Origin of the sequence: uncultured Imperialibacter sp., from assembly GCF_963974565.1 — a bacterium.
In the GTDB taxonomy this organism is placed as follows: domain Bacteria; phylum Bacteroidota; class Bacteroidia; order Cytophagales; family Cyclobacteriaceae; genus Imperialibacter; species Imperialibacter roseus.
The window spans coordinates 345,814-403,484 of record NZ_CAXBCJ010000001.1 but is presented as its reverse complement, the minus strand read 5'-3'; the positions used below and the strand labels follow the sequence as shown (position 1 = coordinate 403,484).

Genomic DNA, 57,671 nt, shown 5'->3' with positions numbered 1-57,671 from the left:
TCAAAAGCATAGACCCTGCTACTGGGCGTCCCTGGGTAGCTCACCCCTACGACCGGTACAACAACCCTAATAATACACCTTACTTCCCTGAGTTCTCCAGCGATTCAGTTCTTCTGGGTACTTACAATACTCCTAAGGATTTTTTCCAGACAGGTGGAGTGCTTGAAACTGCCGTGAATATTTCAGGAGGCAATGACAAGGCCAATTTCGTGGCCGGCCTTTCCAGAATGAACAATCAGGGAATTGTGATTAACAACGAAGTGACCAGAACCAGCATGAACTTTGGTGGCAACACCACGCTGGACAATGGCATTTTCATTGGCGGTAGCATGACCTACGTAAACACGGATCTTACCTCGCCTCCGTCAACAGGTTTGTTCTCGGGCGGGCCATCTGTAACACAGCGTTTGCTTTTCACTCCACCAAACGTCAATGTAAAAGGGCTGCCCTATCAGGATGCCAATGGCAATCAGGCTTTCTACCGTCCTGACAACGACAACCCTTACTTTTTGGCCTACCATGCGCCACATACCAGCGATGTGGACAGGTACTTCGGAAATTTCAATATCGGCTACGACGTTTTCGAGTGGTTGAACGTGACGTACAAAGTTGGTTTTAACGGCTTTACAGACCGCAAACTAGAGGTGCTTCCAAGAAGCAATACAGCATTTCCCACAGGCCGGATCATCAAAGATGACCTGAGAAGGATGGAGCTGGATGGTAACTTGCTTGTGACTGTTTCAAGAGATTTGTCTGAACACATAGGGCTAAAGGCCATCGTTGGTCACAACGCTAACCTTCGTACCGTGGATCGCCAGGCATTTCAGGGAGTGGGCATCATCGTTGATGGTATCAACGACCTCGACAACACGCAAAGCGTGACGCCTTTTGGAGGGAATAAATCTGAAAGAGCCTACCAGGCCTTCCTTGCTGACCTTTCTTTCTCGTACAAGGACTATCTTTTCCTTAACCTAACAGGTCGGAATGATTTGACCTCGGCACTGCCTAAAGACAAGAGAAGCTATTTCTACGGAGGCGCAAGCTCATCTTTTATTTTCACCGATGCCTTGAATATTTCTAACGACATCCTGAATAGTGGAAAAATCAGGGTAGGTGTTGCCAAGGTGGGTAGTGACCCATCGCCATACCTCACACAGTCAGTGTTGTTCAATACCAACCCATCCGGGCCAGGCTTTGGTAACAATATTGCCTTTGTTGATTTTCCTTTCATTGGAACCAACGGACAAACTGTTTCCGGCGGTTTGGGCAATGGGCTGTTAACGCCTGAATTTACTACTGAATATGAAATCGGTACCGATCTGAGGTTGTTCAAAAACAAGGTCGGAATAGACTTTACTTATTATAACCGAAACACTACTGACCAGATAGTGGCGATTACTGTGCCGTCTACTTCCGGCTTCAACAGTGCCGTGTCTAATATCGGTAAAGTGAGTAACAAGGGAATCGAAGTTGGCCTGGACCTTACGCCAGTATCGCTGGCCAATGGGTTCAACTGGAATATTTTTGCTTCGTTTACCCGCAACCGCAATGTGGTTGAAGAGCTGACAGAAGGCCTGGATGAAGTGTTTATCAATGGCTTCGGCAATAGCGTAAGGGTTGTTCATGCTGTAGGCTTGCCATACGGTCAGATCAAAGGCTCCGTGGCTGCCAGGTCCGAAGACGGCCAGCTATTGGTTGACCCTGCCACCGGGAAGCTTATTCAATCGTCTGAAGAGCAAATCATCGGAGATCCTAACCCTAATTACATTCTGGGTGTGACCAACAGCTTTACCTATAAAGGGGTAACACTTAATGTACTTTTCGATTATCGTGATGGTGGCGATATGTGGTCTGGAACCTACAATCAGGTGTATGGCCGTGGTTTAACCACAGGTACCGTGCCAGAGGGCCCAAGAGGTCGTGAAGTAACGGTTGTCATCCCCGGCGTGGTTGGTGATCCAAACACACAAAGTGCAAAGCTGGATGACAATGGAAATACCATTCCTAACACAACTTCGCTGACTGTCAACGACTGGTACTTTATCAACACATTCGGAAGTTCAGGGCCGGAAGAGTTCTCTGTGTTTGACGCAAGCACCATCCGCTTGAGGGAGATTTCTCTTGGCTATTCGTTGCCAAAGAACCTCCTGAGCAAGACACCTTTTGGTTCTGCTAACATCTCATTATCAGGCAGGAATTTATGGTTCAAAGCGCTCAATTTCCCTGATGATCTCAATTTTGACCCAGAGACAAACTCCCTGGGAACGGGTAATGTGGAAGGCTTGAGTGCATTCCAGAGCGGTAATGCCCAGGGCATTGACCTGGGAATTATCCCAACCACAAGGAGATATGGTGTTAACCTAAGATTCACTTTTTAATTGAAGAGAATATGAAGATTTTAAATAATAAACTTTCAAAGGTAGTGATAGTGATGCTGGCGATATTTAGCATGTCGTGTGGCTCAGACTTCCTTGATGTAAACACTGACCCAAATAACCCGTCTGAAGCCTCATTGAACCTGCTTTTACCAGCAGCGCAGGTGTCGGCTGGTTTTTGGACGACCAGGAACGTGCAGGAAAATGCATCTGCATTTATTCAGCACTATACAAGGCTGAACCAGAGCACCTATAATATCACCGGTGCCAACTTCTCCAACGACTTTAATTCGATGTTTGATCAGGCGCTTAAAGACTTGCAGACAATTGTTAAGCAGGGAGAAGAAGCAGGGTTCAAAGGATACTCTGGTATTGCTAAAGTAATGAAAGCTTACCTGTACATGGTGCTGGTGGATACCTGGGGCGATGTGCCTTACACTGAGGCACTGCAAGGTGAGGAGGTATTGTTTCCGCATTATGAAGACGATGCTGCCGTCTACGACCACATCATTGATTTGGTTGATGTTGCGAAGGCTGACCTGAAGGAAGCCATTGAGAACAGCGAGTCGCCAGTTTCAAGTGATTTGATTTACGGCGGCAACTACAGCAAGTGGGTGAAAGCGGCCAACACACTTAAACTCCGTTTGCTGCTCAATATTCGTTTGGTCGATGCCGCCAGATCGAAAGCAGGCATTGAAACGCTGATAACCGAGAACAATTTTATATCGACCAATGCTGACGATTTTCAGTTCACGTTTGGGTCGTCTGTGTCTCCCATGAACCAGCACCCCATTTATCAGCAGGAGTACATCCCTGGCAGCAAAACTCAGTACATGAACAATTACTTCATGTACCATCTGATTGCTAAAAATGACCCCCGCCTGCCATTCTACATTTTCAGACAGGGAGAAGACGCTGACCTGGATTTCCAGACCCAGCCATGTTCTCAAAGGAGCGATTGTGTGTATGGATGGCTTGGAGGACAAGAGCCTTCAAATGGCCTCCCTGCATTGGGTGCTGCGGCCGACGGTTATATTGGCAGAGATCATGGAGATCCGTCAGGTATCCCTGGTGACAACACTATCAGAGCAACTTTTGGCGTGTATCCGATAGGCGGTTCCTATGATGTTGGCCCCTCTGGGGGGGAGCGCAGGTTCGACAGGGGGCACGGCACGGGTGCTGGTATTATGCCCTGGCTGACTAATTTCCATGTATCATTTATGCTGGCAGAAGCGGCCATTACGCTGGGTACACCAGGCGATCCTTTGGCACTTACACTAAAAGGCATCAAGGACTCCTTCAGCAAAGTGGAGGCTTTTGGCCTGGCAATTGATCCTAACAATGCGGTAGCAATGGATCAGGCTGATGTTGATGACTACCTTGATGCCATTTCAGATAGCTATGCAGCTGCCGGAAACAACAGCCAAAGACTGAACATCGTGATGACGGAAAAATTCTATGCCAGCTATGGCAATGGGTTTGAGTCGTACACTGATTACCGTCGCACAGGCATGCCAAACGATCAGCCGTCGTCTCTTGCGCCGAGCGGCCCATTCCCTTTGAGGCTTCCATACCCTCCGGGAGAGCTTTCTTCTAATCCAAACGCCCCCAATCCGGTGCCTTTGGTAAGTGAGCCAATTTTCTGGGATGCTAACTAACCATTAAAGAGAAAGAACATGAAGAAAATAAGCATATTAACTGTAGTATTTGCCTGGCTCATTCTATTGAACGGTTGTCAGGACGAGGACTGGAATCCAGCACCGGATATCAACGACAATATTGGGGCGGTGACGAAAATTTCGGTGAACCCAAGTAAAAACTTCTTCAATGCCCTGAATCCTTTGGCGTCAGAGGAGGTGGAGTTTACCATTGATGTGGACGGCTTTGACGTAACAGAGGTGTCGAGTGTGGATATCATGCTAACGTTTACCGAAAAGGATGGTACCTACAATGAACTGGAGGATGTGTACGTGGATAAAGTGTATGATGCAGTGAAGGTCGGTGAGGTTACTTCCTTTCCATCTACATTCAGCCTGACTGCTGCTGCTGCTGCGGAGTCACTGGGCGTTGACATTGATTTTTTTAAGGTAGGCGATGGTTTTAACCTCACTTTTCCAATCCACTCTACCGACGGAAGAACTTTCACAGTGGCGCTTAACAGCGATTTGTGCCAGCAGCCTGCCCAGCCATCCTTCGGGGGCTGTAATGTGCGCTGGTCGATTGCCTGTGCGTCCGATCTTGGTGGAAGCTATGACTTTTCTACAACTGTGATCGCAGCTGGTCCTGGTGGGGCAGCTGGCAATTGCAGCAACCCGGTTACCGGCACAGGTACCCTAACAGCGCTTGGTGGTGGTAGGTATGCCGTCTCCGATGCTACATTTGGTCAGTACGACTGTGCCTGGGACGATACACCGGCGGTTGGTGTACGGTTGGTGGATGTGTGCAACAAGATTAGCCTTACTGGCTCCGATCAGTATGGCCTTATTTACACCTTCGTTATTAAAAACAACGATGGCACTGCCTTAACGATAGACTGGTCCAATGATTACGGAGACGCAGGCACCACTGTTTTGACACGGACAGATAGCAAAACATGGCCATTGCAACTTTCTAATTGAGGTTATTGATGAAGAATAAAAAAGAGGCGAAAGCCTCTTTTTTATTCTTTCTTTACAAATTCAAAGTCCATGGCTTGGCCATCCCCGGATATCTGAACCTCAAGCCTGTCTCCCTCTATCGTGTAGCTAATCTTCTTTGGAAAATCGTGTGTCGGGTTTTCGCAAACAAAGCCCTGCTTGCTAACCTGGGTGAATTGAAATAGCACAGGCGCTTTATTCTCTGGCACGTCGGCTATGTAGTAGATGCTTCCATTTTCAACTACAATGCTCAGTTTTTCCAAAAAGGTAGTGTCCTCTCCCTGCATAGAAACCCCGAACCCTATCCACTTTGTTTTGCTGTCCTTTTCCCACCTTTCATGAGCGCTTTTTCCTGGCTTTACATTTCTGCGCTCCCAGGTGCCTTCCAGCCACGAGAGCTTTTTAAAATTTTTGGCAGAAGCGGCGTTTGCCGACTGTGCATATGACAACGAGGCTGTCAATAGGAGCAGAGTAATGGTCAGGATTGACTTCATAGTTTTTTATTCAACATCAGCTAATCGAAAGCATTTTGTATTGTAAAAAGCCGACACCTATTTGTGAAGGAAGAAATTGGCCATGTTTTCTTCGTTGAAAAGGTAGCCTGTGGGTTCTTCCCCGGTAAATGCTTTGAAGTTCCTGATAAAATGAGACTGGTCGAAATGGCCGGAATCTAGTGGCAGTTGCACCCACGCCGGGTCTCGCTTCTCGTATATCATGAATCAATAAAGCTACCTGGTTTAAATATAACGCAGTGGCAGCTTTATTAGACCATCATTGTTGATTTATGATTGTCGGAAGTGATTAGAAATCAACCACCGCAAATTCTTCAATTTTTTTCCTCTTCCTCGGCGCCAGCTCTCTCTGCTGCAGGTCTTCAGGCAGACTCTCATGGCTGTCCCGATAGCCAACGGCAATCATTACTACTGGTTGCAGATTTTCACGGAGGTTGAATGATTCTCTGGCCATCGTTCTGTCAAATCCACCCATTTGATGGAGCGAAAGTCCGAGGTGAGTTGCTTCAATACTTAAGTTGCCAACCGCCAAACCCAGGTCATACAGAGCGGAATGATTTGGGGTGCCATTGCTGTACGTAGTGCGTGCCATCACCAGCAGCAACACGGGGGCATCTGGCGCCCAGGGTTGGTTACCCGGGGCAAGTGTCTTCGCCAGCGTGTCATGGCTTTTCGTACCTTTTTGTGCCGCCAGTACCTCCCAGGGCTGTTCGTTCATGGCAGAGGGCGCCCAACGCATGGCTTCAAGAAGTTGGTTGACGGCGCTACGGCTCACCTTTTTTGGTGAGAAGGATCTTGGACTCCACCTTTCTTTAATGAGCGGATGTATATCGAAGTCGGTGGGGGTTTCCTTTTGTATTAATGTGGATGTCATGGAGGTATCAATATTTAATGTATATACATATAAATACGATAATCCCCATGAAAGTTCCACAATGCTCAAAAATAGCCGGTAGGGTGAGAATTCCCTGCAATCACAACCTTAGTGTAGGTTGCTATTGCACTTACAGTCACCTGGTTTACGGCAAGTCTTCAGTTTCCACAAGCTTTTTTAACTTATAGACAGTCAATGGTTTAGATATAAAATCGGTTACGAATGACAGCTCTTTAATCTTCTCAATTTCATCTCTCAGAATCGTGGAGCTTACCACATATAAGCAGGTGTGGTGAGTTTGATGAAGATTTAATCTTTGATAGTCAGAAAGGAATTGCCAGCCGTTATACTGTGGCATATTCAAATCCAGCATAATATGCGTTGGATAGCTCTGTGCGTTCGAATCCAGGGAGGATAGATAGGCTAACCCTTCAACGGCACTTTCAAAACTTCTGATTTTGAAATCGCCGGAAATCTCTTCAATCATTTTTTTACAAATGAAATTATTGATCGGGTCATCATCAATAACTATTAGCTCCTTCATATCCGTAAGCTCCATTATCATAGAAGTAATGCTGTTTTACTTTCAGTAAATATAAAAAAAATAACATTAAATAAAACATTGCATGAAATCGTAACGAAGCTTTATTGACGGATTACAAAAAAATAGGTTAACAAAATCAACTGTAGACTCACTAAATAACTGTAAAAAATAACTTTTTAATAGAATTCACCAGAGGGCCACCTTTATTTGTACTTTAAAATCATTTTTTAAAGAGCCATTTATCTCTTGCAAACCTGACCCCGTGCTTTTGGTATTCATGTAGGAAAATTTCGCCCAGCGCCCCCATATGGTAACCTTATCGCCGATTTTGTACTGAGCGAGCAGGTAAGTTCTGATGCCTTTGCCCGTATATGCAGGAATAGAAAAGGCATAAAGCACATCTTTTTCATACACATATTGCCGATTGCTATAGTCGTCGGTGTCGAACAAGGCAATGCGTGAGCTGAACCTCCATTTTGGTAGCGTAAGGTTCAAATCCTGGATGATCGCAAATCCTGTGCTCACCACTTCTTCCTTTTCGTACCTGCTTAGCTGTAGCCGGGATTTGAAGCTTAGCAGATTGCCTGTGTCATGATCCAGATTGAGAATTATGTTTCCTTTTTTGGTTTCAACCGGCACCTGTAAATTATCCGCAAGTATTTCGCCATTTTCGGCTTTGGTCTGTTGCCTTAGTTGTACATAAAATTTCGTCAACTTGCTGAAGCTGTAAGTGGACATGGCCAGGTATTCGTTCCCATCCGAAGGAGCGTCGGTATTGTATCGCAGCCAGGGAAAGCTAAACTTGTCATAATAGGCAGTGAACAACAGCTTTGATGTGGCTCGCCATTTGATGCCCCAATAGATGCCTTTTTCGTTCACATTTCTCGAAGCCTCTCCAAAGGATCTTGCATAAAAGCTGTGGAAGTCCCGCTGGTAGTTTCTCGCCACCATGCTGGCACCAAGACTGTTGGTGATGCTCACCATAAGGCCGCCAATAGCCCCCCAACCCCCTGAACTGGACCTGGCTGCCTCACCGAAAAATTGGGTGTTTTGCCATAGCTTGGAGAAATACAAACTGCTGATATGATTTGCTCTGCCAGAAAACTCGAACTGGTTGTACAGTGCCGGAGTTTTTTGAATCGGCGTGCTGAATTGGGTGTACAACGTGTTAAGGCCAAATTGAAAAGTGCCGCTTTTGTATTGCAGGTTGCCTCCCACGTCATGCTCCACCACCTGACCTTTGCCATTTATTTCCGATTCGGTTCGATGGAAGCCCGTGTTGAGAATGGAAGAGATGTAGGCTTCAGGGCCGTCGGTGATGGTGTCTGTTCGCACGGTGCCGTCTTGCCGGAGTCGGGAGGCAATGGCGGTGAGTTCCCATTTGCCCAACGGATAGGTAGCGGCAGCCCCTCTGAAAAAGCCTGTTTCCAGCACGGAGGTGTAAGGTAGCAAACCAGTAGAGTTTCTTTTGACTGTCAGGAGTGTTTCGCCACCTTTGCCGGCGGCAAACCCTGCCCCAAACACCAGTCCCTGTCCCATTTGAAGCTGGTAGTCACCAATGTTGATGGCTTTGAAATTGCCCTGGTTTTTCACTTGCCCGTGAAATGAATAGAAATCGGCACCGTAAGCATGTCTCGACTGGTTCCAGAGCAACTCCTCGCCTGCGTCTTTCTCCGCTGTGAAACCAAAGCTAAAATCGTTGGGGTGGCTCACCCGAAAGCGGGCGTAGTGTTTGTAGGGACTTCCAGCGTACCTGCTACTCAGGTCGCCATTGGCGGCTGTATCCGCCTGGCTGTACCCTTTGGCCGTTTCAAGCGTTCTTTCGGTTCGCAGTAGCAGGTAGTTGTTCTTTTCATCTGCCACCCGTTGAAAAAGTGGTTTTCCTTGTTTGCTGCCTGTTCCCGAAACGGTAACGAAGGGCCTGATGTTTCTGATGGTCGCCAGATCAAAATTAGGTACTGCCTGTAGCTCATAAACGGAAAGAAGTGGCCCGTTGAGCTTCCGGTAGTTGAGCAGGCTTTCTATTTGAATAGGGCTTAAAATGTAAAAAGATGAGAGCTCTTCGAAAGTGGCAAGATTGATGTCTATCGGGCTGGTGTAGAGCTGGAACAAAGACTCGTACAAGTCGTCGTAGTTGACGTCTTCGTCTTGTATAGCAAAGAGCTCTTGCACAAAAGCATATAGATCTATGTCCTCAGCAGGTGGCTCAGGTGGCTGCTGCTGTGCATGTAGCTGTAAGCAGCACAAGAGACAAAGGGCAATACCAGTGAGGCTATTTTTTATCGGCGAAAGCATAAATCACTGACATTTGGTGCAATTCTCCCAGTCTTGCATCATTCCTGAAGGCATAGTCTATTTGAAATTTACCGGGCTTAAACCCAAGGCCGAAGCAGGAAATAAACGGGCCGGTGCTGAAGCCGGTTCTAAGCGCAAGCTGGGGAATGATGAAATATTCCATTCCCGCTCTCGCTATCGGCTTGTGATTAATGTCTTTGGATACTTCCATATTGACCATGAATGCCGTAATGGGTCGGTACGAAACCCCAAGCTTCATCACAGTAGGCACCCTTTCACCGGTTCCCGGTACGAGCTTTGATTGGGTGAGGTTGTAAATATGTGCCCCCAGGTGCCATTGTTTGTTAATCGCCGCTATGCCACCCAGGTCAACTACCAGCACGCCCCTGGTGCCAATCGTGGGGATATTGTACTGCACATAGCTCACGCCTCCACCAAGGCTCACAAACCCAATTTTATTGGCCACTTTTAAACTTACAAGCTGTTCTGTGTAGAGTTTGCCACCAAACCGATAGAAACCTACGCCGGTGGTGAACTTTCCGAAAGGAATGGAAGCGCCTGCGCCCATCACTTGAAAGTCTTCTATTCGATAGCGATTTTCATAACTTGCAAAAACGCCCGGTGAGTTTGCCTGAGCCAGCCCGGCGGGGTTGTTGAAAAGACTGAACTGATCGGTGAGTGTAGAAGAGGTGGTTCCCACGGCGGCGCTTCGGGCGCCCAGAGAGTAATCGCCGGCCTGACCAACTGCCCTAAGTGTGATAAAAACGATACATACAGAGAGTGAAAGCTTTTGAACCATTGTATTAATCTAGCCAAAGCTCTCTCTTTTGCAAAATTATGTGGAGGTTAAAACAAGATTGGCGTGCCTAAATCATTGAAGTTAAATGTTCTAATAGGGTTCTCTATCTTTAGTTTCTCACTGTTTGCGCAGCCTGTAGTGGAGAAATACCCCACTGGAAGCATTAAAAGTGAGGGAATATTAGACGAGAATCGTAAGCAAGGAGAGTGGGTGTTTTACTATCCTTCGGGAACGAAGAGTGCTACTGTTCATTACAGCGTCGGCCAGCTTGACGGCTTGGCTATGTACTATTATCCCGGTGAAACCATCATGGCCAAAGAAACATGGGAAGGCGGATTGCTCACTGATTCAGCCTTCTATTATCATGAAAACGGGCAGCTTGAGAAGAAGGGAGTCTATGAGGACGGTTTGTACAAAGGGCAATGGGTTTTCATGAACGACCGAGGTGTTCTGATTCGTAAAGGCACTTATGAAAATGGGCTACCAAATCACACCTGGGTGTCTTATTACGATGACGGCACTATTTGGCAGGAAGGAGCTTATACCGATGGGCTGGAAAACGGCTTATGGAGGTTTTATAGAAAAGATGGTTCTTTAGAGTATGAGGGCCATTATGAAAATGGAGCACGTGTGGGGGAGTGGTTTTTGGTCAATAAAAGAGGGAAGAGAAAGCTTGTGGTTTTTGAGGAGGGTAATTGAGGATTTGCCTGCGAAAGCTTCTTACAATTCTGCCTTGAAGTTGAGGAAGAAGTGAAAGTCTCCCTGGCTATTATAGGAGTATTCCGTTCGTACTACAAAGTCGTAGAAAGAAACCAGGTCGAGGCCTGTGCCGACGCCATAAAGCAGCTTGTTGCTCAAGCGGGTGTTGAGTTCGTAGTTGGGGTAGTTTTGCACGTAGCCCAGGTCAAAAAACACCTTTGCATATAGGGCAAGCGGCAGCTTCTGAAACTGAGGAATCAGCATGATTCTGCTGATGTCTTTCGTAGTTTTGAAAATCTCTTTCTTGAAAGTGTTCTTACTCAGCACGTACCTCGGCCCTTCTACCACGTTGAGCTCAAAGCCCCGCACATAGTTTCTGCCGAAGCCCAGACTTTGGTTCACTGAGTAGGGCTGGCTTGACGGCCCTGAAACTAAGCCGGTAAGGCCTGCGGCAAAGTAGAAACCCTTGCCCATATCCCAGAATTTGGCATAGAGCAGTTTTCCACTCCAAAGGTTAATATCTGACTTATTGCTGAGACCATCCTTTTCGCCAATGAAGGATACATAGTAGCCCTTTAACGGATAATTTCGGAAGTCTCTCCTGTCTCTTAGAAATTGATATTTCAGATGAACGAACTGTTGTTGCCCCTTATTGATGCCGAAGTAATTTGGGTTTAGTTGCCGTATTGTGTCGGCTGCTTCCAATTTTTGATATCCAACAGTGAAGTAGTGAAAGTTGTAGAAGGCATTTCTGTAACTGTACTGGAGGTAGGTATTGAACCGGTTTTGTATCAAGTCTTCCGACCGGATAAAAGTGGGGATGTGGTTATCCGTTTGGTAGGCTACGTTCTTAGACTCGTTGTAGGAGGCGCCGGTTGTAAAACCATGACGCTGCCGTTTGTCGAAATAGGGGATGCTGTAGGTGATGTCAAATTGCCTCGTAAATCCGAACTGAGCTATTAGCCGCAGCCGGTCGTTCATGCCCCGCAGGTTGTACTGGTCAACCCTTACGCCATAGTTGACCCGGCTAAGATCCCGCTCCCGGTTTGTCCACCAGTCGTTAAAATTACGGTCGGCTAGTTGAAAGATAGGGGCGGGGAAGAAGTACCAGCGTTCTTCCACTTTCACCAGCACGCTTCCTATTCCGGGGGCGGTTTCAAGCAGGGTCACTTCCACGGTATTAAACAGCCGGGTGTTAAAAATCTTTTGTTTGTCCAGCTCCAGGGTGGTGGCCAGGGTCGTTGAATCGTAGATGCCATTCTCCTCGATACTGAGCTCCCTGGTAATGACAGACTTGCGGGTTCTTTTGTGGCCGATAATATATATTTTCTCGACCTTGATGAAACGCTGTGGAATGGTGTCTACAGCAACTGCCTTATTTTTTTTGCCTGAATCCTGGGCAGCCGAAGGCAGGCAGCCGAAAAGTGTCAGCGCAAAAAAGCAGGCAATTGCAAATGCATTGATTTTCAGCTGCATTATTGGTTCATCCTTTCCTATATTCCTTTTCTGTGGCAGCTTCATTTCACGGACAGACCCAAATTTTCCTTTATTTGTTGTACTTCTGGTTCTTTAGTTGCGGAAATTAAATAAAGAAACCTCAAACTTAGTTACTCTGCCAAACAAGTCCTCATTAATGCCGATATTTAAGGTGAAAAGGAAGTGTTTCAGCCTGGGGAATATTTTGGCCGGACTGATTGTTGTATAGGAAATCTAAGACATGGGAGGCAGGACTTTTTTTCGAAAGCTGGGTATTTGGTTGGCTGTTTTGCCCATCAAGTTTTATCAGTATAGCATTTCGCCACTGTTTCCATCGGCCTGCCGCTATGCGCCTACGTGCAGTGAGTATGCCAAGGAGGCCATTACCAAACATGGCCCCTTCAAAGGTGGTTGGCTGGCCGCCAGGCGAATCGGAAGGTGTCACCCCTGGGGAGGAAGTGGATACGACCCGGTGCCATAGTCGAACTTTGGGGCTAAGGAGTTGTGAGAACCAAACTGGCTCTGGCACCTAACGTCAGAACGTCGTCCGATATTTTCACTTTACCCCGGACAAATGCTTCTCTATATCCAACAGGTATTGTGATCGATGTTTTTTTCGCAGACAAGTTGTGATAAACCAACGCATGCATTTCCCCCAGCCTTCTGCTAAACGCCAGGATATTGCCTCCGGCAAGTGGCAGACTCTCAATAGCCCCCAATGAAAAAAGGGCTGTTTTCTTGAGTGCAATAAGCTGTTTGTAAAGACTGTACATAGAGTTGCTGTCAGTCATTTGTTGTGTTGCAGGAACAACTGTTTCGTCAGTAGAGTATCGGGGTGTTATCCAGCGGGTTCGGTAGGTGTCTCTTTCTATTTCATCCCACAGCATTGGCTCTCTGATGTGTTCATCCGGCTTGATGCCCAGCATACCCAGCTCCTCGCCGTAGTATATGAATGGAATGCCGGGAAGCGTGAAAAGGATGCAGGCTGCCAGTTTGATCTTGTCTGCCTTTCCACCCAGGGCAGAAGCGGTTCTGTTCTGGTCATGGTTGCTGAGAAAGCTAGCTTCCGCAAAGTGTTCGTTGTGAGCTTTGAACCACGGCGCAGATTCATTTATGATATCCACCAGTCGCTGGCCTTCACTTATTTTGTAGGAGTTACCGACTACCGCTGCTGCTTTTTGTTGCCGCTTGTCTACCGATTCGAGGATGCTTTGTGCCAGGTCAAAGTTGAACAGCGATGAAAATCCTGCGGCGTAAGGTGAGGCACTTCTGGCATCGGACCATACCTCCCCAATAAGATAGGCGTCGGGCTTCACCGACTGCATTTGTGCTCTGAATGCTTTCCAAAAGGCATGTGTATCGGCCGCTCTGTCGTCTGGGAAGATGTGCTTGGCAGCGTCCATTCTGAAACCGTCAACGCCAACTTCCGATAGCCAGAATTTGCCGATGGCATACACCTCGTTCCTCACAGCCGGGTTGTCGTGGTTCAGGTCGGGCATGTCGCTATTGAAAAACCCATAGTAATATTGCGCAGTTGACTCTTTCGTGCCGACTCGGTGCCATTGCCGGATGTTGTCCGAATCTGCTGAGGTTTCCTTCTTCTCTATTTGCTCTGCCACGTGCTCCTTGTCTGCCCAGATGTAGTAATCACGGTACTTTGCGTGTATGCCTGTGCGGGCATTCAGGAACCATGGGTGCTGAGAAGAGGTGTGGTTGATGACAAAATCAATGATCACCTTTATGCCACGAGCGTGGGCATGGTGGACGAAGTTTTTAAAGCCGTCGAGTGTGCCGTAATCGGGATGGACCGAATAGTAGTTGGTCACATCATATTTATGGTAGCTGGGCGAAGGGCAAATGGGCATGAGCCAGACAGCAGTGATGCCAAGCTCTTGCAAGTAGTCCAGTTTGGCAGTCATCCCATTGATGTCGCCAATGCCATCGCCATTGGAGTCAGCGAAGGACTGAACAAAAATCTCGTAGAAGATTGCTTGGGTGTAGGACATATTTGACTGTACGACTATTTATTCAACTCTCGATCCAGATAAGCCTTGTAAATGTCCTCAGTGGAAATGGTTTTATCGACGTTCAACTTTTTCAGCCCATTAGCCACTTTCTTATCACCCGCCCAAAGGAATGCGTTTAGGTTGAAGCTCAAGGCCAGGAATATTGTGTCGTCAGGATCAATGGCAGTCAATAGGCTTTCAGCTTTTAAGAGGCATTCTTTTGGGATGGATTCATCATCAACTACATTAATCTTTGAGAGAATGATGCTCTTGGCCTCCAGATATTCTAAATCTGAATACTTTGATATTTTGAGGATCTTTTGTTGATGTTCCTCTAGCTCTTCCAGTAACGACTCCGGGGAATAAAATGTGAAGTAATCTTTTGACTTAATTAGAAGTTCGCCAATTCTGCTTTTTGGGTTTAAAAGGCCACTAAAAACGATGTTGGTGTCTACAACAACTTTCATTCACCCAGCAACTTCGCACTCTGTTTGGCCCACCTGCCTTTCTTTACATCCTTATTTAGTTTTTTAATATCATGTTCGGACGCTTTTGAGGTGGCGGTAATTTCCTTGAACCTTAAAAAGTTAACCATTTCCTCAAGGTCTTTAGTATCCAGAGTAGCAGGAAGCCTGATTATTACTTCATCTTTGGTTCTTTCGATTATCATAAGAGAAATGGTTTATGAAAGAACCATAAATCTAATAAGAATAGTTCTAATTCTTAAAACGACCGATGCGAAAGCGCTTTACCAGTTACACAGCACTCCAAAACCGCAGTTCATCAATTAGTTTCTTGCTGGGGTGTAACTAGCTTCGTGGGAGCTAACCAAGCGCCTCCAGCTCCTCCTCAAACCCACCTGATAAAATAGGAAACCGGCACCAGGTGCGGGGGTCTACATTGAAATCGTCGAGGTGGAAGGCAGGGGCGATGCGCTCTCTTTTCCACTGGTTGCGGCTCCACAGCCTGAAGAAACGCTTGATATGCTGTTTCAGCAACTCGTCTGATTCCAGCTTCAGCGTTTTCACAATTTCGAAAACCTCCAGTGGCGACTTCCGGTTGCGGATTCCTTCCCGTTCAATGGCGACCAGCACATGATAAGGCATCAGATCTGTTTCGTCGCTCTGGTGCTGCTCTTTAGGGCGAAGTTCGGCAGTTGGCGTAAGGCTGTTCACTCTTCTCAAGCCATCGTAGCCGAGTTCTTTTTGCGCCCATTTGAGCCATTGTTTTACAAACTCCTTGTCAACTGCAGCAATAGGTGCCAGGCTACCGCTGGTGTCGCCGTCCATGGTAGCATAGCCCACATCGCCTTCACTACGGTTGCTGGTGGTGAGTAGCAGCGCATTGGCAATATTGGCCAGCATCCAAATAATGGGCGAGCGGGCTCTCGCCTGAATGTTCTGTAAAGCAATGTCGTCCGTTTCCCAGGTGAGCGGTCGACCCAGGGCTTTTTCCACCTTTTCTCTGTAGCCTCTTACCTCATCGTCGATCTGCCATTGGAAGAAAGTGGCTCCTATGCTTTCGGCCAGCTCTTTGGCGGAGTCGAAAGTATCGTCGGAGCTATTCACCGTGCCCTGGTAAGCGGTTTGCAAAATGCTGTGCACAATCGCTTTGTTGTCATTTGGCAATGAGGATGCCAACCCCAGCTTGGTTTTAAAGGCATCAAACCCCAGTTCTTCTGTGCCACGTCTCACCATTTCGGCCACAAGTACAGCACAGGTAGAAGAATCGGCGCCACCTGAAAGTGACAACACAAAACCCTTGCTACGGCTCTTTCGCATATAGTCGAACAGAGCAAGCGCCGCCGCCTTGGGGAACTCTTCATTTTGATTCGCTATTGGCTTGATCGGCTGGCGTTCCGACTGCTCAGGGTTGCTGAAGTTGACCTCGCAGGTCTGCAGCTTCCAGCTGACAAACGAAAGTCGCTGCCCGTACGAGAGCAGGTTTCCATTTTGAGCCAGAATCACATCGCCGTCATAAACCATGCGTCCAGCCTCATTTCCGAGCAGGTTGCAGTAGAGGTATGCCACGTTGAATTTCCTCGAGCTTTCAATGACAAGATTTTGCCTGAAACTAGCTTTACCAAAGGCAAAGTGACTGGCGCTGGGGTTGAGAATGAGCTCCACGCCTTTTTCCATATGATGGCAGGCTGGTCGCACGTCATGCCAGGCGTCTTCGCAGATCTCAAACCCCAGGTGCACGTCTTTGAGGTGAAAGGTTAGCTCACCGATGGGGTAGGTCTTTCCTCCGGCTTCAATGGCATCGGTGGTAGAAGGTGGCCATGGTGTGAACCACCGGGGCTCATAATGTACGCCTTCATTGGCCAGGGTTTGCTTGGCGTAGAAGCCCTGTATTTGACCGTCGACTACATAGCTGGTGCAATTGTATACTTTGTTCTGGTGGCGCACAGGCAAGCCAAGTGCTACCGCTAATCCGCCACACTCGGGGGCTATTTCGAGCAAGATCTCCATAGCCCTGGCCGGGAGCCATTCGCTCAGAAACAAATCTTCGCAGCCATAGCCGGTGATGCACAGCTCAGGCAGGCAAAGTAGCTCTACGCCTTCCCTTTTCGCTTGAGCGATACAGGCCAGGATATTGGCTTTGTTGTTTTTCCAGTCTAAAGGGATTTGGTTGACGGTAGCGCCACCCAGCTTGAGTGTTTTCATTCGTTCATTCAAAACCAGATAAGGTATGTTTGGTGCGGGACGGCCATCACTCTACGAAAATGTCATGTTGAGCTTGTCGAAACATAGCTTCAGTAATTTAAACGGTCTTCGACAGGCTCAGACTTACATTTGTTTTCGCTTGATCGCTGCCCTCCCTCATCCATCAAACACATCCTTAAAAACAAGCCGAAGTTATGGCAGGTTTAGCATTTCACAAGTTTTTTGGGCGGCATCTTGTTCTGCTTTTTTCTTGCTCAACCCAAACCCTTTGCCGAAGGGTTCTTCATCCACCATTACAAGTGCTTCAAACTTGCGGGGAAAACTGTCCTGATTGAGTTCGGTAATTTCGAACCGAATGTCCCTGTTTTCCTTTTGGGCCCATTCTATGACCTTGCTTTTATAGTTGGGGTTGTTCCGAACGATGTGTTGGATGTCGAAGTGGTTTTTCATCAGTTTGTTCATCACAAACTTGCGGCAGAACCGGTAGCCTCTGTCGAGGTACACAGCACCAATGAGTGCCTCCAGGGTGTCGCCATATATGGATTTATGACCCACACCGTTACGCCCTCCCCCTTCGTACTCTATTATCTCGCCAATGCCCAGTTTTCTTGCAAGGTCATTGAGGCTCTCCCGGTTCACAATGCGTGACCTGATCTCTGTGAGAAAGCCTTCGTCTTTAAAAGGATATTTATTAAAGAGATACTCTGCCACGATCATGCCGAGCACGGCATCCCCCAGGTATTCCAGCCTTTCGTTCGATTCTTTGAAACCGTTATTATTTTCTTTGGCAGCAGAGCTGTGGATGACTGACAGCCGATACACGTGGATGTTGATAGGAGCGTGTCCTACAATGGTTTTAACGGCCCTGCTTAATGAGCGCTCCTTTTCTGTGTAAATGGTGAAGAATGACTTGAGACGCCTGACCAGATTCAGCACTATCCCTCGTATTTACGGAAGATGATGGAGGTGTTGTGGCCGCCAAAACCAAAAGTATTGCTTAGTGCGATGTCGATTTTGCGTGCCTGTGCTTTGTTGAATGTGAAATTCAGCTTGCTGTCCAGCTCTTCGTCGTCAGTGAAGTGGTTAATGGTAGGAGGAACCAGTTGATGTTGAATGGCCATGATTGAGGCCACTGCTTCAATAGCTCCTGCGGCCCCCAGCAAGTGCCCTGTCATGGACTTGGTGGAGCTGATATTGATATTGTAGGCATGAGATCCGAACACTTCTCTTATCGCCAGCGTTTCGCCTTTGTCGCCGAGAGGTGTTGAGGTGCCATGAACGTTGATATAATCTACGTCGGTAGTTTTGATGCCGGCATCTTTTAGGGCATTGATCATCACATTTTTCGCTCCCAAACCTTCAGGATGAGGAGCAGTGATGTGGTAAGCATCGGACGACATACCGCCGCCGATGAATTCCGCATAGATCTTGGCACCACGAGCTTTCGCATGCTCAAGCTCTTCAAGAATGATGCATGCTCCTCCTTCACCCAATACAAAGCCATCTCTGTCTTTGTCGAACGGTCGGGACGCTGTGGAAGGGTCGTCGTTGCGCTCAGAAAGCGCCTTAAGGGCGTTGAATCCACCCACACCCGCTTCACACACCGTGGCCTCTGAGCCTCCGGAAACAATCACGTCGGCATGGCCTAGTTTAATATAATTGAGCGAGTCGATAAGGGCGTTGGTAGCAGAGGCACAAGCAGAAACTGTTACGAAATTGGGCCCTCTAAAACCATAAGTGATGGAAATGTAGCCGGCAGCTATGTCGGCGATCATTTTGGGGATAAAGAATGGGTTGAATCTGGGTGTTCCATCGCCACGTGAAAAATCAGTGACTTCGTCCTGAAAGGTTTTGAGGCCACCTATGCCGGCACCCCAAATCACTCCAACCCTGTCTTTGTCTACTTTTTCCAGGTCAAGACCTGAATGTTTGATGGCCTCTTCACTCACTATAAGTGCATACTGAGTGAAGGGGTCCATCTTTCTTGCATCCTTTCTATCAAAATGATTGAGAGGATCATAGTTTTTTACCTCACAGGCGAACTTAGTTCTGAATTTTTCAGCATCAAACCGGGTAATAGGGGCCGCACCACTCACTCCATTGGAAAGACCTTTCCAATATTCTTCGAGGTTATTGCCGATGGGGGTAAGCGCTCCAAGACCTGTAACTACTACTCTTCTGCCATTCATAAAAGGGTGTCCGCCGGGTTGAGATTTATTTTGCGTTTTCTTCGAGATATGTAATTGCTTGTCCTACAGTGGTGATATTTTCGGCTTGATCATCAGGAATAGAAATATTGAACTCCTTTTCGAACTCCATGATAAGTTCTACTGTGTCAAGAGAATCAGCACCTAAGTCGTTGGTGAAGCTTGCCTCAGGAGTAACTTCAGACTCTTCTACCCCAAGCTTATCCACGATGATAGCCTTAACTTTTTGTGCAATTTCAGACATTTTTTTAATGTTTAGTTAGTAAAAAACACTGCAAAGAAATAGATATTCCCCAATAATGTCAAACAAATTCGTTCAATCTTAATTTTAGCTAAAGATAGCAAAAAACGGTTTGGGAAGGGCTTTTTGGGGCTGATAATGAATGGGTTATCTGGACTTAAAAGCGAGAGTGCAAGCCGAAGAGAAACATCACTTTAATAGCCTGAAGGTGCCTTAAAGCAACACTTTACCGAACGGGAGAATCGTTAAAGGTTGCAGGGTGGTGTCTCTTGTTGCTTCCTTTGCCTGGCATGCCTGCAGGTAGTTTCGAGCTGGGAAGTATGCCATTGATTACCTTCAGGGAATAAAAAAGATTTGACAACCGGTGTTTTTTCGACGTTGAATTTGCCCTTTTTGCCTTTACAGCTACCACAATAACGCTAACTTTGTGCTGGTAAAACGCTCCGCCGCCTGTCACATAATAGTTAAATGTGTGCTATGCTCACAGGCTTGGCTGAAGAGGTGATGCTGTAAAAAAATGACCAAAGATTTCGGGAGCCACAGGTGAAGAGCAAAAAGTTACATATTGAGTACAACTATGACTTCACGCTGCTTGGCCTGGCCACTTCAGCCAGGGAGTACAAGCTTGCCTGGCATATCAATAGTGCACTCGGCGTGAGGCTGGTAAAACAGCAGGAACTCAGTGTGGAATTTCTCAATGATCGTGAAATCACCATTTCCCACTTTTTATTTAAAACGGAATACAGTACTTTTCGGCTCCTTAAGAATAAGAGCCTGGCAGGTGCCGGAAAATCCGGCTTTTTACTAGCTGAGCTGGCTCACTTCGATTATCTCATAATGATTAATGACGACGGCGGATTTTTTGATCCTGATGGTACCCTTGCGGCTCTGAAAAGCATACCCGTGGTAGAGTACCTGGCCTCAATTAATATCAATAAACTGAAAGAAAAGGAAAATCTTATATTTGAATAACACTCATGGAAAGCTCACCAATTTTTAATAAGACGAAAATCATAGCCACCGTAGGGCCTGCCTCTAACAGTAAGGAAATGCTGAAGAGCCTTATCCAAACGGGGGTAGATGTTTTCCGCCTCAACTTTTCCCATGGTTCGCATGAAGACCACCTTAAGGTCATTAAGCTGGTAAGAGAACTCAACGAGGAAATGGGCACGCACGTGGCGTTGCTACAGGATCTTCAGGGGCCGAAGATTCGTACCCGTGACATGGAGAATGGGGGAGTGGAAATTGTGCCAGGTCAGGAAATCATTATCACCACAAGAAAGCTGGTAGGCAACGCTCAGATTATCAGTACGACCTATACAGGTATTTGCAACGATGTGAGCATTGGAGATGCCATTCTCATCGACGACGGTAACCTTGAACTGAAAGTGTTGGCCACCTCCAGCGACGAGGTAAAGTGCCAGGTAGTATATGGTGGAATTTTGAAGTCGAAAAAAGGTATCAACTTACCGAACACCCCTGTATCCGCCCCGTCGCTGACTGAAAAGGACGAGGAGGATTTGTATTTTGGTTTGGAGCATGAGGTAGATTGGATAGCGCTTTCATTCGTTCGAAAAGCTGAGGATGTGCTTGACCTGAAAGAAAAGATTAGAAGAAAGGGAGGCACGTCGAGGATCATCGCCAAGATTGAAAAGCCTGAAGCACTCAAAAATATTGATGCCATTATCGAAGCGGCGGACGGCCTGATGGTGGCTCGTGGCGACCTCGGCGTGGAGATTCCTATGGAAGACGTACCGTTAGCCCAGAAGATGATGGTGAGCAAGTGCAACAAGGCGGCAAAGCCCGTGATTATTGCCACGCAAATGATGGAAAGCATGATCGAAAACCCAAGGCCTACCAGGGCCGAAGCGAACGACGTGGCCAATGCAGTGATGGACGGAGCCGACACGGTGATGCTAAGTGCTGAATCAGCGTCGGGCAAGTTTCCGGTGCAGTCGGTAAAGAGCATGGTGCGAATCATCACCTCCATTGAGCAGGGCACCGATGTGATGTTCAATAAGTTTTCAGAAAGCAACGACGACTCCGCCACCTTGATCAACGACAAGCTGGTAAGAGCTGCTGCCCGCCTGAGTGCTAACATCGACGCTAAAGCTATTTTGGGAATGACGAAATCGGGGTATACTGGTTTCAGACTATCGTCGCACAGGCCAAAGGCGAATATTTTTATCTTCACTGACGACCGTAAGATATTGAACACCATGAACCTCGTGTGGGGTATCCGTGGGTTTTATTACAACCAAAGGGTAGGAGCTGAAGAGACCTTGAAGCACCTGGAAGACATTCTTATAGACAAGGGCTTCCTGCACAAAGGCGACACCGTGGTGTACACAGGCTCACAGCCGCACCACTGGGAAAACCGCACCAACATGATGAAGGTGGATGTAATCGAGTAATATTGATTGTTAATAGATGATGTGAGAGCCACCGGAGAGATTCGGTGGCTTTTTTTGCCCCCTTGTCTGCGGCTATTCTGCTCATTTCGAGCGGACTGCCAGAGATAGTACGCTTCGCCTCTGTCCTCCTTTCAGTCATGGTGTGTTTGACTTGGCGTGCTCTTCCATCTGTCATGGTAATTTCTGAGATGACCAGCGAGTAAACAAGATTCGAATTCTTATTTTAGCTCCATCAAAAACTCAATACCATGTTAAAAAGCTTACTCTTTTGCGGCCTTGCTGCTGTTTCGCTGACGCTAAACGCCCAAACCACCGATGTCCCGTACTATCAAATACCAGCCTACCCCGCTTCCTATGGCCCTGGCACCGTGGCCGCTCGTATGGTCGACGGCCTGGGCTTTCGCTACTACTGGGCTACCGAAGGGCTGCGCCCCGAAGACCTTGCCTGGAGCCCCGGCGACGAGGCTCGTAGCAGTATGGCTACTGTCAAGCATATTCATGGCCTCAGTCAGGTAATTGTGAATGCCACCCGCAAGCAACCCAATGTGGGTGGCGATCCTGCGCCGGAAACCTTCGAGGCCCTGCGTAAGGCTACGCTGCTCAATATACAAGAGGCCAGCCAAAAGCTACTCACCGCCAGCGCCGCTGATCTGGAGAGCTTCCAGATGATATTCGGTAGTGGCGACAAAGCGCAGGTGTATCCGTTTTGGAACGTGATCAACGGCCCTATTGCCGATGCCTTGTGGCACGTAGGTCAGGTGGTTACTTTCCGCCGCTCGTCAGGCAACCCTCTGCCCAAAGGGGTAGGCGTGCTGGAAGGGAAGAAGTTTGACTAAAGAGGTTACGCTCTACTCCCCTGCAGATGTAACCTCTTTAGTTTTTGACCTATCGTCTTGGAAGACTAAAGAGGTTACTACTTTCTTTGGGGCAGAGTAACCTCTTTAACTTGATGCTATTTACCAAAGAGGTTACTCTCTACTCCCCTGCAGATGTAACCTCTTTAGTTTTTAACCTATTGTCTTGGAAGATTAAAGAGGTTACTACTTTCTTCTTGGCTAGAGTAACCTCTTTAATTTGAAGCAGATTAACCTTTTTACTCTGACACCCCCAACCCCAGCTGCACAATAGGTTTCGCCGCTTTGTGGTGTTCTTCGTCCAGCTCGTCTACTATTTCTATGTCGGCAATGCGGTGGATTTTGGTTTCCTCACCCAGTAGGCAGGTCACCAGATGGTTGACAGCAGCATAAAGCGTATTGTCGTCGAGATGTGGGCAGTTGCCCGCCTCTATGAGCAGTGTGTGCTGCCTGCCACTCGCCGGTATCAGCACATAGTGCCATGGATTGGCATCCACGGGCTTTTGGTTCATTTCCTCGTCGTACACTGTGAAGGCAAAGTCTTGCTTCTTTGGCTGATGGGCCGGGTAAAACTCCCAGTCGGCGAGCTCGGGCGCCTGCTCCACAATGGCTTTGGTTTGCTCCAGCAGGTCGGGGACGCCATTGGGCGAGATGGTCAGGCTCCAGGGACGGTGCATGCCCTTCTCAATATCCCAGGTGAAGGTGCCAATGGCCAGGATGTGCTGATCAAGAGAGCTGACAACATATTCCCGATCGGGGTGGGAGGGGTCGAGCAGCACAGTGCGGATGCGGCCAAGGTTGTCTTCAAACCAGGACCAGAAAGCGAAGATGTTGTTGTTGGAGGACATGGGCGAAGGGTCGAAGATCTGAGTATTTGAAGAATTGAGGATACGAAAGTACGGATTTGGAGGTTACGGATTTAGGGTATTTGAAATTTCTGATTAGAAATTCCTTTAAGCCTTTCGGGCGTCTGACGATTGCCGACGCAGAAAGCCATCGCTATCGTACCGACGCCTACTCCGGCCTGCTACCGACTCTGGACTTCTTCGGTCTCCCGTCTTCCAACTTCCGTCTCCCATCTTCTGAGCCTATGGCGCAAGAGGGCTACTGCTGCTGCTGAATCTGTTGGTACCTTTGGAAAGAATTAACATCCGGAGTTGACGTTGCTTTGGCGATCTCCTCTAAAGCCAAATCCTGGTTTACTTTTGGTCCTCCCTCATATTCGACCGACACTGCTACTTCAAGGGTATGGTCAGCTGCACCTTTATAGGTGCCTTTTACTGGTGAGCAATCCACGAAACTGCGGCCTATAGCCAGACGCACATGCAGGTCGTTGACAAGGCAGTTGTTGGTCGGGTCTATGCCCACCCAGCCATGGTCGGGGATGTAGGCTTCCACCCAGGCATGGGTAGCGCCCTCGCCCCGCATGCCATTTTTATTTGGACACACATAGCCACTCACGTAGCGGGCCGGAATAAAGAGTTGGCGCAACATCACAAGCAGCATGTGCGCAAAATCCTGGCAAACACCCGACTTCAGTTTCCAAATCTCATCGAGGGTAGTTTCCACAGTGGTTACTCCTTTGATATAGGCGAAGTGGTTAAACACATACTCGCTAAGGTTAAGTGCGGCCTGAAGGGGCGTGGCGTTTTGTTTCTTGATAGACTCAATCAGTGTCATTACTTCAGGAATCGCCTGGAAGTTTTCCTGCCTGAGAAAATCGATGTAAGGCACCTGGTTGGATATGTTGTAAAGGTGCTTCCACTGCTCATCGGCGGGGCTTTCGTCGGCAACTTCCGGCGCTTTCTTTGTCTCAACCTCCAGAATCGAGTCGATCAGAAGCTGAAAGTGAGGGTCGGCAAATGCAAAAGAGCCCACATTGTTGCCGTAATAATCTTTGTGCACATATACGTCCGGGTTACCGGTAATGATCACCTGCTGCTGTAGCACTTCCTGATGATCGTCCTGGATGGGATAGAGCATGATCTCGTTGGCACTGTTTGTCGCCGAGGTGGTGTAGGTGTATTTGGTCAGGTGGCGGATGTTGAACTTGGGCATAAAGGAATTACTAATTTGAAATTCGGATTTGATAATTACAGATTGGAAGTTACGAATTTGGTAGGAAAGACGAGTTGAGTATTTGAGGAATCGAATATTTGAGAGCCCTGAGGCAGGAGTCTGGGCCAAGAATCGGTTTCTTAACCACCTAGGGCATCTGACGACCCCCACGCTATGGGCCTGCTGGTCGTGCCGACGCCTTTTTGTTCCGGTTCCGCAGATTGTCGGGAAGGCTTTCTACTGTCTTACGTCTTCTCCCTGCCGTCTTCAGTCTCCTGTCTTCTGTCTCCTGTCTCCTCCCTTCCGTCTCCCTCTAACTATACGCAAAACAATACTGGTTCAACTTGCTGCTGATGTCCGACAAGTCCTTTTTGATATCTGCCAGGTATGTATGCAGCCCCATTTCCTCGATATCGTTGAGCGTAGAGTAGCGAACCTTGCTGCGCAGTTTACCTATTTCGAAATTGAGCTCATCGAAGCTTGCTTTGTCAAGGTAGGCACTGAGCTGCTCGAAGTTGCGGTGGAGGTGATCCAGCGAGTAGATGACAGACCTTGGAAAATGTGTATTCAGAACAATTTGATGAACCACATTGCGAGCCTCAAACCCTGACTGATAATTTTTTAGGTAAAGCTTATAACCCGACACCGACATCAGCAGGTACTTCCAGTAGAGCGTGTCGTATGCTTGCATGTCTTCTGCAGACATGCTGCCAAGCTTCACATCAAGAATATCGATAGACTGCAGCGCCCTTTCCAAAAACTTGCCCAGCGACATGAAACAGTAACCGCTGCCTCTCGACATGGTAATGTCCACAGTGCCATAATACACCAGGCATTGCTTCACCATCACGTCAATCACCGAAATAGCGTCACCCTGTGCCAGGCTGTTGATGTGACGTTCGTCCCTGATAAGGTGGTAGAAGTCGTTGAGGCATTGCCACACTTCTATAGTGACATTGTCCTGCACAGACCGGGCATTCTCCCGGGCGTGGATCACTATGTTTTGTACCGAGTTATCATTCTCTTTGTCAAGAATCATGTAACGCAGCACCTCGCTGCTTTCATTGTCTAGTTCAATAATGGCGGGGCCATCCAGATAAGTAAATACCTTCAGCACCGGCTGCCAGCTAAAGTCGCTCAGGTTGTCCTGCGACGAATTGTAATTCACCTTGAGCATGCGAAGGATGCCGTCGGAACGCTCCATGTAACGTGCCATCCAGAAAAGTGAGTCTGCTACTCTGCTAAGCATATATTTGTCTTCTAAAGTCGTTTACCAATTTTACTATTAAGCCAATACCCAGGTGTCTTTGCTGCCACCACCCTGCGAGGAGTTCACCACCATGGAACCCTCTTTTAAAGCCACTCTGGTGAGGCCTCCTGGCACAATTTCGATGCCATCAGGGCCGTACAATGCAAACGGGCGTAAATCTACCCGCCTGGGCGTTAACTTGCCATTGATGTAGCATGGAGATGTGGACAGACTAATGATAGGCTGAGAGATAAACTGTCTTGGGTCTTTCAAAACCGCTTTTTTATAGTCTTCAATTTCCTTTTCTGTAGCGGAATTACCCATCAACATATCGTAGCCACCTGAACCATTGGTCTTTTTGATTACCATAGAGGTGATGTTGTTGAAAACATGCTCCAGCTGTTCAGGATCTGCGCAGTGATAGGTCGGTACGTTGCTGAGAATGGGCTCCTCGTTAAGGTAGTACTTGATCATGTCAGGCACAAAGGTGTAAATGGCTTTGTCGTCGGCTACGCCGTTGCCTACTGCGTTCACAATGGCCACATTACCTTTTCTGTAGGCCGACATAATGCCCGCCACACCCAGCACACTTTCCTTGTTGAAAACAAGTGGGTCAAGAAAATCATCATCCACCCTGCGGTAAATAACGTCTACCTGCTGCAGGCCATAGGTTGTTTTCATGAACACTTTATGGTTTTCTACCACAAGGTCACGCCCCTCCACCAACTCAATGCCCATGAGGCGGGCCAGTGTCGTATGCTCAAAGTAGGCAGAGTTGAACATGCCGGGTGTAAGCAATACTACTGTGGGGTTAGCCACCTGCCTGGGTGAGAGCGACTTGAGGTTTTTATGTAGCAATGTGGGATACTGCGTCACTGACCTCACAGCGTTGCGGCGCAGCACATCCGGGAAGATCCGCTTGGTAATCTCCCTGTTTTCGATCATGTACGACACGCCGGACGGTGTGCGCAAATTATCTTCCAGCACGTAGAAAGTACCGTCGCCGCCACGGATAATGTCAATGCCTGATATATGGACATAGATATCGTGTGGCACTTTCAGTCCATGCATTTCACGAATAAAATGTGGACAGGAATAAATAATGTCGGTGGGCACTATACCGTCCTTCAGAATGAACTGATGAGAATAGATGTCTTTCAGGAACAGGTTGAGTGCTTTGAGCCGCTGCCTGATGCCCCTCTCTACAAAATCCCACTCGTCAGCCGTGATGATCCTTGGGATGATGTCGAAAGGAAAGATCTTTTCTATGCCTTCGCCGCTGGAATACACCGTGAAAGTGATGCCCTGGCTCATAAAGAGACGCTTGGATAGCTCCTCCTTCATGGTGAGGTCTTCGGGACTGTTGCTCTTAAGAAAATTGAAAATTCCCTGATAGGCTGTTCTTACCTCCTTGCCCTGGTACATTTCATCAAAAGTACCCTCACCGATGAGGTAAGACTCGAAAATGTTGGTGTGTTGCATGAAGCCTTTGCTTAATTTTAGTCGATACCTTTCTTTAAAACATTTGTGAAGCAGCCATTGTTCGGGTCAATCCCTTCTATTGACTTTGCAATGAATCACCCGGCAATAATACTTCCCGACCAGAAGGCATGAAGGAAGGCTTGCCTGAGTCTGCAGGTCAACCCGTTTCGGGTGCTCGCAAATGGGCTTTATATAATCAATCAGGGTGTGTGTTAAATATCTCGCAATAAATTATGACTTCATTTGAATTAAATCTAATGAATATCAAAATTTATTAGAAAAGAGTCCGGATTGTGATTGTCTTTCCAATAAAAGGAGGCCGTTGAGAGCGATTTGATATGCCAGCAACGGCAATCTCCCTTAATATAGTCAATAGTTAAGATTAATAAAAAAGAATGATGGTAGTGTTAGGTTGTAAGATCACCACTCTTAAGCCCGGCGAAACTGGTGAGGATTTACTCCGTCTCTGGTTTTCTGCTTTTACCTATAGGTAATTTAGACCGGTTCAAAACTCAGGATATTGTTGGGTACTTTCTTGTTCTATTTACAGTGGAATGGCTATATTGAAAGCTTTTCCCGGAAAGGAAATACTGTTACTTAAACTACATTGATACCATGCAGGATCAGAATAGCACCCATCAATACGATGCCATTGTTGTGGGGTCGGGCATAAGCGGCGGCTGGGCCGCCAAAGAGCTTTGTGAAAAAGGATTGAAAACGCTGGTGCTCGAAAGGGGGCGGTCGGTGAAGCATGGTGAATACCCAACGGCCCACCTTGATCCGTGGGACATGCCCAATAATGGCGCACTCACCTATGAAGAGCAGCAGGAGCGGCCCGTACAAAGCCGCACCGGATGGATAGGACAGGATACCAAGCACTTTTTTGTCAACGATAAGGAGAACCCTTATGACGAGGTGAAGCGCTTTGACTGGATCCGAAGCTACCAGACTGGTGGCCGTTCGCTTACCTGGGGCAGGCAAACATATCGCCTGAGTGATCTCGACTTTGAAGCCAACGCCAAAGAAGGTATTGGAGTGGATTGGCCCATTCGGTACAAAGACCTTTCGCCCTGGTATGACTACGTTGAAAAGTATGTGGGCATCAGTGGAGAAGCCATGGGCTTGCCACACTTACCCGACGGACAGTTCTTGCCAGGGATGGAGCTCAACTGCGTGGAGCAACACACAAAAGAGCAAATAGAAAAGAACTTTAAGCACCGCTACCTTACCATTGGCAGGGTCACTAACCTGACCCAGCAGCACAATGGCCGGGGGCCTTGTCAGTACCGCAATAGGTGCTCACGTGGCTGCCCTTTTGCGGGCTACTTTAGTAGTGTGTCTTCTACCCTGCCAGATGCTGAAAAAACCGGTAACCTCACGCTGGTGTCTAATGCAATTGTCCATTCAGTTATTTATGATGATAAAACCGGCAAAGCCAGCGGTGTGCAGGTGATTGATGCCGAAACCAAGGCAACGACAGAATACTTCGCAAAGATTGTTTTCCTGAACGCTTCGGCCATGGGGTCAACCTTCATCCTGATGAACTCTATCAGCGAACGGTTCCCAACAGGCCTGGGAAATGACTCCGATCAGCTGGGCCGCAATTTGATGGATCACCACTACCGGGTAGGCGCCATTGGCGACTTTGACGGGTTTGCTGATAAGTACTATGAAGGCCGCAGACCCAACGGCATTTACATTCCTCGCTTCAGGAATATCAATGAAGAAACCAAAAGGACAGACTATGTGAGAGGCTTTGGCTACCAGGGGGGTGCCGAAAGGGCGGGGGCAGGCCGGGGAGGTAGTGTGCCTGGTTTTGGAGCTGATTTCAAGGATGGACTGATGGAGCCAGGGCCATGGCAAATGGCGTTGGTGGGCTTCGGTGAATGCCTGCCTCATCAGGACAACCGCATGTGGCTCAATTTTGATAAAAAGGATCCGTACGGTTTACCCACCCTCACAGTCGACGCTGAGTTCAGGGAAAATGAAATGGCCATGAGGAAGGACATGGCTTATGCCGCTGCGGAGATGCTCGAAGCCAGTGGTTACAAAAAGGTGGAGACCTATGATTCGCCAGCAGCCATAGGGTTGGGCATACATGAGATGGGCACCGCCAGGATGGGCACCGACCCCAAAACCTCGGTGCTGAATAAATGGAACCAGGTGCATGGAGCGCCCAACGTATTTGTGACGGACGGGGCGGCTATGACCTCATCGGCGTGTCAGAATCCCTCGCTTACTTATATGGCCCTCACGGCCAGGGCTGCCAACTATGCTGCCGAACAACTAAAGAAGAAAAACCTCTAAGCCATGGATAGAAGAGAAGTAATCAAAAGAATGGCCCTTAGCATGGGGTATACCCTTTCAGCACCAGCCATTGTGTCAATTCTCAACAGTTGCGAAAGTGCGCCCGAGTTGGGGTGGCAGCCTTTGGTATTCACTCCCTCGCAGGCCGTAGCACTGGAGGAACTGACCGAGGCTATTCTTCCTAAAACCACTACCCCTGGTGCCAAAGACATGAAGGTAGCGCAGACGATGGATGCCTTTATTTCGGTAGTGTTTTCTCCGGCAAACGCAGAGCAGTTCAAAACCGACCTCGACACCTTCCTGAAAGAATGTGAAAGTACCCAGGGCAAAGCGTTTGAAAAATGCAGTGCTGAAGAAAAGGCGGCTTTTCTCAGCAAGTATGACACTCCTGAGTCCTACGGAATATCTGTGTGGGGCACCGACATGGCCAAAAAGCCGGTTAACTCGATTTTCAAGAAAGTGAAGGCAATGACGGTTTCCAGCTATTTCAACACCGAGGAGCTGGGAGAGCGCATATTGCGGTACGAATCGATTCCCGGGAGGTACAATAGCTGCGTGCCCTACGAGAAGGGTACAAAGGTGTGGTCGTTGTAGTTGTGTGAAGATAGTTCACTCAAGACCCTGGACTTTTTCCGGCGTACGAGTATAGCTCCTCACAGGCTCTGACAGAAATCCAATAGCTTGTGAAGACCAGCTTCGCTTTTGAAGTCGATAGACTCCGCCTTGATAAAATCACGGATGGTATTTTTGTGGCGGGGGAGTATCCGGTAGATGTATTTTCCGCTGGCTGGGAATACTCTATGGTTGCGGTCGATTAAGAAGAATGCCACCTTCTTTTCCACAATGATGTTGCTCCGTGCAAACTGATCTTCCAACACTCTGTCGGTGTCGTTTCCTACTCTCCTTAGTACGATGTTGGTTGTGGAGGGATCTACAAAATTGGAGTATCCATCAAAGGTGCCCTCATCGACCGGAATTAAATGAACGAAGTCTTTTCTGGCAAGCTTTGGGAATAGTGAGTCGTTCTGTACTTCTACAAGGCCATATTTATAGTCGTTAAGAATGACCGTATCTCCAAAGTCATATTTTTGAACCAGATAGTCGTTTTTCAAAAAAGTGGTATCTTTTTTTACGCTGATCAACACCATTTTTTGATATAGCAGACTGTAATTGGCCATCGCCAGGGAGCTTTTGCCATCCACATAGAAAATGGAGCATTTACGGAAAGCTGGAAACAGATACAGCTCGTCGAATGGTACTATGCTTTCCACTTTGACACCTGCGGGGACACGGTAGGGCCAATTCGACTGGCCCACGATCTCTCCTTGAAAAAGAAAAAATAGCGATGTAACTATCAAAGCCTTCATATCAGGTCGTTTTTCCAAGTACCTGTGAAACTCACGCATTTAACAACTCAACGGCTGTTTGGGTTGGTGGCAGGAGCTTTTATCAAGGTATGAATTTAGGCAGAGGAGTTCAAGATAGTCGGCTTGTATTAATGTGCAGTGCCTGCCTGTTGACAATTAGCGATCAATATTGTGGGCCTGACAGACGCATTCGGCAGCAGCAAAGCAATCCTTTGGAATAATGCTAAGTGGAGGTTTTGGAGGCGAACCCAGTGCACTAGTCAGTTTTTGGAGTTATTTATGTTACTGAAGGGAGTCCTCCTCCTCGAAGAGGTTTCCGGTTTTGTTAACGATTTCATGAATAATAACATCGAGTTGCTCGATGGTTTGCTGCATGTTCTGAAAAACTTGTCGGTTTTCTTCAAGCGAGTTTTGATCCCAGTCAATCAGCATCATGAGCCCTTTAATAGAGGCAACTGGCCCCCGTACCTTGTGCGATTGTATCCAGGCTATTTCTTTCAACGCTTCATTTTGGCGCTTAAGCCGTTCCTCAGTTTCCTTAAATGCGGTAACGTCCTTTGCAGTGACCAAAATGCTGGTGTCGAGGTCATCACTCCCCGAAAGGAGCGAAAAGGAGACTGCGTGTGTAACCGCAACGTTACCCGATGTGAGGAAATTTAGTTCCAAATTCACCGAGATGTTATTTTCCTTCAAATCTTTTTCAATCCGATCCAGGCTGTTCTGATAGTTGGGGCCGAGTAGCTTGCTGAATGGCTGGTCAACAAGCTGGTCTTTCGTATATCCAAGAGAGCTTAATACCTGGTGATTGGCTGTCTCAATAGTGAAGTCTTTCTTTAAAATGATCAACAGGTCGATAACGCCCCTGTAGATGTTTTGGAGGTAGTTTCTGGATACTGTAGATGCCTTAATTTCTTCTCCCAGCATGTTGATGCCGCCTATGAGGCCATCAAGCTCGTTGTTTTCGGCTGAGCGCTGAAGTCGGAAGTTGTAATTGCCGTTGGCAATTTCGAATATCATGGACTGGATTTCTTCAATCCGATTGTAGATTTCTGCTGGTAAGGTTGATTTAAGTGACATGCTCTAAGGTAAAATATGTCCAATAAATTGGACATAAACAGGTTAGGTTAATAGTGGTTCTACTTATAAGGTTATTGAATGCTAACGTATATTATGCAATTTCTTTTCATATTTCAACTTTTGAAGCCAAATTGTACAGGAGATGCAACTAAATGACGGAATCGGCTCAGTTATTTAAATTATATTTTTCGAAGAATTAGTTGTTTGATTCTTTGGCGGGGTTGCTGTGTGACCTGAGTAAGAAATGGCTGATAAAAGCTACCGAAAGGCGCATCTATCGGATGGGTTATCGCCATATTTGCTTTCTTTTTGAAATATCTGTTTGGTGAATTGATAAAATCTAAATTTTAGAAAATGAAAAGGTTAGGTATTCTATCAGTCTTTTTGCTGCTTCTCTGGTCGTGTGGCACGCCGAAAATAGCTAAGGTTGAAAGGCAATGGTACAAGGGAAATTTACACACCCATAGCTATTGGAGTGATGGTGACGAATTTCCTGAAATGATCATGGGCTGGTACAAGGACCACGGCTATGACTTTATCGGACTTTCTGACCACAATACATTGGCCGCTGGTGAAAAGTGGAAACTTGTACCGAAGGGAGGGGTGTATAAAGATGCTTTTTACACTTATCTTAAAAAATATGGGGAGGACTGGGTAGAGTATAAGGAGGACACAGGCCGGGTAAGTGTGAAGCTGAAAACTTTTCAGGAATACGTGCCACTTTTTGCAGAAAAGGACAAATTCCTCATCATACAGTCAGAGGAAATTACGAACAGTTTCGAGGGGAAACCTCTGCACCTGAACGTTACCAATGTTAAAAAGTTGATTGGGGAACAGGAAGGGAGTAGTGTGTCGGATGTGCTGCAAAAAAGCATTGACGCAGTAACGGCACAACGACGGGCCACGGGTCAACCAATGATCATTCACATCAACCATCCCAATTTCTATTTTGCTATTACGGTCGACGACATGATCTCGCTTAACGGTGAGAGATTCTTCGAGGTGTTCAATGGCCACCCCATGGTTAATAACTACGGCGATTCCACCCATATTGGCATGGAGGAGATGTGGGACCGCATCAATATTGCCTACCTGGCCGCCGGTAAGCCCCTGATGTATGGCGTGGCAACCGACGACAGCCACAATTACCATATGTTTGGCGATGCCTATAGCAACAGCGGCCGGGGCTGGGTGATGGTGCAAGCCGACTCGCTCCGACCTGCGTCTTTGATTGAGGCCATGGAGGCAGGCGACTTTTATGGGTCGACCGGGGTGACGTTGAGCAGGATTAGCCGGGAGGGGAACAAACTCAGAGTGGAGGTGGCAGCGGAAGAGGGTGTTGCTTATACCATACAATTCATTGGGGTGAAGAAAGGCGAGGAGATGTCTTCGGTGTTGATGGAGAAAAAAGGAATAGCCGATGAATTTGCGCTAACCGAAGATATTGTGTTTGTCAGGGCTAAAGTAGTATCCGACAAGTATAAAGAAAATCCTTTCAAAGAGGGTGATTTTGAGGCAGCCTGGACGCAGCCGATGGTTTATCAGTAAGACTGGCCCTTTTGAACTTCCTGCTCTTTGATCTATCTTTCAAAGGATTAAAATCAATAGCATCGGATGGCTTTTCGGTTTACACTATTTCTGCTGGCATGTATTGGCATAGCTGGTCAGCTGCTGGGGCAAGAATCATGGACAAAACGTCTACCCGGAATCGGGACTTTTTCATCGCCCAGAGTAGCTGACCTCAATGGAGATGGCATCAAGGATATTATTCTCGGAGCAGGCAGGGAGGAATTCAAAGCCTGCGATTCGGCCGTTTTTGCGATGGACGGGCGAACCGGCGACATGCTTTGGAATGTGTCGGCTATTGATCAGGTGTTTGGCTCGGCCAGCCTGAAAGACATCACGGGCGATGGTGTGATGGATGTGTTCATCAATGGGAGGTCAGCGGAGTTGCAGGCTGTAAATGGTAAAACTGGTGAAGTGATCTGGCATTTCAACGACCCCGACCTGGCCAAAGAGCGGAAGCAAAAGCAGTGGTTCAACTTTTACAACCCACAGTTTGTGCCAGATCAAAACGGAGATGGTGTGGAGGATATATTGATTTCCAACGGCGGAGATGTGATGGCAGAGCCCTACGACCCAAACAGACCAGCGGGGCATTTGGTAGTGCTCAACACGCTCACTGGCGAAGTGCTGGGAAAGGCTAGAATGCCCGACGGCAAGGAAATATACATGTCGGTGGCTACTTTGCCGATCGACGGAAGCCAGGACAGGGAAATTATTTTTGGAACAGGGGGCGAAACCATTGGGGGTAACTTGTGGCTGGGTACCCTCTCACAGGTGATGAAAGGTGATTTAGCTGACGCCATCAAATTGGATAGCAGTGCAAACAAGGGGTTTATTGCTCCGGCGGCCTGGGTGGATGTGAATGACGACGGTAGGCCAGATATTGTTGCCAATGCTGTGGATGGAAGATTTCTGGCATTCGACGGAAAAACGCATCAGAAGATCTGGCAGGTGCAAATGGACAATAGCGAAGCTTATAGCTCGATTTCCGTTGGGTATTTTAATGCCGATAAGACCCCCGACTTTTTCATGTCTTTTGCTCAGGGCTCCTGGCCCAATCTTGACTGGACCAAGCAATTCATGGTGAATGGCGCAAATGGAGCGGTTGAGTTTCTGGACTCCCTTGGGCTTTACCAAACTACCACGCCTGTAATTGCCGATTTTACCCTCGATGGTGTTGACGATGCTCTCGTTATAGTCAACTATCAGGCAGAAAGCCTGGAGAATGGTTTGATGAAGAAGTACTTCTACAATATGCTGGCGGTGATTGATTTCACGACGGGTGAAGTCATTGATCTCGATGTTCATACCGACGGACACAATCTTTCGTCAACCCCCTGGGTGGGCGATCTGGATGGCGATGGCAATATTGACATTGTTTACTGCCATGCTACAAACACGGAACACACCTACACCTTCGATGGGATGGAAGTTATCCGACTGACTACCACACTGCCTGTTAACAAGGAGATTAAATGGGGTGCCTATATGGGCAGCGGGTATGACGGCGTGTTTAAAAAGTGATGCAATTATCAGTTTAGCGAGTCCCACCATCTTTCCATCGGGAAGTCTGGCTGGCCTACTATCAGTCTTTCACCAATTTTTGGCGTGGCGATAGGCATCCCCAATACAGCAGCCTCTTTTGTTACCCGGTCGATAGGATCTTTCCATGCATGAAGCGCCAGCACAAATGCCCCCCAGTGGATGGGCATCATAACTTTTGCATTTAAGTCAACAGCACCCTGGGCAGTTTCTTCAGGCAGCATGTGAATATTGTGCCAGCGCAGGTCGTACTGTCCGCACTCCATAAGAGCCGCATCAAACGGGCCGTATTTTTGACCAATTTCTTTAAAATGTGGGCCATAGCCGCTATCGCCACTGAAGTAGATGTTGGCGTATGTTCCTTTGATTACCCATGAGCCCCACAGGGTTGAAAAACGATTGGTAATGCCCCTGCCGGAGAAATGCCTTGCCGGTGTGCAGACAATTTGAAGGTTCTCGTGTGTTGTCTCCTCCCACCAATTCATCTCGTGTATTTTGTCTTCGGCTACCCCCCAGGCGACCAGATGAGCACCAACACCCAACGGTACGTAAAAGTCTTTTACTTTGTCTTTTAATCGCATCACCGATTCGTAATCGAGGTGGTCGTAGTGGTCATGGGAAAAGAAGACAGCATCGATAGCCGGAAGCTGTTCGATTTCTATGGGTAGCCCCTCGGTAAACCGATGCGAGCCCAACCATGAAACAGGGGAAGGGCTGTCGCCGAACATCGGGTCGAGCAATATGTTTTTGCCTTCCATTTCTAAAAGAAAAGCTGAGTGACCAAACCAGGTGAGTCTGGTAAGCGTGTCGGGTCGGTTCACGATGCTGAGGGAGTCGACTTTGAGCACTGGTAGCAAGTTTTCCGGTGCAAGGTTAGGCACGCCAACAACGTAGTCCCGTAGCAGGGTTTTGATGGTCGGCCAGTCCATTGCCATGGAAGTGGGGGTGTTGTTAACGAACAAACCCTTTTCAAAATGCCCCGACTTTTCGTAAGAAGCGACTTGGGCCTCCGTTGGAGAGCCGCCAAACTGGGGGCTAAGGCTGGTGAAAAGGAAGCCCCCAACAAACACCAGCAAAAGAATAGCAGCCAGCGTCAGGCCTGTGTATTTCAGTATTGAAAGGAAACGTCGCATGTAGTTCATAAAAAAGCCTGATTGACGTGGCTCAATCAGGCTTCAAATTAACTCAATCCCTCAAGAGATTGTTCCCTAAGTGTATTTATTCATATCTCAACGCCTTCACAGGATCGGACTTGGCCGTGGCCATAGTTTTGTAACCAACAGTAAGCACGGCGATGACCAAAACCAGCAGTCCTGCTACGATAAACACCAGCGGTGTGATGGCGATCCGGTAGGCAAAGTTGTCGAGCCAGTTGTTCATAATGAACCAGGTAGCTGGCCATGCTATAATGTTAGCAATCAAAACCAGGTAGACGAATTCTTTGGAAAGCAGCATCACAATGTGCCCAACATCGGCTCCAATGGCTTTTCTGATGCCAATCTCTTTTGTTTTTTGTAGTGCATTGAAAGAAGACAAACCAAAAAGCCCCAGGCAGGCAATCACAATGGCAAATCCGGCAAACAATGTAAACACTCTGCTAAATTTCTTTTCGGGGTTGTACTGCCGGTTGAAGAAATCGTCGAGAAAGAAGTAATCGAACGGATTGCCTGGGAAATGTGTCGAATAGCTGGCTTCCACTTTATTGAATAGCTTAGTAAGATCAGAAACTCCATTTTTGTCCAGCTTGATAGTAAAAAAATTGCTTCTCCCGGTCACCAAAGGAAAAAGAAGCGGTGTAACCTTCGTTTTAGCCGACATTTGGTTATAATTCTCTACAATGCCAATGATCGTTTTGTCGCCTCTACCCCAACTTAGTTTTTGGTTAATGGCTTCTTCTGCCGACTGGAAGCCTAAGTATTTGGCACCTGCTTCATTGAGAATAAGCGATCCGGTATCGGTGCCAAATGTTCTGTCATAGTTGCGCCCAGCGACAAGCTTGATATCGTAGGCCGGGAAGTAATCATAGTCCACTCCGGCGATATAGATTGTTTTGCTGGCTTCATTTGGTTCTTCTGCTCTTTTGATCCCGTTGGCCCAGAAAATTTCATCTCCCGGCACATTAGTACCCGAGGCTATGGCGGTGATTTCCGGGTTCTGCAATAGCTCATTTCTAAACGTCTGCATGGTTGAACCATAAAGCGAATCAGCTGTAAATACACCCGGCCCTTTCACAACGAGGGTTTCGGTCATGTCGAAACCAAGGTCGAGATTGCGGACGTAGCTTAGCTGCTGATACACAATAAGAGTTCCTGCAATCAGACATACCGAAGAAGCAAACTGGAATATGACCAGGGCTTTTCTAAGAAGTATACCACCTTTTTTGCCGGTCATCTTGCCCTTCAGCACAGTAGATGGCTGGTAGGATGACAAAACAAATGCAGGGTACAGTCCGGAGAGAAACGAACCGATGAAAACCACCAAAGCTGCAACCAACCAAAAACTTGCACTGAGTAAGAACGAAAGTCCGAGGCTTGAATCGGTAAGAGCGTTGAACTGATTGATGCCAAGTGTTACTATTGCCAGGCCCACAGTAAAGGCGAGCAAGTTCATAACAAAAGATTCGGTGATAAATTGCCCGATCAATTGCGCCTTGAATGCCCCCATGACTTTTCTTACACCGACTTCCTTGGCACGTTCAACCGACCTGGCTGTGCTAAGATTGATGTAGTTGATCCAGGCGATCACCAGGATAAAGGCAGCTATAATGGTGAGGAAAAAAACAGCTTCTCCATCGCCAGCTTCATCTGGCTCCGATTCTTGCAAAAGATTGGAATATAGATGTATGTCCGTAATAGGTTGCAAAGGAAACTCCTGTCTGTAATTGTATTTTTCTTCCTCCTCATGTCTTTCCTCATACAGAATTTCCGCAAACTTCTTATTGAAGGCTGTAGGATCAGTTCCATCTCGCAAAAGAACATAACTATTGAAGTCGTACCACCCCCAGGCCGTTTCTGACTGGTTATCAGTTTGGTTATTGAGCGTTTGGTAGGAGATAAGGAAGTCAAATTTGATATGCGAATTGTTGGGCACATCTTTGGCCACCGCAGTCACAGCCATGCTGTACTGGCCGTCTGCACGGATCATTTTCCCGATAGGATCTTCGTTTCCAAAGTATTTTTTGGCGGCCGTTTCGGAAATTACTACTGTATTTGGTTCCGTCAGACAGGTTTCTACATCTCCCTTGATGAGAGGGAAGGTGAAGATTTTGAGGAAAGCCGGGTCGGCTATATGAATTCTGTCTTCCCGGAAGTTGATGTTATTGTAAGATACCACCATTGAGAGCGGGTAGGCTCTTGCGAAGTCGACCACCTCCGGCATTTTCTCTTTCATGAAAGGACCTACTCTGGGAACCGCAGCTGCGCATTCGAACTGTAGCTCCCCTTCCCGGTAAAAGTTGTATTGGATCCTATAGAGGTTTTCGAAATTGGCATTGAATCTATCGTAGCTTTTTTCGAAAGCCACGTATTGCATAATGAATATGCAGGCAGCCATGCCTAGTGCCAAGCCCAGCACATTCAGTGCGGTGTATACTTTGTTCTTGGAAATGGTGCGTAGCGTAATCTTGATGTAATTTCGAATCATAGCGCCTGAGTTATTTTGAGTTTTGTAGTGTTGCGTCCGCTTGAGGTCATAGTTGCGTGCTGAGAGTACAGCATCTTTTATGTAATGGGCCGAAGCACTCCACCTGCCTTTCGTTGCTATTCGTTCTTCGTACAACTCAAGGAGGTCGCCGTGGATCTCCTCAAACAGTTCCTCACTGTAGATATTTCTCAGTAGGAAAGTGCCTAGGCCGGGTGGCTGATTTGAGGGCTTTTGAGCTGGCTCCATGGCTGAAAACCGAACAAGTTAAATATTGGTAAATGACAACTGAGGTATATTCGACCAAATCTGCTCTTTTGTTTCTTTTGCTTCTTTCAGAATGGCGTAACCTGCTGAAGTGACTTTAAATAAGCGCTTCTTTTTTCCCCCTCTTTTGGATGTAGCGCCGCCGAATTCGGAGGTAAGAAAACCCTTGTCCTCAAGCCTGTAAAGCGAAGAATGTACTGCACTTATGTTGACTACCCTGCTGGCAGATTTTTCCAACTCTTCCCGAACAGCCACCGCATAGGCTTCTTCGCTAAGCGACGCCACCATGAGTAACACAAGCTCTTCAAGTTCACCAAGGTTGTTACCTTTCATTTTTTAAGTTTTGTGATTGATTATCCTCACAAACGTAAACAAAATGAATTTGTTTTCCTCAGTTTTGTAAATTATATAACAATAGAAATATATGGTGAGTTTTTCGGAGGTGTGGATGGCTAAAGAAGCTGCTACCGGGCATTCTGCCAACGGGCTGGCATCTCCGTTACTGCTTTAATGCATTAAGCTTTGTCAGGCGAAGCACAGTGTGCCTCAAGCAAAAAAAAGGCAGAAATATGGGTTGAACTATCAACCGAGAATTTTGGCTAAGTCGGGCTCTTTTACTGGCTTCACAATAAAATCACTTACTTCCTCGTAGGTTTTGGCCCTTTCCAGGTCTGCTTCATCAATCGACGAGCTTACCATGTAAATGGTGATCTTCTTTTTTATCAGGGGCTTAATTTTTACAAACTCGTCAAGAAACTGCCAACCATCCATCACTGGCATGTTAATATCGAGTAGTATAACATCAGGCAATTCGTCACTGGATGTGATCAGCGGCTTCATGTATTTAATGGCCTCTGCGCCATTCTTAAACACTAATAAATTTTTACTGTACTTATGAAAATCAATCAGCTTTCTAAGGCCAAACACATATATCTGATCGTCATCGATAATGCAAGCTAAGTCTACCATGCTCATGTTAAATAAATTTTAAATGTCGTGCCCACCCCTACTTCACTTTCTACTTCAATTCTCCCACCCATGCTTTCCACCTGATTCTTTGTAATAAAAAGTCCAATCCCCTTCGCATCGGCATTGCCATGAAATGTCTTATACATCCCAAATAGTCGTTCCCCATGAAGTGCGAGGTCTATTCCCATGCCATTGTCGGCAATTTGCAAAATTTTTGAATTATTTGTGGTAATAAAGTTGACATTAACCACTGGATTTCTGTCAGGGTGCCTGTACTTAATCGCATTGCTCAGGAAGTTGAGCAAGATGCTTTCCAGGTAAGCTGCGTTGTAAGTAACTGTCAGGTCGTCGCCAATGTTTAAATTTATTTTGGCTTTTTTCTCCTTAATGTCCCCCGATAGTATGTGCATTGTTTTAACGAAGTACTCCTTTAGTTTTAGCTCCTCTGTTTGAGTGTTAATGTCCACCTGAATTTTTACTACCTCGTTCAAATTGGTTATTGTCTCGCTCAGTGATCCGGATATTTGTGCCAGGTGTTGAATAAGTTCTTCTTTCTCCTCCGGTGTTGAAGTCATGTTGATGAGGTTGATCATCATCTCTAGATTGCCCGAATGCGAGCGGAGGTTGTGTGAAACTATGTGGGCAAAGTTGAGCAGCCGCTTGTTCTGCTCGCTGATAACATCAAACGAGTGCCTGACTTGGGCCTCTTTTTCCTTGCGCCAGGTGATGTCCGAATGGGTGCCGATGACTCGCAAAGGCTGGCCCTTTTGGTTGAATTCTGTAATTTTACCCCGATCAAGCACCCAAACATAGTGGCCATTTTGGTGCTGCACACGATGCTCGTTGATATAAATTTCGCTTTCGCCCCTCAAATGCCTCTGCATTTCTTCAAAGTATGCCTCCTTGTCCTCAGGGTGTACCCGATTATCCCAGGTTTCTGATTTGTTTGGAACGTCTTTGGGGTTGATCCCCAGCATGGCGAGCGACCTTTTGGAATAGAATACTTCTCCGGTTGCCAGGTTCCAATCCCACACGCCTTCGTTGGCCCCTTCGAGGGCGAAATGCCAGCGCTGTTCACTTTCTTGCAGCGCCCGTTCGGCAAGTTTCCTGTCTGTGATATTGTAGCTAATCCCTATCAGGCCAACTATTTCTCCTCTATCATTTTGCATGGGAATCTTGGACGACAGAAACCAATTCGTACTGCCATCATGCCGGGTGTTAATCGTCTCTTTGCTCAGAATTGGTTTGCCTGTATTGAATACTTCAAGATCTTCTTCTCTTGATACTTTGGCCGACTCTTCCGGGTAGAGGTCGAAGTCGGTTTTGCCAATCACCTCTGATTCATTTTTGAAGCCCGAATATTCCATTTCCAGCCTATTGACAAGTGTTTTCCTCGACTCCAAATCTTTGATATAGATATTGACGGGGATATTGTCAATTAAAGATTTCAGTAACTTTCTTTCCTCTTTGAGGGCTGCTTCTGATGCCTTCCGGTCAGAGATATTCTTGATTTGGGAGATAAAGTGGCTAGGGTTCCCATCAATATCCTTAATTAAAGATACATTTAAAAGGACCCATATTGTTTGTCCATCTTTATGGAAATACCTTTTTTCCATTTGGTAGGAGGGTATTTCTCCGGAAATGGTTTGTGCCATTAGCTCTAGATCACTGTTAAGGTCATCGGGGTGAGTAAGTTCCTGAAAAGTAACCTTTGTTAGTTCTTCATCCGTGTAACCCAGCATCTTGCACAAACTGCTGTTTACCTTCAACCATTTGCCATCAAGCGACACCAACGCCATTCCAATGGCCGAATACTGGAACGCACCTCTGAATTGTTCTTCGCTTACCTTTAGGTTGAGCTCAGCCTTTTTTATTTGGTCTATATCTTGAAAAACGCCAAAGAGCCTGCGGCAAGTGCCGCCGCTAAACTCTGCCTGGCCTACAGCCCTGGTCCATACGAGCGATCCATCGGCTGCAACGAGTTCCACTTCTAAGTCGTATGGAGTGCCGTCTAATATTGCATTCTGAACTGCGGCTTCTATCCTCTGCCTGCTTTCGCCTTCTTTGAAGAATTGGATAGCTCCGTCGAGCTTTGGCACATAGTCCTTGTCAACCTTGTGTATTTTCTTTGTTATTCTGTCCCAATACACGGAGTTGTTCACTAAATCCACCTCCCACGCTCCAATATTGGCAGTTTCGCTTGCCTGGTTAAGAACAGACTCAAGGTGCCTTTTCTCTTCTTCTTTTTCCTTCAGTGACGTGATGTCGCCGGTATACATGATAAGACCGCCAACAACTCCCTCAACTTTGTACCATGGCCGCACGTCCCAGGCGAGCCATTGCACCGACCCGTCGGCTCTGTTGAATGGTGCCTCATCTACTTTGTTAATGGCTCCACGAAGACATTCGGCATGGATTTTTTTCCAGTCGTCGCCTATTTCAGGAAAAATGTCATAGTGAGAAACTCCAATAATTTCTTTGTTCTTGATTCCGTAATCTTCTTTCCATTTTTCGGAGGCAGCCAGGTACCTCATTTCGGTATCGAACATGGCTATTGCCGAGGGGGCTTGGGCAACAAACACCCTGTTTCGGCGGTCGCTTTCCTCTAGGCTGATTTCAACAAGTTTTTGTTCAGTGATGTCCCAATGCGTGCCGGCAATCCGAAGAGGAGTTTGTTGGCTGTCATAATGAACCACTCCATTGACTTTAATGTACCTCGTCGCTCCATCGGGAAGAATGATTCGATGTTCAAAACCGATAGGTAACCGATTTTTGACAGCAAGCTCAAAAGCTTTGCTGGTGCGAGCCTGATCTTCAGGGTGCGTTCTTTTACTTAGAGAATCAGGAGACAAAGGCTCGTAAGGGTCAAAACCCCAGATTTTTCGCAGCGCATCGTTTACGTCCAGAAAGTTATCCTTAAGATCAATTGTCCACAGGCCTACCTTCCCACTGCTGGTAGCTAGTTGTAATCGCTCATTGAGCAATGTCAGCTCTTCTGTGCGTTTATTAATTCTTTCCTCCAGCGACTCATTCAGGTCGGTTAGTTGGCTTTCTGCTTCTTGCCGCTCACTGTCAACTTTATTGAGGGTGTAGGCCACCCGGAGAATAAGCGACAAGGAAACCAAAAGGAAGGAAACTGTAAGTAATAGGATGCCAAATTCTACAGAAATAAGCGAGTATCGGTCGGTCAGTATTCTTATGAAGCCAAGCAGGAGGATTAACAGGCTGAATTGAGGAAATAATCTTCGAGCCAGCCAGCTTCCCATTCCGTCGCCTCTGAAAAAGTTAATCAGACCCAGGTGAGGCTGTCTGATGCTGGCGGCAAAAGAAAGCGCCATGAAACATACAGAGGTATGGAGGGCCATGCTACTGAAAAATGACAACCTGCTATTTACCGGGAGGTTGTAGAAAAAAGCGACCAGTGAGATAGATGCTAATATGGTCACAACGTGAAGAAGATATTGCGCAACCTCAAGTAGCTTTCCCCGGATGCTGGCAAATATAAGTAGTGATGCGGCCATAAGGGCAAAACATGTGGCAGTCGCCGCCGACATGCGCCCGGGGTAAGATGAGTTGGAGGCTCTTGATATTTGATCAGTAAAAAAGAACTCATCAATCCCCATCGAATAGTTAAATGTATATTCAGAAAGAGTGAGAAGCGCAATAACCAGGGTAATCGCAGAAAAAAGCTGAGACGGAATCCTGATTTTTTCTGGTGAAGTGGGTAGGAACATTAATGCCAGTCCTGTGAGCAGAAAGGCTATGGCTGTGTTGAACTTCATGGTGGGGAGGCCCGGCAGTATTGTCAACAAACTTTCAGCACCAGTGATCCACCCGGCAATCACAAGAATAGCAACAAGATTAGTTGCCAAACTTGTGTAAGTAACAAATAAACTATCCTTGCTTGTTCTCATTTTATCTTTTGCTGGTTTGCCTATCAACAGGCGTCAAGAAGTAATTCCGCTAAAATAGACCCTCTTAATGTATAAGACTTTACTTTAATTAGGAAAATAACATGTAAAAATATGACGGAAGGAGGGATTTCGGCCTGCTTCCGGATTGGTCAGGTATTGTCAATATGAAATTCTATGTCGTAATCCGAACGCTATCTTATTCGTGGTCAGCGGAGAACGGAATTTGGTAACAATCACCTGATGCTTGCTGGTATCAGGTTTCCTTGAAAATATAAATAGTACTATTCTTAAACACTGAGACAATTTTTTTAAGGCAGCGCAGAACGCCCCGATCTAGGTTTTCTGATTTATCGAAACTTCTTGTTCTTCTCTAGTTCGTGGTGATTACCACACTCAATCGATTTACAATATGACAGTTTGATGATTCTGCTCCTCCAAACCCATTTCTAACCGCTGACCATTTTTTACTATCGCAGTGTAATCGAAGGTGTGTATTTTACAACTTATTTAACAATCAGCTCCTTTTGTTTGAAGGGACGCAAGAAAATTTTCTTATTACTACAAAAGCGATAATACTTTGAGACGCAGAGACTTTGTACAGATAGCAGGTTTAGGAATGGCAGGGGCTGCTTTGTCGATTCCAATGATAGGGAATGCGGTGCCGGTACAGCGCTTTTTGGAGTCGCCACTGGATGTGGCCCAAAAGAAGCAGCTTGCTGACGTGGCACTGAATGCGGCAAAGGCGAACGGAGCTACCTACGCCGACGTGAGGATAGGCAGGTACCTTAACCAATATGTGTTTACCAGAGAAACGAGGGTGCAAAATATTGTCAACACCGAATCCTTCGGCGTAGGCATCAGGGTAATTGCCAATGGCACCTGGGGTTTTGCGTCTACCAACGAGGTCAACCCGGCTGGCATTCAAAAAGCTACTATGCAGGCGGTGTCCATTGCCAAAGCCAATTCAAAATTTCAGACTGACCCTGTGAAGCTTGCTCCTGTTCAGTCATACGGGGAAGTAAGCTGGAAAAGCCCTATTGAAAAGAGCGCTTTTGAAGTGCCTGTATCCGAAAAAGTTGATTTACTCCTGGCTGCCAATGCCGCTGCTATGGACGCTGGTGCCAGCTTCGTCAACTCTAACCTGTTCATGGTGAATGAGCAGAAGTACTTTGCTTCTACGGAAGGGTCATATATCGACCAGGATGTTCACAGGATATGGCCGACATTCAATGTGAATGCGGTGAACCGGGCTGAGGGCAAATTCAAATCCCGCTCTGCCATGAGTGCGCCAATGGGCATGGGATGGGAGTACATGCTTCCCAAGGAATCGGACAAGCTGGAGGGCCCTGGTGGCATGAAGCTGTACAAGAACAGCTACGATATAGTAGAGGATGCCAAAACGGCGGCGCTTCAGGCGAAAGAGATGCTTGACGCCAAGTCGGTGGATCCGGGTAAATATACTATGGTGCTGGAGCCTAATCACCTGGGTTTAACCATCCACGAATCTGTGGGGCATCCGCTGGAATTGGATAGAGTGCTGGGTTACGAAGCCAACTACGCCGGCACAAGCTTCGCTACATTGGATAAATGGAAGTCAGGCGATTTCAACTACGGCAGCAAAGAGGTGAATATTTTTGCTGACAAGCTGCAGCCCGGCTCGCTGGGTGCGGTGGGTTACGATGATGAAGGAGTGAAGACTAAGCGTTGGGATTTGATCAAAGACGGTATTCTGGTGAACTATGAAGCCATTCGTGATCAGGTGCACATTCTCGGTCAGAATGAGTCGCATGGCTGCTGCTATGCACAAACCTGGCAGGACGTGCAGTTCCAGCGGATGCCCAACGTTTCATTGGCGCCGGGCAAAGAGAAGTACTCTTCGGCTGATATGATCAAAGACGTAGAAAAAGGCATTTACATTGCAGGCAGAGGCTCGTATTCTATCGATCAGCAGCGCTACAACTTCCAGTTTGGCGGGACTGTGTTTTATGAAATCAAGAACGGCGAAATAGTGGGTATGCTTAATGACGTAGCCTACCAAAGCAACACCCAGGAATTCTGGAATAGCTGTGTGAAAATATGCGATGAGAACGATTATAGAATGTTCGGCTCTTTCTTTGATGGCAAAGGTCAGCCTTCGCAAGTGAGCGCCGTGTCGCACGGGAGCTCCACCACAAGGTTTGATGGAGTGAATGTGATTAACACTGGAAGGACTATTTAGTAGCCTTTGAACAAGCAAGGAACTCAAACTAAAATAAAACAAGGACTAACTTAATTAACCCATGAGGAGAAGAGATTTTGTTCAACTGGCGGGTTTGGGAGCTGGGGCAATGATGCTGCCTGTTTCCGCTTTCGCCAAATCGGTAGACCCCAGCCGACTGCTGGAGCCTGCCTTGGATGTAATCCAGAAGAAAAGACTGGCTGACGTGGCACTCAATGCGTCCCGCTCTGCCGGTGCAAGTTATACGGATGTTCGCATAGGCCGTTACCTTAATCAGTTTGTTATCACCCGTGAAGACAAGGTGCAGAACATGGTCAACACCGAGTCGTTCGGTACAGGCATCCGTGTGATTGCTAACGGTACCTGGGGTTTTGCTTCGACCAACGACGTGACCGAGGAGGGAATTGCTAAAGCCGCAAGGCAGGCCGTGGCCATCGCCAAAGCGAATTCCAAATTCCAGACATCGCCGGTAGAACTGGTACCTGTGAAAGGATATGGAGAGGTGAGTTACAAAACTCCGATCAAGAAGAACGGATTTGAAGTAACGATAAAAGACAAAGCCGACCTCCTGCTGAATGCCAACGCAAGAGCAATAGAGAACGGAGCAAGCTACATTAACAACATTCTGTTTCTGGTGAATGAGCAAAAGTATTTTGCTTCATCTGAAGGATCATACATCGATCAGGATGTGCACAGAACCTGGCCTTTCTTTACGGTGACTGCTATCGATAAAGATTCAGGGCAGTTCAAGCAGCGTGGCTCTTTCAGTGCTCCAGTGGGCATGGGCTACGAGTACCTCGACGGCCGAGCTGAAGACAAGATCATTGGCCCCGCTGGAGTAACCCTTTACAATAAGTCGTACGACATGGTGGAAGACGCTACCATGGCGGCGCAGCAAGTGAAGGAGATACTCTCAGCTAAATCGGTGGAGCCGGGCAAATATGATTTGGCCCTGGAGCCTTCCCATTTGTGGTTGACTATTCATGAGTCGGTGGGGCACCCGCTCGAACTGGACAGGGTGCTGGGCTACGAAGCCAACTACGCAGGCACCAGCTTCGCTACTTTGGACAAATGGGAGACCAAGAAGTTCAACTATGGTAGCAAGCAAGTCAATTTTGTGGCTGACAAAACGCAGGTAGGTTCACTAGGTGCTGTCGGCTGGGACGATGAAGGTGTGAAAACAAAAGAGTGGGACCTGGTGAAAGACGGTACACTGGTGAACTACCAGGCCATCAGAGACCAGGCCAAGATCATAGGAGAAACTGAGTCGCATGGCTGCTGCTATGCTGATAGCTGGAGCAGCGTTCAATTCCAGCGCATGGCCAATGTGTCATTGAAAGCTGGTAAAGAGCAACTTACGCCCGAGCAGCTTATCGGGGGTATTGATAAAGGCGTTTACATTGTAAAAGACGGCTCATTCTCCATCGACCAGCAGCGTTACAACTTCCAGTTTGGAGGGCAGCTGTTCTTCGAAATAAAAAACGGAAAAATAGCTGGTATGCTGAAAGACGTGGCTTACCAGTCGAATACCCAGGAGTTTTGGAATTCCTGTGTGCAGGTTTGCGATAGCAGAGACTACCGACTCAATGGCTCCTTCTTTGACGGAAAAGGCCAGCCGGGACAATCCAGTGCTGTGTCGCATGGCAGTGCCACCACAAGGTTCAACGGTATCAATGTGATCAATACTGCGAGAAGCATTTAACCTATTAACTAACTCGAAATCAGAATTCAAAATGGCAATATTTTCAAAAGACGAAGCAAGGGCGATCCTGGAGAAGGTGATGAAATTCTCGAAGGCAGACGCTTGCGAGGCTAACCTCAACGGCTCCAATGGGGGCAATATCCGCTATGCAAGGAACACCGTTTCTACTGCTGGGGAAAACAGCGATGTGACGCTGGTAGTGCAATCGAACTTCGGTAAGAAGTCGGGCACCGCAACTGTGAATGAATTCGACGATGCGTCGCTCGAAAAAGTAGTGAGAAGATCGGAAGAACTGGCGCAGCTGGCACCAGAAAACCCCGAGTTTATGGGGCCTCTTGAGCAACAGACCTATGGTGAATCAAAAACTTACGCCGAAGCAACAGCTAAAATCACCCCAGAGTACCGGGCACAGGCAGCTGCCAATAGCATCAATCCTGCGGCAGCTAAGGATGTAACCGCAGCTGGTTTCCTGGAAGATAGCTACGGTTTTGCATCCATGATGAACACCAAAGGCCTTTTTGCCTACAACAGGTCTACTAACGTCAACTTTACGGTGACCATGCGTACCAACGACGGACTGGGCTCAGGCTGGGCCACCAGAGACTACAACGATGTAAGCAAACTTGATACAGCAGAAGCATCGAAAATTGCGATTGAGAAAGCTGTGAAATCAAGCACTGCCAAGGCCATTGAGCCTGGTAAATATACAGTGATTCTTGAGCCTGCTGCGGCTTCTGACCTCTTGCAGAATATGCTTTTCAGCATGGGGGCACGCCAGGCAGACGAAGGAAGGAGCTTTCTCGCTAAAAAAGGTGGGGGAACGAAGCTGGGAGAAAAGATAGTTGATGAGAGAGTGAACATCTATACCGATCCATTCAACACTGAAGTGCCTGCTTCTCCCTGGACACAGGACGGCCAGGCCAGAAAGAAAATGGACATCCTTAAGAACGGCGTGGTAAGCAACATGTTCTACGACCGATACTGGGCTGAGAAACAAGGTGTGGCACCAGTGCCATTCCCCGGCAATGCCATCATGGAAGGTGGCACAGCCAGTCTTGAGGACATGATCAAGGATACAAAAAAGGGCATTTTGGTGACTCGCTTCTGGTATATCAGAACGGTGGATCCTCAAACGCTGCTTTATACAGGCCTTACCCGTGATGGTACCTTCTATATCGAAAACGGCAAGATCGCCTATCCTGTCAAGAATTTCCGTTTCAACGAGAGCCCTGTGATCATGCTGAACAATCTGGAGACGCTGGGCAAGCAGGTGCGGACAGATGGTAACCTGATTCCTTACATGAAAATCAGGGACTTTACCTTCTCCAGTTTATCTGACGCTGTTTAAAACTCCGAAGGGAACGTCTTCCCGGCACCTTGGTGTTGTCGGGAAGACGTTTAGTTGTAAACAGGTATGAGCAGAAAGCGTTTTGAGGAGTTTTTCTTTACACGGCTTCAGTATGAATCAGGTGACTGGGATGTAGATCAGCGAATGCCGTCCAATTTGCTCAATTCTCTGGTGGAGTATACCACATTGCCGGTGAATACCAGAGAGAACATTGTTTCGCTGAGCTCTGACGAGATTTTCAACAGTCCTTTTTGTTACCTGAGCGGCCACAAGCTGGTTGAGTTTACCGCTACCGAACGGGAGAACTTCAAAAAGTATGTTGAGAATGGAGGTTTTGTCTTTGTGGACGACTGCAACCATGATATCGACGGTCTGTTTGCCAAATCATTTGAAACGCAAATGGAGAAGCTATTTGGGCCAGGTCAGCTAAAGAAAATTCCTAATAACCACCCTATCTATTCTTCCTTTTTCGAATTCGATGGTCCACCCACCACCTCGCAGGAGCTCAATGGCTGGGGCGACGATATTGTACATGATTATTTGAAAGCCATAGAAGTGGATGGAAGGATAGGTGTGCTCTACAGCAACAAAGATTACGGATGTGAGTGGGACTATGACTTCCGCAACAAACGGTTCTATAAAATCGACAACACCAGGTTTAGTATTAATATAGTGATGTACGCCATGATGGCCTGACCTTTTAGCTGGTTGGGTTCGAGACAATGATAGCATGAATGCAGAATTAAAAGAGATAGAAAAAACGGCTGAAAAGCTGGTAGCCAGCCTGGGTGACCTGAAGAAGGAGATTGGGAAGGTGATAGTGGGGCAGGGAGAAACAATCGACCAGCTGCTGATCACATTTTTGGCAGGAGGCCATGGCCTGCTCGAAGGCGTGCCGGGCTTAGCAAAGACGTTGATGATCAGAACGCTGTCAGAAGCAATCGACCTTAAGTTCAGGCGGATTCAGTTCACTCCCGATTTGATGCCGACCGATATCATTGGCACAGAAATACTGGAGGAAGACCATACCACAGGCAAAAGGATATTCAAGTTCAATAAAGGGCCCATTTTCGCCAATATCATTCTGGCAGATGAAATCAACCGAACGTCGCCTAAAACGCAGTCGGCATTGCTTGAAGCCATGCAGGAGTTTGAGGTGACCTATGCCGGAACAACCTATCCGCTGGAGAGGCCCTTCTTTATTTTGGCTACGCAAAACCCGATTGAGCAGGCCGGTACATTTCCACTGCCGGAAGCCCAGCTTGACCGCTTTCTTTTGTACATCCGTATAGGTTATCCCACAGCGGAGGAAGAGCGCAATATTTTGGAAAGCACCACTGGCAAGAAGAAAGAAGCGGTGAAAAGTGTCATCAAAGGCGAGGAGATTCTGGAAGCACAGAAGCTGGTGAGGGAGGTGCATATCAGCAAAGACCTTATTGGCTTTGTGAGCAGGGTGGTGCGAGCTACCAGGGCTGGCGAAAGTGAGGTGAGCTTTGTGAACGAATGGGTGCGCTGGGGCGCCGGGCCAAGAGCGGGACAGGCAATGATCTTAACGGCGAAGGCAAGGGCTTTGCTCAAAGGCCGGTTTGCCGTGACCATGGAAGACATCAAAAGCGTAGCGTTTCCTGTTCTTCGCCATCGAATCCTTATGAACTTCAAGGCAGAAGCCGACGGCGTTACTTCTGACCGAGTAACAGCCGAGCTTTTAGACAAGATCAAACTTCCAGCTGGAGTTTAGGCAACTACCAGGGCATTATCTGTCCTTCAAAGGCAAACTAAAAAGGCTTCTATTGTGAACCCACAGATTCGCCAGTTACTCACACCAGAGATCCTCTCCACCGTTAACGGGTTGGAGCTGGTAGCCCGTGTGATTGTGGAAGGCTACATGAGTGGAGGCAACCCGAGTCAGTCTGTAGGGGCCGGGCAAGAGTTTAGCCAGTACAGAAGCTATGAACCCGGCGACGACCTCCGACAGCTCGACTGGAAGATGTTTGCCCGGTCAGAGCGTTATTACATCAAGCAGTCGGAGATCGAAACCAATATCACCGTCAAGTTTATGCTGGACGCCAGCCGGTCGATGGAGCATGCTGAGGGCGGCGTCAGTAAAATACAAATGGCCAAAGTGCTGATCGCATCGCTGGCTTTTCTGGCGAGAAAGCAGAGCGATACGTTTGGCCTGTTTTCTGTGAACGATTTGCATATTACCGCCGTGCAACCACGGTTTGACCAACAACAATACATTCGCTTTTTGAATGAGTTAATCAAAATAAAAGCTGAAAGCACCTGGAAGAAGGGTAACGGGCTCGAGCATATTTACAGTCATCAAGGCAAGGAGATGATCCTGTTTTTCACCGATATGTATGACAGCGAAGGGGATCTGCACGATTTTATTCGAAAGCTCAAAACACCCCGCAATGAAGTTATTGTCTTTCATTTGATGGGAAGGGAAGAATTGGAATTGAACTATAGTACCCAGCTTACCTTCGAAGACCTGGAAACAGGCGAACGGCTAAAAGTAGACTCGCCTGCTCAGCAAAGCGTTTATCGCAAGAAGATGGGTGAGTGGATAGATGCCACGAGGGACTGGATGTTGCAAAAGCAGGTGATCTACCAGCCGACCTACCTTGATGACCCGGCACCTGAGGTGCTTCGGACTTTTCTGAAGGCTCGTAAATCGATGATAAGATGATGCAGCTGGCGAATCCGATGTGGCTTTGGGGATTGCTTGGGCTTGCCGTGCCACTCGCTATTCATTTGCTGAGTAGGAAAGAAGGCAAGGTGATAAAAGTGGGTAGCCTACGACACCTGGCTGATTCCACCACCAGACAATTCCAAAGCGTCAAGCTCAATGAGCTTTTGCTGCTGGCATTGAGAAGTGTGCTTATACTCACAGTAGTGGCTTTGCTTGCTGGATTGCTTTTGCGGTCTTCGGCAAGCCTTCCAAAATGGGTGGTGGTGGATAGAGGAGCAGAGCAACACAATGAGATCGGCCGGATAATAGACAGCCTGACGAACAATGACTATGAACTGAGGTACCTGGAACAATGGTTCCCTCTGCCAAAAGACACGATATCAGAAGAGCAAACGCCGAACCATTGGTTTTTGGCCGAGCAGCTTGGGGAAGCAAAGATTAGCGAAGCTGTTGTTTTCACAAGGGCTTACATGTATGGCTTTAAAGGTAAAAGGCCTCCAAAACCCGATCATATCATGTGGTTTGATGTGCCATTCAAGCCTGTAAGCCTACCTGTAGTTTCTGTTGTTGAAGGCGATAGTATTTGGGAAGTTTCGGAGCAACCTGATGAAGAGTTCACGGAATTTACCACGAGGAGCGCAGACGCAAAGGGTTCAATTACCGTAGAGATACCGATAGAAAAGGTAGTTATCGTATCAGACGAAGAACACAGTTATGACGCAAAAGTACTCGAAACGGCGCTGCTGGTTTTGAATGATTTGCCTGGTTTCAGGATGGATATTCAATCGGAAAGTGCTACGTTTTTTAGTGCCAACGAAGAAGCCGTAGTTTTTTGGCTGGCGTCAGCAGCTGCGCCTGCCCTGGAAAACGATTTTGTTTTCATGGAGGAAGCTACTTCCGACGATCTTTTGGTACAGCTATCGCCAAGGCAATGGCAACTCACCAAACGGCTCAATAAAAGGGTGGTGTTAGAAGATCGGTTGATAGTTGAATTGTCTAAGTTTTTCGACACTGAACTGCCTTTAATGGCTGAGAGCGACCGTCGGACGATGCCGGAAGCCTGGCGTTGGAGCAAGGTAGTGCCTGCGGAAGTTGACGTTGATAACAAAACTACAAACTACGCTGACATTAATCAGTGGCTGGTGGTACTGCTGGTTTTGACGCTTGTAATTGAACGCCTTGTGGCATGGAGGAGAGGCCAATGAAGCAGATGAAAAACCATCAACTCATAGCGTTACAGCAGAGATACTTAATGCTCCGGCTGCTAGAAGTACTGTGTCTCTCTGCTGGCGTTGGACTGATTTTGATGGTGGTGGGTAAAGTGGCCGGGCTCAACCCAATTGATGCGCTGGTACTTGCCGGAACCGTTGGCTTACTTGTGCTCCTTCAGCGAATCTACAAGCTAGGCTTACATCAGCTAAACCCTGCACGACTGGCGTCTTTTATTAATCGGCAATATCCAGATCTGGACTGGAGTGCTGACCTTTTGGCGACTGATCAGCCTTTGTCGGGTCTACAGCAGCTACAACGAGAGAGGGCTTTGGTGAAGGTTATGGAGTTGAGCAAGCTGCGCTTTCCTCACCAGTTATGGGTGGCGAGCGTGGTTTTATTAGCAGGAATTTTACTTATCATTTTCTTCCCGGGAATTCCGGTCGGTGTTGGTTCTGGTCAAACTGCTGCGGAAAATTCCGCTACTACAGCCTCTGCTGAAAGTGCTTTTCAGCCGGTTGTGCTGGAAAGTATTGAAGGCACGATTAACGCCCCAGCTTATACAGGTCTGAGAACCGTTTCATTTACTGATCCCAACATTAAAGCTGTCGAAGGCAGTGTTGTCAGTTGGGAATTGGACTTTTCGTTAGCGCCACAGCAAGCACTGATCATCTTCTCGGGCTCCGATACTTTGGCTTTAAAAAAAAGGCAGTCGATGCTCAGTGGTTCGGCCAAAGTCTTTAACACGGGATTTTATCAGGTTGCCTGGCAGCAAGATGGTGAATGGAAGGCCTCTGACTTTTATAAACTTGAAGTGGTGGCGGATTTGCCTCCCCAACTGGCGATTAGGGATTTGCCCCAGTTTCAGCAATTTGAGTGGAGTGATGTTCAGAAAATAAATGTCAGGACAGATTTATCAGATGATTTTGGCTTGAAGGACGCCTACCTGATCGCTACAGTGGCCAAGGGAAGCGGGGAGTCGGTCAAGTTTAGGGAAGAGAAGTTGTTTTTTGAAAAGCCACAGACCATCTCAGGCAGAAAGGTTTTGGCAGAACGAGTCATCGACTTGAAGAAAATGGGCCTGGAACCTGGCGATGAGCTCTATTTCTATGTGGAGGCCTGGGACAACAAGGCACCCAAACAGCAAACCGAAAGAACAGAGACCTACTTTCTGCAGCTAAAGGACACGGCCTCCTACATCGTCTCCAACGACGGCGGCCTGGGGGTCGATCTGATGCCTGAGTACTTCCGCAGCCAGCGCCAAATTATCATCGATTCCGAAAAGCTTGTAGCGGAAAGGAACAAGATAAACAAAGAAGTCTTCGATAATACCAGCAACGGTTTGGGGCATGATCAAAAGGTGCTTAGACTCAGGTACGGACAATTCCTTGGAGAAGAGTTTGAGTCGGGCATCACCGAAACTGAGGCGCATGAACCCGAAGAAGCGGCCGCTCCTACCAACACGGACGAAGCGATGAAGCAGTTCGGGCATGCCCATGACACCGAAAATGAGCATAATCTAGTGCCGCAAACGGCTCATGAACATGCGGGGGGAGAAGAAGAGGAAAACCCTTTGGAGGCATTTGCTCACATGCATGACAGCGAGGAGGAAGCCACCTTCTACATCCAATCCGTCAAAACGAAGCTCAGAGCAGCTTTGTCGATGATGTGGGACGCTGAGCTGCACCTTCGGATGAACAATCCGGAGCAATCTCTTCCTTATCAGTACAAGATTCTAAAGCTGTTAAAAGAAATTAGCAACGACTCCCGCATTTACGTACACCGCACGGGGTTCGACCCGCCTCCAATCAAAGAAGAAAAGCGGCTGACAGGTGATTTGGCAGAAATCAATCCTGCCAGGAGAAGATATGTGTTGGAGCCCAACAGGTCGTTTCCGAATTCCAGAAAGGCATTGGTTCTGTTGGAAAAGTACATGCTACAGCCTGCCCTTGCTTTAACTGCTGAAGAAAAAGAAGTTCTACAGTTGGCTGGCAATGAAATGGCGCAGCAGGCGATTGAGTTTCCCGGGAGATACCTTGAAAGCATGAGTTTGCTAAAGGCTTTGATAGATGATGATTTTGTGCAAAATAAAATTGCGCTGTTGAAGATTAGGAAGGCGTTGTGGGAAATAGTACCTGAACAACCTGCCACACCGGCTTTGCATCCAACTGCTGCCAGTGCCATCGATCAGCAGTTCTTAAAAAGAATGGAGGCCAATGAGTAGCTGGATCCTGTCATTTGAGCCTTTGCTGAATATCCATTTGACCTTATGGGGCCTTATTTTGCTCTTTGCCATTATCGCTGTGGTAGAGTGGCGGAGGAGAATGGGCCGGAAGCTACTCCGGCTCTTAGCACTGCTGCTGGCCTTTATTGGCTTGGCTGGCATACTGCTAAGACCTCATTATCAAACCGAGAGTGTTCTGTCGGACATCATGCTGCTTACCCAGGGATACAATGTGGAAGAGGTGGATAGCCTCCTTCAATCGAATCCGGGGTTGAGCATTTATAAGGCGCCGGGCGCAGCTGACTTTAAAGCAGCTGCTGAGCTTAAGTCATTTAATGAGCTGGCAGGAATCAAAGAAAGAATTCGCTATGTGGTGGGGAACGGACTCCCGGACTACGTCTTTGACGATGCGGCTCCCTTTCGATTTGTCTATTTTCCGTCATCGTCTCCCGAGGGTATTCAGGCAATCAATGTGCCCGAGAAGGTGAGTACGAACAGGAGAAGTGCTGTCAGCGGAATTGCGAGCCAGGTAGCGCCAGGCAGCATGATCAGGTGGAGCGGCCCTGAGGGGAAGATCGACTCGCTACGCCTTTCTTCAAGCACGAAGGAATTTTCCTTTGGCTTCATACCTAAACTAGCTGGTAAGTTTGTCTACGAACTGGAGTTGCTGGACAGTGCAGGCTCCTCAATCGCCACTTACAAAGTTCCGGTGCAGGTAGCCGAAGAAAGAAAGTTGAAAATGGTTTTTGTTAGCCAATTCCCAACTTTTGAATCGAGGTATTTGAAAAACCTGATGGCAGAGCAAGGACATTCCCTGGCGTTGAGGTATCAGCTGTCGAAGGACAAATTTCGCTACGAGTTTGCCAATCAAGCTGAGGTGCCGTTCAGGAGATTAACAACGACTCTTTTAGACGATGCCGATCTGCTATGGATAGACGAAGCGTCGTTGGATGCTTTGAGCAGGGAGGAGACAAATGTCCTGAACGCTGCCGTAGATCAGGGGTTGGGTGTTTTTATTGCAGTCAATCAGCAGTCTGCTAGCAGGAATGCCAGGCGTTGGATGCCTCTTCAGTTGACTCGCTATGATGCGGATACTTTGTCGGTTGCTGTTGACTTGGGCAGGAAAGTTAGCTTGAGTGGGGTAGCGCTTGCGATTGACAAGTCGCCGGAAGTGATCCCGGTTTGGCAGGATGGAAGTGGTAGGTTGCTCGCCGCTTATGCTTATCAGGGTTTGGGGAAAATAGGGACCGCTCTGTGGCAAGACACTTACAGGTTGGTTTTGAAAGGACAGGAGCTCACTTATGCGGCTCTGTGGACGGAAGTGATTGAGTCGCTGGCCAGGAAGGCAGCTGTGTGCTGCCACATTCAGGTGGAGACCAAAGAACCATATTTTATAGATGAACCCGTTCGATTTAGCGTTATAAGTTCCCTTGAAGAGCCGCCGCTGGTGAGGTACAAAGGTGAAACAGTTCCATTGATAGAAAGCTGGCAGCTGCACAATGTTTGGAGCGGCACCATTTGGCCGGACGCAGCTGGGTGGGATTCACTTTTTATGGAAGCTACCGGGCAATCAAAGCATTTTTTCGTGCATGAACAGTCAGACTGGCAATCTGTAGCTGTTACTCAGCAAATAGCCAATACTGCGTTGCATGGCGGTACGGAGCCCGGAATCTCCAGGGAATATATTCAGGCCATCAAAAAGCCGATCTCTGCAGTTATTTTCTATTTGTTGCTGTTGGTAGGGTTTGGGGGATTGTGGTTGGCTCCGAAGGTTTGATTTCGTGGGGACGTACTCACACCACCACCCTCGGTATATCCTTATCCAGCCTCGTTAACAGTTCATAGTTCAGCTGGTCACTCAAATTTCCAAAATGGGAAACGGAAATCGACAGATCTCCATCGTTGCCTATCAGGGTCACCGTGTCGCCGATTTTTACTTCAGCATGGGTGATCTCCACCAAAAACATATTCATATTGACTACGCCCACCACACTCAGGCGGTGGCCATTGATCAGCACACGTCCCTGGTTGCTGAGACCACGACTAAAGCCATAGCTGTAGCCAACGGGTATGCTTGCTACTCTCATGTCGTATTCCGCAAGAAAGGAAGTGCCATAGCCAATAAACTCGCCCATTTTCACATGTTTTATATCCATTACATGGCTTTTCCAGGAGATCACCCGCTTGAGTGGATCTTCTGCCAGCTTATTCTCTCTCATATAACTCACCTGCGTTTCCAGGCT

The 57,671-nt window shown here is 47.5% G+C and carries 47 protein-coding genes (2 of these 47 only partly in view); 21 read left to right on the top strand and 26 right to left on the bottom strand.

The window, feature by feature from the left end:
• The 3 genes in view from AAC052_RS01830 to AAC052_RS01820 are tightly spaced (at most 18 nt apart) and all read left to right on the top strand, a layout consistent with a single transcriptional unit that may run on beyond the window.
• Window positions 1–2,378 carry the 3' portion of a SusC/RagA family TonB-linked outer membrane protein gene (locus AAC052_RS01830; RefSeq protein WP_339810470.1) on the top strand. 943 nt of this gene lie to the left of the window's left edge, so the window shows 2,378 of its 3,321 coding nt (coding positions 944–3,321); its start codon lies beyond the left edge, outside the window; the stop codon is at window positions 2,376–2,378.
• An 11-nt stretch (window positions 2,379–2,389) separates the two neighbouring features.
• Entirely contained in the window at window positions 2,390–4,033 is a 1,644-nt protein-coding gene (locus tag AAC052_RS01825) for a SusD/RagB family nutrient-binding outer membrane lipoprotein (protein WP_317490236.1), read from the top strand.
• Window positions 4,034–4,051: 18 nt separating this feature from the next.
• Window positions 4,052–4,993: a hypothetical protein gene (locus AAC052_RS01820; protein ID WP_317490237.1), complete on the top strand. Its 942-nt coding sequence runs from the start codon at window positions 4,052–4,054 to the stop codon at window positions 4,991–4,993.
• Between the two features lie 41 nt (window positions 4,994–5,034).
• Here AAC052_RS01820 and AAC052_RS01815 read toward each other — a convergent pair whose 3' ends face one another.
• From AAC052_RS01815 to AAC052_RS01790, 6 genes are all read right to left on the bottom strand, one after another.
• Window positions 5,035–5,505, bottom strand: coding sequence for a DUF6265 family protein (locus tag AAC052_RS01815; protein WP_339810466.1), 471 nt, complete (start codon window positions 5,503–5,505; stop codon window positions 5,035–5,037).
• Window positions 5,506–5,562: 57 nt separating this feature from the next.
• Entirely contained in the window at window positions 5,563–5,727 is a 165-nt protein-coding gene (locus AAC052_RS01810; RefSeq protein ID WP_339810464.1) for a hypothetical protein, read from the bottom strand.
• An 85-nt stretch (window positions 5,728–5,812) separates the two neighbouring features.
• Window positions 5,813–6,397, bottom strand: a complete 585-nt coding sequence (locus AAC052_RS01805) for a nitroreductase family protein (protein WP_339810462.1) — start codon at window positions 6,395–6,397, stop codon at window positions 5,813–5,815.
• 145 nt (window positions 6,398–6,542) lie between these two features.
• Window positions 6,543–6,956 (bottom strand): response regulator, encoded by a 414-nt coding sequence (locus tag AAC052_RS01800; RefSeq protein ID WP_339810460.1) that lies wholly within the window; start codon window positions 6,954–6,956, stop codon window positions 6,543–6,545.
• Between the two features lie 171 nt (window positions 6,957–7,127).
• Window positions 7,128–9,236 (bottom strand): helix-hairpin-helix domain-containing protein, encoded by a 2,109-nt coding sequence (locus AAC052_RS01795; protein WP_339810458.1) that lies wholly within the window; start codon window positions 9,234–9,236, stop codon window positions 7,128–7,130.
• Complete coding sequence (locus AAC052_RS01790; RefSeq protein ID WP_339810457.1) at window positions 9,214–10,035, bottom strand: hypothetical protein; 822 nt, start codon at window positions 10,033–10,035, stop codon at window positions 9,214–9,216. The genes AAC052_RS01795 and AAC052_RS01790 overlap by 23 nt, the downstream gene beginning before the upstream one ends.
• Window positions 10,036–10,098: 63 nt before the next feature.
• On the opposite strand from AAC052_RS01790, the gene AAC052_RS01785 reads away from it, so the two are divergent.
• Window positions 10,099–10,734, top strand: coding sequence for a toxin-antitoxin system YwqK family antitoxin (locus AAC052_RS01785; RefSeq protein WP_339810456.1), 636 nt, complete (start codon window positions 10,099–10,101; stop codon window positions 10,732–10,734).
• Window positions 10,735–10,755: 21 nt separating this feature from the next.
• On the opposite strand, the gene AAC052_RS01780 is transcribed toward AAC052_RS01785, so the two are convergent.
• On the bottom strand, window positions 10,756–12,210 hold the full coding sequence (locus tag AAC052_RS01780) for a POTRA domain-containing protein (protein ID WP_339810455.1): 1,455 nt from the start codon (window positions 12,208–12,210) through the stop codon (window positions 10,756–10,758).
• A 241-nt stretch (window positions 12,211–12,451) separates the two neighbouring features.
• Here AAC052_RS01780 and yidD point away from each other — a divergent pair, with 241 nt between their 5' ends.
• Window positions 12,452–12,691: a membrane protein insertion efficiency factor YidD gene (gene yidD, locus AAC052_RS01775; RefSeq protein WP_317490246.1), complete on the top strand. Its 240-nt coding sequence runs from the start codon at window positions 12,452–12,454 to the stop codon at window positions 12,689–12,691.
• 13 nt (window positions 12,692–12,704) lie between these two features.
• Here the strand turns inward: yidD and AAC052_RS01770 are convergent, their stop codons facing one another.
• From AAC052_RS01770 to AAC052_RS01740, 7 genes are all read right to left on the bottom strand, one after another.
• Window positions 12,705–14,216 carry an alpha-amylase family glycosyl hydrolase gene (locus AAC052_RS01770; protein WP_339810454.1) on the bottom strand — a complete coding sequence of 504 codons (1,512 nt, stop codon included), beginning with the start codon at window positions 14,214–14,216 and terminating at the stop codon, window positions 12,705–12,707.
• Window positions 14,217–14,230: 14 nt separating this feature from the next.
• Complete coding sequence (locus AAC052_RS01765) at window positions 14,231–14,683, bottom strand: putative toxin-antitoxin system toxin component, PIN family (protein WP_339810453.1); 453 nt, start codon at window positions 14,681–14,683, stop codon at window positions 14,231–14,233.
• Window positions 14,680–14,886 (bottom strand): hypothetical protein, encoded by a 207-nt coding sequence (locus AAC052_RS01760; RefSeq protein ID WP_339810451.1) that lies wholly within the window; start codon window positions 14,884–14,886, stop codon window positions 14,680–14,682. The genes AAC052_RS01765 and AAC052_RS01760 overlap by 4 nt, the downstream gene beginning before the upstream one ends.
• 154 nt (window positions 14,887–15,040) lie before the next feature.
• The gene (nadE, locus tag AAC052_RS01755; RefSeq protein ID WP_339810450.1) at window positions 15,041–16,882 is read right to left on the bottom strand and encodes an NAD(+) synthase; all 1,842 of its coding nucleotides are present in this window, start codon (window positions 16,880–16,882) and stop codon (window positions 15,041–15,043) included.
• A gap of 192 nt (window positions 16,883–17,074) precedes the next feature.
• A complete protein-coding gene (rnc, locus tag AAC052_RS01750) occupies window positions 17,075–17,818 on the bottom strand; it encodes a ribonuclease III (protein WP_317490250.1) in 744 nt (247 codons plus the stop codon).
• Window positions 17,818–19,071, bottom strand: coding sequence for a beta-ketoacyl-ACP synthase II (fabF, locus tag AAC052_RS01745; RefSeq protein ID WP_339810448.1), 1,254 nt, complete (start codon window positions 19,069–19,071; stop codon window positions 17,818–17,820). The genes rnc and fabF overlap by 1 nt, the downstream gene beginning before the upstream one ends.
• A 25-nt stretch (window positions 19,072–19,096) precedes the next feature.
• Window positions 19,097–19,333: an acyl carrier protein gene (locus AAC052_RS01740; protein ID WP_151998840.1), complete on the bottom strand. Its 237-nt coding sequence runs from the start codon at window positions 19,331–19,333 to the stop codon at window positions 19,097–19,099.
• A 540-nt stretch (window positions 19,334–19,873) separates the two neighbouring features.
• Here AAC052_RS01740 and AAC052_RS01735 point away from each other — a divergent pair.
• The 3 genes from AAC052_RS01735 to AAC052_RS01725 all read left to right on the top strand — a co-directional run bounded on the left by AAC052_RS01735 (window position 19,874) and on the right by AAC052_RS01725 (window position 22,580).
• On the top strand, window positions 19,874–20,302 hold the full coding sequence (locus AAC052_RS01735) for an IPExxxVDY family protein (protein WP_317490252.1): 429 nt from the start codon (window positions 19,874–19,876) through the stop codon (window positions 20,300–20,302).
• Window positions 20,303–20,307: 5 nt separating this feature from the next.
• Window positions 20,308–21,744, top strand: coding sequence for a pyruvate kinase (gene pyk / locus AAC052_RS01730; RefSeq protein WP_317490253.1), 1,437 nt, complete (start codon window positions 20,308–20,310; stop codon window positions 21,742–21,744).
• A gap of 248 nt (window positions 21,745–21,992) precedes the next feature.
• Window positions 21,993–22,580: a hypothetical protein gene (locus tag AAC052_RS01725; RefSeq protein ID WP_339810445.1), complete on the top strand. Its 588-nt coding sequence runs from the start codon at window positions 21,993–21,995 to the stop codon at window positions 22,578–22,580.
• 257 nt (window positions 22,581–22,837) lie between these two features.
• Here AAC052_RS01725 and AAC052_RS01720 read toward each other — a convergent pair whose 3' ends face one another.
• The 4 genes from AAC052_RS01720 to AAC052_RS01705 all read right to left on the bottom strand — a co-directional run bounded on the left by AAC052_RS01720 (window position 22,838) and on the right by AAC052_RS01705 (window position 27,387).
• Entirely contained in the window at window positions 22,838–23,446 is a 609-nt protein-coding gene (locus AAC052_RS01720; protein WP_339810443.1) for a hypothetical protein, read from the bottom strand.
• A gap of 256 nt (window positions 23,447–23,702) precedes the next feature.
• Window positions 23,703–24,656, bottom strand: a complete 954-nt coding sequence (locus AAC052_RS01715; protein WP_339810441.1) for a transglutaminase family protein — start codon at window positions 24,654–24,656, stop codon at window positions 23,703–23,705.
• 313 nt (window positions 24,657–24,969) lie between these two features.
• On the bottom strand, window positions 24,970–25,905 hold the full coding sequence (locus AAC052_RS01710; protein ID WP_339810439.1) for an alpha-E domain-containing protein: 936 nt from the start codon (window positions 25,903–25,905) through the stop codon (window positions 24,970–24,972).
• Between the two features lie 36 nt (window positions 25,906–25,941).
• Complete coding sequence (locus AAC052_RS01705; RefSeq protein ID WP_317490258.1) at window positions 25,942–27,387, bottom strand: circularly permuted type 2 ATP-grasp protein; 1,446 nt, start codon at window positions 27,385–27,387, stop codon at window positions 25,942–25,944.
• 615 nt (window positions 27,388–28,002) lie between these two features.
• Here AAC052_RS01705 and AAC052_RS01700 point away from each other — a divergent pair.
• Window positions 28,003–29,694 carry a GMC family oxidoreductase gene (locus AAC052_RS01700; protein ID WP_339810437.1) on the top strand — a complete coding sequence of 564 codons (1,692 nt, stop codon included), beginning with the start codon at window positions 28,003–28,005 and terminating at the stop codon, window positions 29,692–29,694.
• A 3-nt stretch (window positions 29,695–29,697) separates the two neighbouring features.
• On the top strand, window positions 29,698–30,288 hold the full coding sequence (locus tag AAC052_RS01695; protein ID WP_339810435.1) for a gluconate 2-dehydrogenase subunit 3 family protein: 591 nt from the start codon (window positions 29,698–29,700) through the stop codon (window positions 30,286–30,288).
• Window positions 30,289–30,347: 59 nt separating this feature from the next.
• Here the strand turns inward: AAC052_RS01695 and AAC052_RS01690 are convergent, their stop codons facing one another.
• Entirely contained in the window at window positions 30,348–31,061 is a 714-nt protein-coding gene (locus AAC052_RS01690; protein WP_339810433.1) for a hypothetical protein, read from the bottom strand.
• 282 nt (window positions 31,062–31,343) lie between these two features.
• A complete protein-coding gene (locus AAC052_RS01685) occupies window positions 31,344–32,138 on the bottom strand; it encodes a PAS domain S-box protein (protein ID WP_339810431.1) in 795 nt (264 codons plus the stop codon).
• Between the two features lie 354 nt (window positions 32,139–32,492).
• Here AAC052_RS01685 and AAC052_RS01680 point away from each other — a divergent pair, with 354 nt between their 5' ends.
• Together AAC052_RS01680 and AAC052_RS01675 are read left to right on the top strand one after the other, a co-directional pair.
• Complete coding sequence (locus AAC052_RS01680) at window positions 32,493–33,686, top strand: histidinol-phosphatase (RefSeq protein ID WP_317490263.1); 1,194 nt, start codon at window positions 32,493–32,495, stop codon at window positions 33,684–33,686.
• A gap of 66 nt (window positions 33,687–33,752) precedes the next feature.
• Window positions 33,753–35,228 carry a PQQ-binding-like beta-propeller repeat protein gene (locus tag AAC052_RS01675; protein ID WP_339810428.1) on the top strand — a complete coding sequence of 492 codons (1,476 nt, stop codon included), beginning with the start codon at window positions 33,753–33,755 and terminating at the stop codon, window positions 35,226–35,228.
• A gap of 8 nt (window positions 35,229–35,236) precedes the next feature.
• Here the strand turns inward: AAC052_RS01675 and AAC052_RS01670 are convergent, their stop codons facing one another.
• From AAC052_RS01670 to AAC052_RS01650, 5 genes are all read right to left on the bottom strand, one after another.
• Window positions 35,237–36,388, bottom strand: a complete 1,152-nt coding sequence (locus tag AAC052_RS01670; RefSeq protein ID WP_339793184.1) for an MBL fold metallo-hydrolase — start codon at window positions 36,386–36,388, stop codon at window positions 35,237–35,239.
• A gap of 76 nt (window positions 36,389–36,464) precedes the next feature.
• A complete protein-coding gene (locus AAC052_RS01665; RefSeq protein ID WP_317490266.1) occupies window positions 36,465–39,134 on the bottom strand; it encodes an ABC transporter permease in 2,670 nt (889 codons plus the stop codon).
• An 18-nt stretch (window positions 39,135–39,152) separates the two neighbouring features.
• On the bottom strand, window positions 39,153–39,485 hold the full coding sequence (locus AAC052_RS01660; protein WP_317490267.1) for a PadR family transcriptional regulator: 333 nt from the start codon (window positions 39,483–39,485) through the stop codon (window positions 39,153–39,155).
• Between the two features lie 249 nt (window positions 39,486–39,734).
• Window positions 39,735–40,127 carry a response regulator gene (locus AAC052_RS01655; RefSeq protein ID WP_339810425.1) on the bottom strand — a complete coding sequence of 131 codons (393 nt, stop codon included), beginning with the start codon at window positions 40,125–40,127 and terminating at the stop codon, window positions 39,735–39,737.
• Window positions 40,124–44,035, bottom strand: a complete 3,912-nt coding sequence (locus AAC052_RS01650; RefSeq protein WP_339810422.1) for a PAS domain S-box protein — start codon at window positions 44,033–44,035, stop codon at window positions 40,124–40,126. The genes AAC052_RS01655 and AAC052_RS01650 overlap by 4 nt, the downstream gene beginning before the upstream one ends.
• Window positions 44,036–44,612: 577 nt before the next feature.
• Here AAC052_RS01650 and AAC052_RS01645 point away from each other — a divergent pair.
• From AAC052_RS01645 to AAC052_RS01605, 9 genes are all read left to right on the top strand, one after another.
• Window positions 44,613–46,253, top strand: coding sequence for a TldD/PmbA family protein (locus tag AAC052_RS01645; protein WP_317490270.1), 1,641 nt, complete (start codon window positions 44,613–44,615; stop codon window positions 46,251–46,253).
• A gap of 61 nt (window positions 46,254–46,314) precedes the next feature.
• Window positions 46,315–47,955 carry a TldD/PmbA family protein gene (locus AAC052_RS01640; protein ID WP_339810419.1) on the top strand — a complete coding sequence of 547 codons (1,641 nt, stop codon included), beginning with the start codon at window positions 46,315–46,317 and terminating at the stop codon, window positions 47,953–47,955.
• A 31-nt stretch (window positions 47,956–47,986) separates the two neighbouring features.
• Window positions 47,987–49,303 (top strand): TldD/PmbA family protein, encoded by a 1,317-nt coding sequence (locus tag AAC052_RS01635; RefSeq protein WP_151998818.1) that lies wholly within the window; start codon window positions 47,987–47,989, stop codon window positions 49,301–49,303.
• Window positions 49,304–49,369: 66 nt separating this feature from the next.
• A complete protein-coding gene (locus tag AAC052_RS01630; RefSeq protein WP_317490272.1) occupies window positions 49,370–49,999 on the top strand; it encodes a DUF4159 domain-containing protein in 630 nt (209 codons plus the stop codon).
• Window positions 50,000–50,033: 34 nt separating this feature from the next.
• A complete protein-coding gene (locus AAC052_RS01625; protein WP_317490273.1) occupies window positions 50,034–51,041 on the top strand; it encodes a MoxR family ATPase in 1,008 nt (335 codons plus the stop codon).
• 54 nt (window positions 51,042–51,095) lie between these two features.
• Window positions 51,096–51,992, top strand: coding sequence for a DUF58 domain-containing protein (locus AAC052_RS01620; RefSeq protein WP_339810414.1), 897 nt, complete (start codon window positions 51,096–51,098; stop codon window positions 51,990–51,992).
• On the top strand, window positions 51,989–53,200 hold the full coding sequence (locus tag AAC052_RS01615) for a BatA domain-containing protein (protein ID WP_339810411.1): 1,212 nt from the start codon (window positions 51,989–51,991) through the stop codon (window positions 53,198–53,200). The genes AAC052_RS01620 and AAC052_RS01615 overlap by 4 nt, the downstream gene beginning before the upstream one ends.
• The gene (locus AAC052_RS01610; protein ID WP_339810409.1) at window positions 53,182–55,428 is read left to right on the top strand and encodes a hypothetical protein; all 2,247 of its coding nucleotides are present in this window, start codon (window positions 53,182–53,184) and stop codon (window positions 55,426–55,428) included. Before AAC052_RS01615 ends, AAC052_RS01610 begins: the two co-directional genes overlap by 19 nt.
• The gene (locus tag AAC052_RS01605; protein ID WP_339810408.1) at window positions 55,421–57,205 is read left to right on the top strand and encodes a hypothetical protein; all 1,785 of its coding nucleotides are present in this window, start codon (window positions 55,421–55,423) and stop codon (window positions 57,203–57,205) included. Before AAC052_RS01610 ends, AAC052_RS01605 begins: the two co-directional genes overlap by 8 nt.
• Window positions 57,206–57,221: 16 nt before the next feature.
• Here the strand turns inward: AAC052_RS01605 and alr are convergent, their stop codons facing one another.
• A protein-coding gene (gene alr / locus AAC052_RS01600) for an alanine racemase (RefSeq protein ID WP_339810406.1) crosses the window boundary here: on the bottom strand, window positions 57,222–57,671 show its 3' end. 702 nt of this gene lie beyond the right edge of the window; the window shows 450 of its 1,152 coding nt (coding positions 703–1,152); its start codon lies beyond the right edge, outside the window; the stop codon is at window positions 57,222–57,224.

Coding starts and splice junctions, on each gene's coding strand:
- AAC052_RS01825 (WP_317490236.1), top strand. CDS start 2,390: ATGAAGATTTTAAATAATAAACTTTCAAAGGTAGTGATAGTGATGCTG.
- AAC052_RS01820 (WP_317490237.1), top strand. CDS start 4,052: ATGAAGAAAATAAGCATATTAACTGTAGTATTTGCCTGGCTCATTCTA.
- AAC052_RS01815 (WP_339810466.1), bottom strand. CDS start 5,505: ATGAAGTCAATCCTGACCATTACTCTGCTCCTATTGACAGCCTCGTTG.
- AAC052_RS01810 (WP_339810464.1), bottom strand. CDS start 5,727: ATGATATACGAGAAGCGAGACCCGGCGTGGGTGCAACTGCCACTAGAT.
- AAC052_RS01805 (WP_339810462.1), bottom strand. CDS start 6,397: ATGACATCCACATTAATACAAAAGGAAACCCCCACCGACTTCGATATA.
- AAC052_RS01800 (WP_339810460.1), bottom strand. CDS start 6,956: ATGGAGCTTACGGATATGAAGGAGCTAATAGTTATTGATGATGACCCG.
- AAC052_RS01795 (WP_339810458.1), bottom strand. CDS start 9,236: ATGCTTTCGCCGATAAAAAATAGCCTCACTGGTATTGCCCTTTGTCTC.
- AAC052_RS01790 (WP_339810457.1), bottom strand. CDS start 10,035: ATGGTTCAAAAGCTTTCACTCTCTGTATGTATCGTTTTTATCACACTT.
- AAC052_RS01780 (WP_339810455.1), bottom strand. CDS start 12,210: ATGCAGCTGAAAATCAATGCATTTGCAATTGCCTGCTTTTTTGCGCTG.
- yidD (WP_317490246.1), top strand. CDS start 12,452: ATGGGAGGCAGGACTTTTTTTCGAAAGCTGGGTATTTGGTTGGCTGTT.
- AAC052_RS01770 (WP_339810454.1), bottom strand. CDS start 14,216: ATGTCCTACACCCAAGCAATCTTCTACGAGATTTTTGTTCAGTCCTTC.
- AAC052_RS01765 (WP_339810453.1), bottom strand. CDS start 14,683: ATGAAAGTTGTTGTAGACACCAACATCGTTTTTAGTGGCCTTTTAAAC.
- AAC052_RS01760 (WP_339810451.1), bottom strand. CDS start 14,886: ATGATAATCGAAAGAACCAAAGATGAAGTAATAATCAGGCTTCCTGCT.
- nadE (WP_339810450.1), bottom strand. CDS start 16,882: ATGAAAACACTCAAGCTGGGTGGCGCTACCGTCAACCAAATCCCTTTA.
- fabF (WP_339810448.1), bottom strand. CDS start 19,071: ATGAATGGCAGAAGAGTAGTAGTTACAGGTCTTGGAGCGCTTACCCCC.
- AAC052_RS01740 (WP_151998840.1), bottom strand. CDS start 19,333: ATGTCTGAAATTGCACAAAAAGTTAAGGCTATCATCGTGGATAAGCTT.
- pyk (WP_317490253.1), top strand. CDS start 20,308: ATGGAAAGCTCACCAATTTTTAATAAGACGAAAATCATAGCCACCGTA.
- AAC052_RS01725 (WP_339810445.1), top strand. CDS start 21,993: ATGTTAAAAAGCTTACTCTTTTGCGGCCTTGCTGCTGTTTCGCTGACG.
- AAC052_RS01720 (WP_339810443.1), bottom strand. CDS start 23,446: ATGTCCTCCAACAACAACATCTTCGCTTTCTGGTCCTGGTTTGAAGAC.
- AAC052_RS01715 (WP_339810441.1), bottom strand. CDS start 24,656: ATGCCCAAGTTCAACATCCGCCACCTGACCAAATACACCTACACCACC.
- AAC052_RS01710 (WP_339810439.1), bottom strand. CDS start 25,905: ATGCTTAGCAGAGTAGCAGACTCACTTTTCTGGATGGCACGTTACATG.
- AAC052_RS01705 (WP_317490258.1), bottom strand. CDS start 27,387: ATGCAACACACCAACATTTTCGAGTCTTACCTCATCGGTGAGGGTACT.
- AAC052_RS01700 (WP_339810437.1), top strand. CDS start 28,003: ATGCAGGATCAGAATAGCACCCATCAATACGATGCCATTGTTGTGGGG.
- AAC052_RS01695 (WP_339810435.1), top strand. CDS start 29,698: ATGGATAGAAGAGAAGTAATCAAAAGAATGGCCCTTAGCATGGGGTAT.
- AAC052_RS01690 (WP_339810433.1), bottom strand. CDS start 31,061: ATGAAGGCTTTGATAGTTACATCGCTATTTTTTCTTTTTCAAGGAGAG.
- AAC052_RS01685 (WP_339810431.1), bottom strand. CDS start 32,138: ATGTCACTTAAATCAACCTTACCAGCAGAAATCTACAATCGGATTGAA.
- AAC052_RS01680 (WP_317490263.1), top strand. CDS start 32,493: ATGAAAAGGTTAGGTATTCTATCAGTCTTTTTGCTGCTTCTCTGGTCG.
- AAC052_RS01675 (WP_339810428.1), top strand. CDS start 33,753: ATGGCTTTTCGGTTTACACTATTTCTGCTGGCATGTATTGGCATAGCT.
- AAC052_RS01670 (WP_339793184.1), bottom strand. CDS start 36,388: ATGAACTACATGCGACGTTTCCTTTCAATACTGAAATACACAGGCCTG.
- AAC052_RS01665 (WP_317490266.1), bottom strand. CDS start 39,134: ATGGAGCCAGCTCAAAAGCCCTCAAATCAGCCACCCGGCCTAGGCACT.
- AAC052_RS01660 (WP_317490267.1), bottom strand. CDS start 39,485: ATGAAAGGTAACAACCTTGGTGAACTTGAAGAGCTTGTGTTACTCATG.
- AAC052_RS01655 (WP_339810425.1), bottom strand. CDS start 40,127: ATGAGCATGGTAGACTTAGCTTGCATTATCGATGACGATCAGATATAT.
- AAC052_RS01650 (WP_339810422.1), bottom strand. CDS start 44,035: ATGAGAACAAGCAAGGATAGTTTATTTGTTACTTACACAAGTTTGGCA.
- AAC052_RS01640 (WP_339810419.1), top strand. CDS start 46,315: ATGAGGAGAAGAGATTTTGTTCAACTGGCGGGTTTGGGAGCTGGGGCA.
- AAC052_RS01635 (WP_151998818.1), top strand. CDS start 47,987: ATGGCAATATTTTCAAAAGACGAAGCAAGGGCGATCCTGGAGAAGGTG.
- AAC052_RS01630 (WP_317490272.1), top strand. CDS start 49,370: ATGAGCAGAAAGCGTTTTGAGGAGTTTTTCTTTACACGGCTTCAGTAT.
- AAC052_RS01625 (WP_317490273.1), top strand. CDS start 50,034: ATGAATGCAGAATTAAAAGAGATAGAAAAAACGGCTGAAAAGCTGGTA.
- AAC052_RS01615 (WP_339810411.1), top strand. CDS start 51,989: ATGATGCAGCTGGCGAATCCGATGTGGCTTTGGGGATTGCTTGGGCTT.
- AAC052_RS01610 (WP_339810409.1), top strand. CDS start 53,182: ATGGAGGAGAGGCCAATGAAGCAGATGAAAAACCATCAACTCATAGCG.
- AAC052_RS01605 (WP_339810408.1), top strand. CDS start 55,421: ATGAGTAGCTGGATCCTGTCATTTGAGCCTTTGCTGAATATCCATTTG.